General features: G+C 51.7%; 64 protein-coding genes, 1 tRNA gene and 2 pseudogenes (2 of these 67 running past the window's edge). 42 read left to right on the top strand and 25 right to left on the bottom strand.

What is annotated here, in order from left to right; translation table 11 throughout:
- The 5 genes from silB to Y71_RS16605 all read left to right on the top strand — a co-directional run.
- Positions 1-732 carry the 3' portion of a Cu(+)/Ag(+) efflux RND transporter periplasmic adaptor subunit SilB gene (gene silB, locus Y71_RS16625; RefSeq protein ID WP_007374416.1) on the top strand. 561 nt of this gene lie to the left of the window's left edge, so the window shows 732 of its 1,293 coding nt (coding positions 562-1,293); its start codon lies off the left edge, out of view; the stop codon is at positions 730-732.
- 10 nt (positions 733-742) lie between these two features.
- A complete protein-coding gene (gene silA, locus Y71_RS16620; protein ID WP_007374417.1) occupies positions 743-3,889 on the top strand; it encodes a Cu(+)/Ag(+) efflux RND transporter permease subunit SilA in 3,147 nt (1,048 codons plus the stop codon).
- Between the two features lie 86 nt (positions 3,890-3,975).
- Positions 3,976-4,416 (top strand): DUF411 domain-containing protein, encoded by a 441-nt coding sequence (locus Y71_RS16615; protein ID WP_002436620.1) that lies wholly within the window; start codon positions 3,976-3,978, stop codon positions 4,414-4,416.
- Between the two features lie 97 nt (positions 4,417-4,513).
- Positions 4,514-6,985, top strand: coding sequence for an Ag(+)-translocating P-type ATPase SilP (gene silP / locus Y71_RS16610; RefSeq protein WP_129244003.1), 2,472 nt, complete (start codon positions 4,514-4,516; stop codon positions 6,983-6,985).
- Between the two features lie 40 nt (positions 6,986-7,025).
- Positions 7,026-7,223 carry a DUF2933 domain-containing protein gene (locus Y71_RS16605; protein ID WP_000843497.1) on the top strand — a complete coding sequence of 66 codons (198 nt, stop codon included), beginning with the start codon at positions 7,026-7,028 and terminating at the stop codon, positions 7,221-7,223.
- Between the two features lie 33 nt (positions 7,224-7,256).
- Here Y71_RS16605 and Y71_RS16600 read toward each other — a convergent pair whose 3' ends face one another.
- Together Y71_RS16600 and Y71_RS16595 are read right to left on the bottom strand one after the other, a co-directional pair.
- Entirely contained in the window at positions 7,257-7,994 is a 738-nt protein-coding gene (locus tag Y71_RS16600) for a peptidoglycan DD-metalloendopeptidase family protein (RefSeq protein ID WP_007374418.1), read from the bottom strand.
- Positions 7,995-8,282: 288 nt separating this feature from the next.
- Entirely contained in the window at positions 8,283-8,732 is a 450-nt protein-coding gene (locus tag Y71_RS16595; RefSeq protein WP_003032836.1) for a PcoE/SilE family metal-binding protein, read from the bottom strand.
- A 234-nt stretch (positions 8,733-8,966) separates the two neighbouring features.
- Here Y71_RS16595 and pcoA point away from each other — a divergent pair, with 234 nt between their 5' ends.
- The 7 genes from pcoA (at position 8,967) to Y71_RS16560 (ending at position 15,818) form a co-directional block, all read left to right on the top strand.
- A complete protein-coding gene (pcoA, locus tag Y71_RS16590; RefSeq protein ID WP_000925242.1) occupies positions 8,967-10,784 on the top strand; it encodes a multicopper oxidase PcoA in 1,818 nt (605 codons plus the stop codon).
- 5 nt (positions 10,785-10,789) lie between these two features.
- Positions 10,790-11,680, top strand: coding sequence for a copper resistance outer membrane transporter PcoB (gene pcoB, locus Y71_RS16585; protein WP_001378118.1), 891 nt, complete (start codon positions 10,790-10,792; stop codon positions 11,678-11,680).
- Between the two features lie 39 nt (positions 11,681-11,719).
- Positions 11,720-12,100 carry a copper resistance system metallochaperone PcoC gene (gene pcoC, locus Y71_RS16580; protein ID WP_000025662.1) on the top strand — a complete coding sequence of 127 codons (381 nt, stop codon included), beginning with the start codon at positions 11,720-11,722 and terminating at the stop codon, positions 12,098-12,100.
- Between the two features lie 55 nt (positions 12,101-12,155).
- A complete protein-coding gene (gene pcoD / locus Y71_RS16575) occupies positions 12,156-13,034 on the top strand; it encodes a copper resistance inner membrane protein PcoD (RefSeq protein ID WP_080821469.1) in 879 nt (292 codons plus the stop codon).
- A gap of 54 nt (positions 13,035-13,088) precedes the next feature.
- Entirely contained in the window at positions 13,089-13,769 is a 681-nt protein-coding gene (pcoR, locus tag Y71_RS16570; RefSeq protein ID WP_081120802.1) for a copper response regulator transcription factor PcoR, read from the top strand.
- Positions 13,766-15,166 (top strand): copper resistance membrane spanning protein PcoS, encoded by a 1,401-nt coding sequence (gene pcoS / locus Y71_RS16565; RefSeq protein ID WP_007374420.1) that lies wholly within the window; start codon positions 13,766-13,768, stop codon positions 15,164-15,166. Before pcoR ends, pcoS begins: the two co-directional genes overlap by 4 nt.
- Before the next feature lie 217 nt (positions 15,167-15,383).
- Positions 15,384-15,818, top strand: a complete 435-nt coding sequence (locus tag Y71_RS16560; protein ID WP_007374421.1) for a PcoE/SilE family metal-binding protein — start codon at positions 15,384-15,386, stop codon at positions 15,816-15,818.
- A 178-nt stretch (positions 15,819-15,996) separates the two neighbouring features.
- On the opposite strand, the pseudogene Y71_RS30760 reads toward Y71_RS16560, so the two are convergent.
- From Y71_RS30760 to Y71_RS16545, 3 genes and pseudogenes are all read right to left on the bottom strand, one after another.
- Positions 15,997-16,159: pseudogene (locus tag Y71_RS30760) on the bottom strand (type II toxin-antitoxin system RelE/ParE family toxin).
- A gap of 36 nt (positions 16,160-16,195) precedes the next feature.
- Entirely contained in the window at positions 16,196-16,315 is a 120-nt protein-coding gene (locus Y71_RS16550; RefSeq protein ID WP_007374422.1) for a type II toxin-antitoxin system RelE/ParE family toxin, read from the bottom strand.
- Complete coding sequence (locus Y71_RS16545) at positions 16,281-16,460, bottom strand: type II toxin-antitoxin system ParD family antitoxin (protein ID WP_004118349.1); 180 nt, start codon at positions 16,458-16,460, stop codon at positions 16,281-16,283. The genes Y71_RS16550 and Y71_RS16545 overlap by 35 nt, the downstream gene beginning before the upstream one ends.
- Before the next feature lie 99 nt (positions 16,461-16,559).
- On the opposite strand from Y71_RS16545, the gene Y71_RS16540 reads away from it, so the two are divergent.
- Positions 16,560-17,707 (top strand): IS3 family transposase gene (locus Y71_RS16540; protein WP_085949497.1). Its coding sequence is split into 2 segments (ribosomal slippage): positions 16,560-16,797 and positions 16,797-17,707, totalling 1,149 coding nucleotides; the frame shifts between segments, so codons are not numbered across the junction.
- Between the two features lie 369 nt (positions 17,708-18,076).
- Here Y71_RS16540 and Y71_RS16535 read toward each other — a convergent pair.
- Positions 18,077-18,661 (bottom strand): inovirus Gp2 family protein, encoded by a 585-nt coding sequence (locus tag Y71_RS16535; protein WP_071532052.1) that lies wholly within the window; start codon positions 18,659-18,661, stop codon positions 18,077-18,079.
- Between the two features lie 473 nt (positions 18,662-19,134).
- Complete coding sequence (locus Y71_RS16530) at positions 19,135-20,583, bottom strand: YfjI family protein (protein ID WP_007374423.1); 1,449 nt, start codon at positions 20,581-20,583, stop codon at positions 19,135-19,137.
- A 333-nt stretch (positions 20,584-20,916) separates the two neighbouring features.
- On the opposite strand from Y71_RS16530, the gene Y71_RS16525 reads away from it, so the two are divergent.
- The 15 genes and pseudogenes from Y71_RS16525 to Y71_RS16450 all read left to right on the top strand — a co-directional run bounded on the left by Y71_RS16525 (position 20,917) and on the right by Y71_RS16450 (position 29,367).
- Complete coding sequence (locus tag Y71_RS16525) at positions 20,917-21,804, top strand: GTPase family protein (RefSeq protein ID WP_007374424.1); 888 nt, start codon at positions 20,917-20,919, stop codon at positions 21,802-21,804.
- 210 nt (positions 21,805-22,014) lie between these two features.
- Entirely contained in the window at positions 22,015-22,410 is a 396-nt protein-coding gene (locus Y71_RS16520) for a hypothetical protein (RefSeq protein ID WP_007374425.1), read from the top strand.
- 56 nt (positions 22,411-22,466) lie between these two features.
- Entirely contained in the window at positions 22,467-22,931 is a 465-nt protein-coding gene (locus Y71_RS16515; protein ID WP_007374426.1) for a YfjT/YkfB family phage-associated protein, read from the top strand.
- 73 nt (positions 22,932-23,004) lie between these two features.
- Entirely contained in the window at positions 23,005-23,544 is a 540-nt protein-coding gene (locus tag Y71_RS16510; protein ID WP_007374427.1) for a DUF4234 domain-containing protein, read from the top strand.
- A 61-nt stretch (positions 23,545-23,605) separates the two neighbouring features.
- Positions 23,606-23,839, top strand: a complete 234-nt coding sequence (locus Y71_RS16505; protein WP_007374428.1) for a DUF905 domain-containing protein — start codon at positions 23,606-23,608, stop codon at positions 23,837-23,839.
- A gap of 104 nt (positions 23,840-23,943) precedes the next feature.
- A complete protein-coding gene (locus Y71_RS16500; protein WP_035943328.1) occupies positions 23,944-24,762 on the top strand; it encodes a DUF932 domain-containing protein in 819 nt (272 codons plus the stop codon).
- A gap of 270 nt (positions 24,763-25,032) precedes the next feature.
- Positions 25,033-25,512 (top strand): antirestriction protein, encoded by a 480-nt coding sequence (locus Y71_RS16490; RefSeq protein WP_007374431.1) that lies wholly within the window; start codon positions 25,033-25,035, stop codon positions 25,510-25,512.
- Positions 25,513-25,752: 240 nt separating this feature from the next.
- The gene (gene radC, locus Y71_RS16480) at positions 25,753-26,235 is read left to right on the top strand and encodes a RadC family protein (RefSeq protein WP_047369810.1); all 483 of its coding nucleotides are present in this window, start codon (positions 25,753-25,755) and stop codon (positions 26,233-26,235) included.
- A gap of 20 nt (positions 26,236-26,255) precedes the next feature.
- Complete coding sequence (locus tag Y71_RS16475) at positions 26,256-26,477, top strand: DUF987 domain-containing protein (protein ID WP_007374434.1); 222 nt, start codon at positions 26,256-26,258, stop codon at positions 26,475-26,477.
- Between the two features lie 22 nt (positions 26,478-26,499).
- Entirely contained in the window at positions 26,500-26,859 is a 360-nt protein-coding gene (locus Y71_RS16470) for a type IV toxin-antitoxin system YeeU family antitoxin (RefSeq protein ID WP_007374435.1), read from the top strand.
- Between the two features lie 41 nt (positions 26,860-26,900).
- Positions 26,901-27,275 carry a TA system toxin CbtA family protein gene (locus Y71_RS16465; RefSeq protein WP_007374436.1) on the top strand — a complete coding sequence of 125 codons (375 nt, stop codon included), beginning with the start codon at positions 26,901-26,903 and terminating at the stop codon, positions 27,273-27,275.
- A gap of 99 nt (positions 27,276-27,374) precedes the next feature.
- Positions 27,375-27,752, top strand: a complete 378-nt coding sequence (locus tag Y71_RS16460; RefSeq protein ID WP_007374437.1) for a TA system toxin CbtA family protein — start codon at positions 27,375-27,377, stop codon at positions 27,750-27,752.
- Complete coding sequence (locus tag Y71_RS16455) at positions 27,749-28,240, top strand: DUF5983 family protein (protein ID WP_007374438.1); 492 nt, start codon at positions 27,749-27,751, stop codon at positions 28,238-28,240. Before Y71_RS16460 ends, Y71_RS16455 begins: the two co-directional genes overlap by 4 nt.
- Before the next feature lie 69 nt (positions 28,241-28,309).
- Positions 28,310-28,441 (top strand): annotated as a pseudogene (locus Y71_RS30530) (hypothetical protein); the annotation flags it as partial.
- 80 nt (positions 28,442-28,521) lie between these two features.
- Positions 28,522-29,367 carry a DUF4942 domain-containing protein gene (locus Y71_RS16450; RefSeq protein ID WP_007374439.1) on the top strand — a complete coding sequence of 282 codons (846 nt, stop codon included), beginning with the start codon at positions 28,522-28,524 and terminating at the stop codon, positions 29,365-29,367.
- 133 nt (positions 29,368-29,500) lie between these two features.
- Here the strand turns inward: Y71_RS16450 and Y71_RS16445 are convergent.
- Positions 29,501-29,588, bottom strand: a tRNA-Ser gene (locus Y71_RS16445).
- A 261-nt stretch (positions 29,589-29,849) separates the two neighbouring features.
- Between Y71_RS16445 and ghrA the strand changes: the two genes are divergently transcribed.
- The 6 genes from ghrA (at position 29,850) to ymdB (ending at position 33,842) form a co-directional block, all read left to right on the top strand.
- A complete protein-coding gene (ghrA, locus tag Y71_RS16440; RefSeq protein WP_007374440.1) occupies positions 29,850-30,788 on the top strand; it encodes a glyoxylate/hydroxypyruvate reductase GhrA in 939 nt (312 codons plus the stop codon).
- Between the two features lie 85 nt (positions 30,789-30,873).
- Positions 30,874-31,611, top strand: coding sequence for a phosphatase (locus Y71_RS16435; RefSeq protein WP_007374442.1), 738 nt, complete (start codon positions 30,874-30,876; stop codon positions 31,609-31,611).
- A 19-nt stretch (positions 31,612-31,630) separates the two neighbouring features.
- Entirely contained in the window at positions 31,631-32,185 is a 555-nt protein-coding gene (locus tag Y71_RS16430) for a TorD/DmsD family molecular chaperone (protein WP_007374443.1), read from the top strand.
- Positions 32,186-32,286: 101 nt separating this feature from the next.
- Entirely contained in the window at positions 32,287-32,769 is a 483-nt protein-coding gene (locus tag Y71_RS16425) for a DUF1097 domain-containing protein (protein ID WP_007374444.1), read from the top strand.
- A gap of 170 nt (positions 32,770-32,939) precedes the next feature.
- Positions 32,940-33,224: a YmdA family protein gene (locus Y71_RS16420; RefSeq protein ID WP_081120799.1), complete on the top strand. Its 285-nt coding sequence runs from the start codon at positions 32,940-32,942 to the stop codon at positions 33,222-33,224.
- Between the two features lie 75 nt (positions 33,225-33,299).
- Positions 33,300-33,842, top strand: coding sequence for an O-acetyl-ADP-ribose deacetylase (ymdB, locus tag Y71_RS16415; RefSeq protein WP_007374446.1), 543 nt, complete (start codon positions 33,300-33,302; stop codon positions 33,840-33,842).
- A 36-nt stretch (positions 33,843-33,878) separates the two neighbouring features.
- Here the strand turns inward: ymdB and mdoC are convergent, their stop codons facing one another.
- A complete protein-coding gene (gene mdoC, locus Y71_RS16410; protein WP_007374447.1) occupies positions 33,879-35,027 on the bottom strand; it encodes a glucans biosynthesis protein MdoC in 1,149 nt (382 codons plus the stop codon).
- A 271-nt stretch (positions 35,028-35,298) separates the two neighbouring features.
- Between mdoC and mdoG the strand changes: the two genes are divergently transcribed.
- From mdoG to Y71_RS16390, 3 genes are all read left to right on the top strand, one after another.
- The gene (gene mdoG / locus Y71_RS16400; RefSeq protein WP_090397625.1) at positions 35,299-36,834 is read left to right on the top strand and encodes a glucans biosynthesis protein MdoG; all 1,536 of its coding nucleotides are present in this window, start codon (positions 35,299-35,301) and stop codon (positions 36,832-36,834) included.
- Entirely contained in the window at positions 36,827-39,355 is a 2,529-nt protein-coding gene (gene mdoH / locus Y71_RS16395; protein WP_035886208.1) for a glucans biosynthesis glucosyltransferase MdoH, read from the top strand. Before mdoG ends, mdoH begins: the two co-directional genes overlap by 8 nt.
- A 73-nt stretch (positions 39,356-39,428) precedes the next feature.
- On the top strand, positions 39,429-39,656 hold the full coding sequence (locus Y71_RS16390; protein WP_035886207.1) for a YceK/YidQ family lipoprotein: 228 nt from the start codon (positions 39,429-39,431) through the stop codon (positions 39,654-39,656).
- On the opposite strand, the gene Y71_RS16385 is transcribed toward Y71_RS16390, so the two are convergent.
- The 3 genes from Y71_RS16385 to Y71_RS16375 form a co-directional block, all read right to left on the bottom strand.
- On the bottom strand, positions 39,657-40,031 hold the full coding sequence (locus Y71_RS16385; protein ID WP_090397623.1) for a MysB family protein: 375 nt from the start codon (positions 40,029-40,031) through the stop codon (positions 39,657-39,659). It lies immediately after the preceding gene.
- Positions 40,032-40,199: 168 nt separating this feature from the next.
- Positions 40,200-41,456: a multidrug efflux MFS transporter MdtG gene (gene mdtG / locus Y71_RS16380; protein WP_007374452.1), complete on the bottom strand. Its 1,257-nt coding sequence runs from the start codon at positions 41,454-41,456 to the stop codon at positions 40,200-40,202.
- Between the two features lie 145 nt (positions 41,457-41,601).
- Positions 41,602-42,522 (bottom strand): Kdo(2)-lipid IV(A) acyltransferase, encoded by a 921-nt coding sequence (locus Y71_RS16375; protein WP_035943329.1) that lies wholly within the window; start codon positions 42,520-42,522, stop codon positions 41,602-41,604.
- Between the two features lie 217 nt (positions 42,523-42,739).
- Between Y71_RS16375 and trhO the strand changes: the two genes are divergently transcribed.
- Positions 42,740-43,789: an oxygen-dependent tRNA uridine(34) hydroxylase TrhO gene (trhO, locus tag Y71_RS16370; protein ID WP_007374455.1), complete on the top strand. Its 1,050-nt coding sequence runs from the start codon at positions 42,740-42,742 to the stop codon at positions 43,787-43,789.
- 35 nt (positions 43,790-43,824) lie between these two features.
- Here the strand turns inward: trhO and Y71_RS16365 are convergent, their stop codons facing one another.
- From Y71_RS16365 to mdtH, 10 genes are all read right to left on the bottom strand, one after another.
- Complete coding sequence (locus tag Y71_RS16365) at positions 43,825-44,400, bottom strand: YceI family protein (RefSeq protein WP_007374456.1); 576 nt, start codon at positions 44,398-44,400, stop codon at positions 43,825-43,827.
- Between the two features lies 1 nt (position 44,401).
- The gene (locus Y71_RS16360; protein WP_007374457.1) at positions 44,402-44,968 is read right to left on the bottom strand and encodes a cytochrome b; all 567 of its coding nucleotides are present in this window, start codon (positions 44,966-44,968) and stop codon (positions 44,402-44,404) included.
- Positions 44,969-45,227: 259 nt separating this feature from the next.
- Entirely contained in the window at positions 45,228-45,341 is a 114-nt protein-coding gene (locus Y71_RS16355) for a YceO family protein (RefSeq protein WP_007374458.1), read from the bottom strand.
- Between the two features lie 50 nt (positions 45,342-45,391).
- Positions 45,392-46,510: an N-methyl-L-tryptophan oxidase gene (gene solA, locus Y71_RS16350; RefSeq protein WP_007374459.1), complete on the bottom strand. Its 1,119-nt coding sequence runs from the start codon at positions 46,508-46,510 to the stop codon at positions 45,392-45,394.
- Positions 46,511-46,628: 118 nt separating this feature from the next.
- Positions 46,629-46,883, bottom strand: coding sequence for a biofilm formation regulator BssS (gene bssS / locus Y71_RS16345; protein ID WP_007374460.1), 255 nt, complete (start codon positions 46,881-46,883; stop codon positions 46,629-46,631).
- A gap of 275 nt (positions 46,884-47,158) precedes the next feature.
- Positions 47,159-47,404, bottom strand: coding sequence for a DNA damage-inducible protein I (dinI, locus tag Y71_RS16340; RefSeq protein ID WP_007374461.1), 246 nt, complete (start codon positions 47,402-47,404; stop codon positions 47,159-47,161).
- A 74-nt stretch (positions 47,405-47,478) separates the two neighbouring features.
- Positions 47,479-48,522 (bottom strand): dihydroorotase, encoded by a 1,044-nt coding sequence (gene pyrC, locus Y71_RS16335; RefSeq protein ID WP_007374462.1) that lies wholly within the window; start codon positions 48,520-48,522, stop codon positions 47,479-47,481.
- A gap of 115 nt (positions 48,523-48,637) precedes the next feature.
- Complete coding sequence (locus Y71_RS16330) at positions 48,638-49,198, bottom strand: lipoprotein (protein WP_007374463.1); 561 nt, start codon at positions 49,196-49,198, stop codon at positions 48,638-48,640.
- 121 nt (positions 49,199-49,319) lie between these two features.
- On the bottom strand, positions 49,320-49,967 hold the full coding sequence (grxB, locus tag Y71_RS16325; RefSeq protein WP_007374464.1) for a glutaredoxin 2: 648 nt from the start codon (positions 49,965-49,967) through the stop codon (positions 49,320-49,322).
- A gap of 65 nt (positions 49,968-50,032) precedes the next feature.
- Positions 50,033-51,241, bottom strand: a complete 1,209-nt coding sequence (gene mdtH, locus Y71_RS16320; protein ID WP_007374465.1) for a multidrug efflux MFS transporter MdtH — start codon at positions 51,239-51,241, stop codon at positions 50,033-50,035.
- 238 nt (positions 51,242-51,479) lie between these two features.
- Between mdtH and rimJ the strand changes: the two genes are divergently transcribed.
- The 4 genes from rimJ (at position 51,480) to murJ (ending at position 55,290) form a co-directional block, all read left to right on the top strand.
- The gene (gene rimJ / locus Y71_RS16315) at positions 51,480-52,064 is read left to right on the top strand and encodes a ribosomal protein S5-alanine N-acetyltransferase (protein WP_007374467.1); all 585 of its coding nucleotides are present in this window, start codon (positions 51,480-51,482) and stop codon (positions 52,062-52,064) included.
- A 9-nt stretch (positions 52,065-52,073) separates the two neighbouring features.
- On the top strand, positions 52,074-52,721 hold the full coding sequence (locus Y71_RS16310; protein WP_007374468.1) for a YceH family protein: 648 nt from the start codon (positions 52,074-52,076) through the stop codon (positions 52,719-52,721).
- A 2-nt stretch (positions 52,722-52,723) separates the two neighbouring features.
- Positions 52,724-53,647, top strand: a complete 924-nt coding sequence (locus tag Y71_RS16305) for a Gfo/Idh/MocA family protein (RefSeq protein WP_007374469.1) — start codon at positions 52,724-52,726, stop codon at positions 53,645-53,647.
- Between the two features lie 107 nt (positions 53,648-53,754).
- Positions 53,755-55,290 carry a murein biosynthesis integral membrane protein MurJ gene (murJ, locus tag Y71_RS16300; RefSeq protein WP_007374470.1) on the top strand — a complete coding sequence of 512 codons (1,536 nt, stop codon included), beginning with the start codon at positions 53,755-53,757 and terminating at the stop codon, positions 55,288-55,290.
- A 44-nt stretch (positions 55,291-55,334) separates the two neighbouring features.
- Here the strand turns inward: murJ and flgN are convergent, their stop codons facing one another.
- From flgN to flgA, 3 genes are all read right to left on the bottom strand, one after another.
- Complete coding sequence (flgN, locus tag Y71_RS16295; RefSeq protein WP_035886202.1) at positions 55,335-55,757, bottom strand: flagella biosynthesis chaperone FlgN; 423 nt, start codon at positions 55,755-55,757, stop codon at positions 55,335-55,337.
- Between the two features lie 4 nt (positions 55,758-55,761).
- A complete protein-coding gene (gene flgM, locus Y71_RS16290) occupies positions 55,762-56,055 on the bottom strand; it encodes a flagellar biosynthesis anti-sigma factor FlgM (RefSeq protein ID WP_035886201.1) in 294 nt (97 codons plus the stop codon).
- Between the two features lie 94 nt (positions 56,056-56,149).
- On the bottom strand, positions 56,150-56,333 hold the 3' end of the coding sequence (gene flgA / locus Y71_RS16285; RefSeq protein ID WP_007374473.1) for a flagellar basal body P-ring formation chaperone FlgA. Its footprint extends 476 nt past the window's final position; only the last 184 of its 660 coding nucleotides appear in the window; its start codon lies off the right edge, out of view — the gene reads right to left on this strand; the stop codon is at positions 56,150-56,152.

Raw genomic sequence — 56,333 nt, 5'->3', positions numbered from 1 at the left:
GGGGTGCTGGAGCGACTTCGTCTGGCTGGCATGCCGGAAGAGGATGTTCAGAGGCTGCGTGCAACCCGCACAATCCAGACCCGTTTTTCCATTAAAGCACCTATTGATGGTGTCATTACTGCGTTTGACCTGCGCACCGGAATGAATATTTCGAAAGATAAAGTAGTGGCTCAGATTCAGGGGATGGATCCGGTCTGGATCAGCGCTGCAGTGCCAGAATCTATCGCCTATCTGCTTAAAGATACGTCGCAGTTTGAAATTTCGGTACCGGCTTATCCGGATAAAACATTCCATGTCGAAAAATGGAACATTCTTCCCAGCGTGGACCAGACAACCCGTACGCTTCAGGTCCGTCTCCAGGTTTCCAATAAGGATGAGTTTCTTAAACCGGGCATGAATGCCTACCTGAAACTGAATACCCGGAGCCAGGATATGCTGCTGATACCAAGCCAGGCCGTTATCGATACCGGTAAAGAACAGCGCGTGATTACTGTCGATAATGAAGGCAAGTTTGTGCCGAAACAGATCCAGGTGCTGCATGAATCACAGCAACAGTCCGGCATTGGCTCCGGCCTGAATGAAGGCGATACCGTGGTGGTCAGTGGCCTGTTCCTCATTGACTCCGAAGCCAATATTACGGGCGCGCTGGAACGTATGCGCCACCCTGAAAAAACAGAAAACAGTATGCCAGCAATGTCTGACCAGCCTGTAAATATGCATTCAGGGCACTGAGGAGACGACGATGATTGAATGGATTATCCGGCGCTCTGTCGCCAACCGTTTCCTGGTCATGATGGGTGCCCTGTTTCTCAGCATCTGGGGCACATGGACGATTATTAACACGCCGGTCGATGCCCTGCCTGACCTGTCAGATGTGCAGGTCATTATTAAAACCAGCTATCCCGGACAGGCCCCACAGATTGTAGAAAACCAGGTCACCTATCCGCTTACCACTACCATGTTGTCCGTACCTGGCGCAAAAACCGTGCGTGGTTTTTCACAGTTCGGTGATTCGTATGTGTATGTCATTTTTGAAGACGGCACCGATCTGTACTGGGCCCGTTCACGCGTGCTGGAATACCTGAATCAGGTTCAGGGCAAACTGCCTGCGGGTGTGAGCTCTGAAATCGGCCCGGACGCCACGGGGGTGGGCTGGATATTTGAATATGCCCTGGTCGATCGCAGCGGAAAACACGACCTTTCAGAACTGCGTTCTTTGCAGGACTGGTTCCTGAAATTTGAGCTGAAGACCATCCCGAACGTGGCTGAGGTAGCCTCGGTTGGGGGCGTGGTGAAACAGTACCAGATTCAGGTCAATCCGGTAAAACTGTCCCAGTATGGGATCAGCCTGCCCGAAGTGAAACAGGCCCTTGAATCGTCTAACCAGGAGGCCGGTGGTTCATCCGTTGAAATAGCCGAAGCGGAGTATATGGTCCGCGCCAGCGGTTATCTTCAGAGCATTGATGATTTTAATAACATCGTCCTGAAAACGGGCGAGAACGGCGTGCCGGTTTATTTGCGGGATGTTGCCCGCGTGCAGACCGGGCCTGAAATGCGGCGTGGTCTTGCCGAACTAAACGGCCAGGGGGAAGTCGCTGGTGGCGTGGTGATCCTGCGGTCGGGTAAAAACGCGCGCGACGTAATCACGGCAGTGAGGGATAAACTGGAGACACTGAAGGCTAGCCTGCCGGAAGGCGTTGAAATCGTGACCACCTACGATCGCAGCCAGTTAATCGACCGGGCGATTGATAACCTCAGCCATAAACTTCTGGAAGAGTTTATCGTTGTGGCCATCGTCTGTGCCCTGTTCCTGTGGCACGTACGTTCTGCCCTGGTGGCGATTATCTCTCTCCCGCTTGGCCTGTGTATCGCCTTTATCGTCATGCACTTCCAGGGACTGAACGCCAATATTATGTCGCTGGGAGGGATAGCGATTGCCGTCGGCGCGATGGTGGATGCCGCCATTGTGATGATTGAAAATGCGCACAAACGGCTTGAGGAATGGGATCATCAGCATCCGGGTGAGCAGATTGACAACGCCACCCGCTGGAAGGTGATTACCGACGCCTCCGTGGAAGTGGGACCCGCACTGTTTATCAGCCTGCTGATCATCACCCTGTCCTTTATACCTATCTTTACCCTGGAAGGTCAGGAAGGACGTCTGTTTGGCCCGCTGGCATTCACGAAAACGTACTCCATGGCGGGGGCGGCCGTGCTGGCCATCATTGTCATTCCGATCCTGATGGGATTCTGGATACGGGGGAAAATTCCTGCCGAGACCAGTAACCCCCTGAACCGGGTGCTGATCAAAGCGTATCATCCATTGCTGCTGCGGGTTCTCCACTGGCCAAAAACAACCCTGCTGGTTGCGGCCTTGTCTATTTTCACCGTTATCTGGCCACTGAGTCAGGTGGGTGGCGAGTTTCTGCCGAAGATTAACGAGGGCGACCTGTTGTATATGCCGTCGACCCTGCCGGGCGTCTCTCCGGCAGAAGCTGCAGCACTCTTGCAGACGACGGACAAGTTAATCAAAAGCGTTCCTGAAGTGGCCTCTGTATTTGGCAAGACCGGTAAAGCAGAGACCGCAACGGATTCCGCACCGCTTGAAATGGTGGAAACCACGATCCAGCTCAAACCAGAGGATCAGTGGCGTCCCGGCATGACAATTGACAAGATTATTGATGAACTCGACAGGACAGTCCGTTTACCGGGTCTGGCAAACCTCTGGGTGCCGCCTATCCGTAACCGTATTGATATGCTCTCAACCGGGATCAAAAGCCCGATAGGTATCAAAGTGTCCGGGACTGTTCTGTCCGATATCGACGCGACGGCGCAGAGTATCGAGGCGGTAGCCAAAACCGTGCCTGGCGTGGTGTCTGTCCTGGCTGAGCGACTTGAGGGCGGGCGCTACATCGATATCGATATCAACCGGGAGAAAGCCTCCCGCTACGGGATGACGGTAGGTGATGTCCAGCTGTTCGTCTCTTCAGCAATCGGAGGTGCTATGGTGGGTGAGACGGTTGAAGGGGTGGCCCGGTACCCTATTAACATTCGCTACCCGCAGGATTACCGGAACAGTCCGCAGGCGCTGAAACAGATGCCGATCCTGACCCCGATGAAGCAACAGATCACGCTGGGCGATGTCGCGGATATTAACGTCGTTTCTGGACCAACCATGCTGAAAACCGAAAATGCCCGGCCAGCCAGCTGGATTTATGTTGATGCCCGCGGCAGGGACATGGTGTCGGTGGTTAACGACATTAAGACGGCCATCAGCGAGAAAGTGAAACTGAGACCGGGAACCAGTGTGGCATTCTCCGGACAGTTTGAACTGCTTGAGCATGCCAACAAGAAACTGAAGCTGATGGTGCCGATGACGGTGATGATCATTTTCATCCTGTTGTATCTGGCATTCCGCCGGGTTGACGAAGCCCTGCTGATCCTGATGAGCCTGCCGTTCGCCCTGGTTGGCGGAATATGGTTCCTGTACTGGCAGGGCTTCCATATGTCAGTGGCGACCGGAACCGGGTTTATCGCCCTGGCCGGGGTGGCAGCAGAGTTTGGCGTGGTCATGCTGATGTATCTGCGTCATGCCATTGAAGCGCACCCGGAATTGTCCCGTAAAGAGACGTTCACACCGGAAGGTCTTGATGAAGCCCTCTATCATGGTGCCGTACTGCGTGTCCGGCCGAAAGCCATGACCGTGGCGGTGATCATTGCGGGTCTGCTGCCAATACTCTGGGGAACCGGCGCAGGTTCAGAAGTCATGAGCCGTATTGCTGCGCCAATGATTGGTGGGATGATCACGGCTCCGCTGCTGTCCCTGTTCATTATTCCTGCCGCCTACAAATTAATCTGGCTGCGCAGACATAAAAAAAGCGTGTCATAACCCTGAAAGGGCGCCCCCAGTGGGCGTCCTTCTGCACTGATTCACCCTGACGTCAGGGTTTATATCGATAATATACAGAGGTGAGTATGAAAAAAGTGGTTCTAATGGCCCTGGCTCTCGGCCTGTCACTGCCTGCAATGGCGAGTGAAAAAGTCATTGATATGTACAAATCTGAAAACTGTGGCTGTTGTTCCCTGTGGGGCAAGGCGATGGAAAAAGACGGGTTCGAAGTGCGAACTCACGTCATGAATGATCAGGCGCTGTCAGCCCTGAAAGAAAAGCATGCTGTTCCTGCTGGACTACGAAGTTGTCATACCGCGGTTGTAGGTAATTTGATCATTGAAGGCCATGTGCCTGCGGCAACGATACATAAGGCCATGCAGTCTGGTTCGGGTATATACGGTCTCGCCACCCCCGGTATGCCAGCAGGAAGTCCGGGAATGGAGATGGGGGCCCGAAAAGAGGCTTACGATGTTATCGCATTCTCACCGGAGGGCAGTAAAAAAGTCTTCCAGCGAATCGAATAGTCAGCGGAACGGCTGATAACGGGACGCCGGCAGCAGGCACTCTTATGCCGGCGGCATTCGTGGTAATCGCATCCATGACATATCCTGAAGACAGAAAATGCTTCAGATATGCATAAGGAGAGTTACTGTGAAAAATGACAATGCAGTGGAACATAACAACCAGACTGCTTCTGAGCAGACATCATCCCCGGACGAGAGTCACGCATTGCATAAGGTGAGAGATCCCGTGTGCGGGATGGTCATCCTGCCTGACAAGGCGCACAGCAGCATTCGATACCAGGACCATCAGCTTTATTTCTGCTCCGCCAGCTGTGAGAGCAAATTTAAAGCCCATCCCGATCATTATTTTACCGAAGATGCCAGTGAACATCACCATCACCACGACCACCATGAAGTCAGCCCTGATAAGATAAAACAGTCTCACCGCCAGGCGGAGAAAGAGATTTCTGAAGGTGTGTGGACATGTCCGATGCATCCGGAGATACGCCGTAGTGGTCCCGGAAGCTGTCCTGTCTGTGGAATGGCACTGGAGCCGCTCGTAGCTACGGCATCCACGGGGACGAGTGATGAACTTCGCGACATGACAAGACGCTTCTGGCTGGGGTTGTTGCTGGCGTTTCCGGTTCTGATACTCGAAATGGGTTCTCATCTGTTTCCCGCTTTGAGGAATACAGTACCGCCACAGTACAACACATGGCTGCAGTTACTTCTGGCCTCTCCTGTCGTTTTGTGGTGTGGCTGGCCATTCTTCGCCCGGGCCGGAATGTCGTTACGTAACCGCTCCCTGAATATGTTTACCCTTGTTGCAATGGGGACCGGCGTAGCCTGGGTTTACAGCGTCATTGCAACCGTCTTCCCCTCCTGGTTTCCTGCATCGTTCAGAAACATGGATGGCCTGGTGGCCATTTATTTTGAAGCCGCAGCTGTTATTACGGTGCTTGTTCTGCTGGGACAGGTCCTTGAATTGCGGGCAAGGGAACAAACCTCAGGTGCCATTACTGCGCTTCTTAACCTTGCCCCCAAAACCGCCAGGCGGCTGGATCAAGACGGTCATGAAACGGATATTAATGCGGAAGATGTCCTGCCTGGCGATAAGCTCCGCATCAGACCTGGAGAGAGTATTCCGGTCGACGGTATCGTGGTCGAAGGCAAAACAACCGTTGATGAATCGATGGTGACCGGGGAATCTATGCCTGTTACCAAAACGGAGGGTGACCCTGTCATCGGGGGGACCATTAATCAGACAGGTAGTCTTATCATCCGTGCAGAGAAAGTCGGTGATGAAACGATGCTCTCACGAATTGTTCAGATGGTCGCTGATGCACAGCGTTCGCGGGCCCCCATCCAGAGAATGGCTGACAGCGTTTCAGGCTGGTTTGTTCCTCTGGTGATACTTATCGCGGTTGTTGCTTTCATGATCTGGTCTGTCTGGGGGCCCGAGCCCAGGATGGCGCACGGTCTCATTGCGGCTGTGTCGGTCCTGATTATTGCCTGTCCCTGCGCGCTGGGGCTGGCCACGCCGATGTCGATAATGGTGGGGGTGGGCAAAGGAGCCCAGGCCGGGGTGTTAATCAAGAATGCCGAAGCCCTTGAGCGTCTTGAAAAAGTGGACACGCTGGTTGTCGACAAAACAGGCACGCTCACGGAAGGTTCGCCGACGGTGACAGGGATTATCAGTCTCAATCCGGGTGGGGAAACATCTCTTTTGCGTGTAACGGCCGCAGTGGAAAAAGGCTCGCAGCATCCGCTGGGTATGGCAGTAGTTAAAGCAGCACAGGAAAAGGGGATCGCAATACCCGCAGTCACTCATTTCAATGCGCCGTCGGGTAAAGGTGTCTCAGGCGATGTCGAAGGTCAACGGGTTGTTATTGGTAATGAACTGGCTATGCAGGAAAACAGTATCGTTATTGATAATCAAAAGGCCGTTGCGGATACGTTGCGGATGGAAGGCGCTACCGTTATCTATGTGGCCACAGACGGGCACCTTGCAGGCCTGATAGCTATCTCGGATCCCGTGAAAGCAACCACGCCGGATGCGCTTAAAGCTTTGCGTCAGGCGGGGATCCGCATCGTTATGCTCACCGGGGATAACCAGCTTACCGCTGAAGCAGTCGCACGGAAACTGGGAATAGATGAGGTTGAAGCCGGGATTCTGCCGGATGGCAAAAAAGCAGTGATAACCCGACTGAAAGCGTCTGGCCATGTGGTTGCGATGGCCGGAGACGGTGTGAATGATGCCCCGGCGCTGGCAGCGGCTGACGTGGGTATAGCCATGGGAACGGGTACAGATGTGGCAATTGAAAGTGCCGGAGTCACCCTTCTCAAAGGCGACCTGATGATACTGAACAGGGCCCGTCATCTGTCAGAAATCACCATGAAAAATATCCGACAGAATCTGTTTTTTGCATTTATCTACAACGCACTTGGCGTGCCTGTGGCTGCAGGTCTGCTTTATCCTGTGTATGGAATACTGCTGTCGCCAGTTATTGCGGCGGCGGCCATGGCTCTTTCCTCCGTCAGCGTCATTGTGAATGCGTTGCGTCTGAAAAGTGTCAGGCTCGGGAAATAACACTGAGTGAAGGGGCTGTTACGAACAGAAGGAGTCCAGTATGAAAAGTACCACCTATGCGCTTATTGCTGTCGCCGCGATCGCGGCATTTGCCCTCCTGCGCGAACACTGGTCACATGTGGCAGGTTACTGGCCATATCTGTTATTGCTGGTCTGCCCGCTAATGCATCTTTTCCACGGCCACGGAGGGCATGGAGATCATCAACATCAAGGAAGTGAAAACGATAAAAAAAATTAATCCGGCAGACGGGGCCGCGTCGCGGCCCCGTTATCAGTCTAGGTATCGTTCGTAGTCTCTGGCATGCGCAAAGGCATGCTGTTCAAGTTTGTTATCAGCGGGTGCCGCTGCCCGGAACGCCAGTGAGTTAACAGGATTGTTATTGATGACCAGCTCGTAATGCAGATGAGGACCGGATGAACGTCCGCTGTTACCGGATAACGCAATAGCGCCTCCCCGGGTAACCCTGGCCCCTTTAGTAACGAGTATTTTATTGAGGTGGAGATAGCGAGTTTTAACACCGGCTTTTCCTGTTACTTCAACAAAATATCCCATGGTGCTGTTGTATTCGGCCCGGGTGATTTTTCCGTCGATGACGCTGACTATTTTCGTGTTCATGGGCATGGAATAATCAATGCCATTATGGGGACTCACTTTTCCCGATACCGGGTTAAGTCTTGCAGGATTGAAAGGCGAACTGAGTCTTGCTGTGGCCGGTAACGGATAATCGAGACTGCCTTTCCCGGAAGTATCGGAAAGGTTATAGAATTTTTTATCTGATATACGATACGCCGTGTAATTAAATGAACCGGACGTAAATTTATAGGCCACGACACGTGATTTTCCCGCTTTCTTTTGCAGTACGAGTTTTAATGATTCATTTTTTTTCAAATGCCGCAGATTATACCGGGAAGGCAAGGAGCGCTGAAGAGTAGCGATCTCGTTCGATTCCAGCCCCGAGCGGGTGGCTGAAAGGTAGGCATTTTCTTTTACGACATCGGTAGAATACATTTACTGGAATTCGCCGTTAGCATGAACACTGCGGCGTATGCTAGGGGTTTTCAGGAGGCGTGTCATCTGTCAGTTAATCGGGAGCACCGTTGATGGTCGTCATTTTTGTAACATATCTTGTTTCCCGTTTGCTCCTGAAGCTCTGGGAACTGTATGACCAGCCCGACGGTGATGATTAACGGGACTGAAACAGGTTACGGCAGAGCAATATGGGGCTCATGTCCTGCTACGTAACCCGTCAGTAAAGCCCTGCTGCGCACCTGACGCTAAGCACTAACCCGCCTGCAGTTACCTGGTCGAATACAGCCCGCGAAGCTTTCTTGCCTGCGTCTGATGTGCTTCCGCACCGGCATTATTGACCTGCTCATGCACGAGAGCGGCTTTTTCTCCGGCATTCAGTTCGTTAAAAGAAGAAGACGAGGTCTTTGAATTTGCATCACTGCCGGACAGCATTTTTTTATGTTCCTCAATCATTTTCTGATGCGCATAGGACGCGCTGTTGTTCATAAATGAATGAGCAACAATGGCCCTTTCATGTTCATTCATTTCAGAGAATGAGGGCGTGTTGTTTTTATTAACCCTGTCCGGTAAGTTTTCATGCGTCGAGTAATTCACATGACTGACGGCTGAGGCATTATTAACAAATCGATGTGCTTCATGGGCAATATCACTGGACTGAGCAAAAGCTGCCCCACAAAATAAAGCTGTAAACGCAGTGGTCGTGATTAATATATTCATGTGTAATTACCTTCTGAGGTACATAAAAGATGTCCTTATGATCATATATAAAAATAATCAACCTGTGGGGAAGATGACGTAAATGTAATACAGCTATGTACATTACACGATTGTAATGAATTTGTTTCTTAAGGTGTGCTAGATTCATTTCATTGTAAGTGGATGAACCAGTAATTTAATTTAAATCGGTTCTCGAATTCTGTCAGTAACCATACTTTAAATAAGGGAATGCGCATGCTGTTGAAAACGTCTCGACGAACTTTCCTGAAGGGGTTAACCCTCTCTGGCGTAGCCGGAAGTCTTGGCGTATGGAGTTTCAATGCGCGTTCCAGTCTGAGCCTGCCAGTTGCCGCATCCCTGCAGGGTACTCAGTTTGACCTGACCATTGGTGAAACGGCCGTCAATATCACGGGCAGTGAGCGTCAGGCCAAAACAATCAATGGAGGCCTGCCGGGGCCCGTTCTTCGCTGGAAAGAAGGTGACACCATTACCCTGAAGGTCAAAAACCGTCTTAATGAACAGACGTCCATTCACTGGCACGGCATTATTCTTCCGGCCAATATGGATGGTGTTCCGGGGCTGAGTTTTATGGGCATAGAGCCTGATGATACCTACGTTTACACCTTTAAGGTTAAGCAGAACGGGACTTACTGGTACCACAGCCATTCCGGTCTGCAGGAACAGGAGGGGGTATACGGTGCCATTATCATCGATGCCAGGGAGCCAGAACCGTTTGCTTACGATCGTGAGCATGTGGTCATGTTGTCTGACTGGACCGATGAAAATCCTCACAGCCTGCTGAAAAAATTAAAAAAACAGTCGGATTACTACAATTTCAATAAACCAACCGTTGGCTCTTTTTTCCGCGACGTGAATACCAGGGGGCTGTCAGCCACCATTGCCGATCGGAAAATGTGGGCTGAAATGAAAATGAATCCGACTGACCTCGCGGATGTCAGTGGCTACACCTACACCTATCTCATGAACGGGCAGGCCCCGCTGAAAAACTGGACCGGACTGTTCCGTCCCGGTGAAAAGATACGCTTACGGTTTATCAACGGCTCGGCAATGACCTATTTCGATATCCGTATCCCCGGGCTGAAAATGACGGTCGTGGCTGCAGATGGCCAGTATGTAAACCCGGTTACCGTTGACGAATTCAGGATTGCCGTTGCCGAAACCTATGATGTCATTGTGGAGCCTCAGGGTGAGGCCTATACCATCTTCGCACAATCCATGGACAGGACCGGTTACGCTCGAGGGACACTGGCCACGAGAGAGGGGTTAAGTGCTGCCGTTCCCCCCCTCGATCCCCGTCCTCTGTTGACCATGGAAGATATGGGTATGGGGGGAATGGGACATGATATGGCAGGAATGGACCACAGCCAGATGGGAGGCATGGATAACAGCGGAGAGATGATGTCTATGGACGGTGCTGACCTTCCGGATAGCGGGACATCCTCCGCGCCCATGGATCACAGCAGCATGGCCGGTATGGATCATTCCCGGATGGCCGGAATGCCGGGTATGCAAAGTCATCCTGCGTCAGAAACGGATAACCCACTGGTTGATATGCAGGCGATGAGCGTCTCTCCGAAATTAAATGATCCGGGTATTGGTCTTCGAAATAACGGAAGAAAGGTTCTCACGTACGCGGATTTGAAAAGCCGCTTTGAGGATCCTGACGGACGTGAACCTGGCCGTACCATAGAACTGCATTTAACCGGCCACATGGAAAAGTTTGCCTGGTCATTTAACGGAATCAAGTTTTCAGATGCCGCACCGGTGCTGCTGAAATACGGTGAGCGGCTCAGGATCACGCTGATCAACGATACCATGATGACTCACCCCATTCACCTACATGGTATGTGGAGCGATCTGGAAGATGAAAACGGTAATTTCATGGTTCGTAAACACACAATAGATGTTCCCCCTGGTACAAAACGCAGTTACAGAGTGACAGCAGATGCGCTTGGCCGCTGGGCGTATCACTGCCATTTGCTCTATCACATGGAAATGGGAATGTTTCGTGAAGTCCGGGTGGAGGAATGATGCGAATGAAGAGAAATTTGAAGGCCATACCTGTTCTGGTCGCCGGTTTGTTTACCTCACAGCTTTCTATTGCGGCGGGCTCCGTCTCTGCAGATCCCCACGCCGGGCACGACATGTCTGCCATGCAGATGCCAGCAGATGAGAATTTCACTGAGATGACGTCAATGGAGCCCATTGTAACTGAGAGCAGAACGCCAATTCCGCCTGTTACCGATGCCGACCGGAAGGCTGCATTCGGCAATTTACAGGGGCATGCGATTCACGACAGTGCGATTAATTATCTGGTTCTGCTGGATCAACTGGAATGGCAACGGTCGGATAACACCAACAATTTCAGCTGGAGTGTTAACAGCTGGATTGGAGGCGACACAGATCGGATTTGGCTAAAGAGTGAAGGTGAACGAAGCAATGGGGAAACGGAGGCGGCTGAAGCGCAGTTACTCTGGGGACATGCGGTTGGCCCATGGTGGGATTTGGTTGCGGGTGTCAGGCAGGATTTCAGACCTGCTTCTGCCCGGACCTGGGCTGCTGTCGGTTTTCAGGGGCTGGCACTCTATAATTTTGAGTCTGAAATTACGGGTTTTGTCAGTAATGGCGGAAAAGCAGCCCTTCGTCTGGGAGGAGAATACGACGTTTTACTGACTAACCGGCTCATACTCCAGCCATCCTATGAGGTGAATTTCTACAGTCAGGATGATGAATCGCGGGGTCGCGGCAGGGGACTGACTGACACAGAGCTGGGGCTCCGGCTGCGCTATGAAATACGCCGTGAGTTTGCACCCTATATAGGCGTTTCCTGGAATCAACTTTACGGGAAAACATCCGATATGGCGAAAAGAGAAGGTGAGAAAGACCATCAGGTAGTATTCCTGGCGGGAGCCAGAATCTGGTTTTAACGCACTGATATAAAACACTCAACTAAACAGGTAAATAAAATGTCGATTTTAAATAAAGCCATTCTTACAGGTGGCCTCGTTATGGGCGTTGCTTTCTCTGCTATGGCCCATCCGGAATTAAAAAGCTCTGTGCCACAGGCTGATTCAGCCGTAGCGGCCCCGGAAAAGATTCAGCTTAATTTCTCGGAAAATCTGACCGTGAAATTCTCAGGTGCAAAATTAACGATGACGGGTATGAAAGGCATGTCATCACATTCTCCGATGCCGGTCGCGGCAAAAGTGGCGCCAGGCGCTGACCCTAAATCGATGGTCATTATTCCGCGAGAGCCTTTACCCGCTGGCACTTATCGTGTTGACTGGCGCGCGGTTTCTTCAGATACGCACCCTATTACCGGTAATTACACCTTTACAGTGAAGTAATATTATGAACGACCTGATTATGATTGTTATTCGTTTTCTTCTTTATCTGGATTTGATGGTAATATTTGGATTGCCATTTTTTCAGATATATGGAATAAGCGGTGTCAGACATGAAACCTATAACCTGACTAATTTCAGGTCGTTTATAACCTTTGCTGTTGTTACAGGCATCATTCTTACTGGCATTAATATGCTCCTGGTATCTAATGCCATGAGTGGAGTAACTGACCTCAGAGAATTATCCATCCATGTTATCGAGATGGTGATAGAAGAAACTGATGTGGGTATTAGCTGGATTGTCAGGCTCTGTGCCCTGTTTACCACACTCGGTGCTTTGTTCCTTTACACTAATAAGAGAGTATTGTCCTGCCTGCTGATGACGATGAGTGGGGGCGTGGCGCTGGCTACACTTGCCTGGGGAGGACACGCCGTTATGCATGACGGTCTGCATTACTATCTCCATTTACTGAGCGATCTGACCCATCTCGGCGCTGCAGGTGCCTGGACAGGTGCTCTGGTTGCATTTGCTATCCTGCTGATGCGCAGAAACGAGCATAATGCACAGAGCGTCATTGTGATATCTGACTCCCTGGCAAAATTTGCCACGGCAGGAACGGTGATTGTTGTAGCCCTGATCCTGAGTGCGCTGGTCAACTATCTGTATATTGCTGAGGGTAACTTAACTCCCTTATTCAACAGTTCCTGGGGGAGGATATTGCTTGCCAAGACGGCTCTGTTTGTTCTGATGCTTCTTCTGGCTGCAGCAAACCGGTTTCACCTGGGTCCCCGGCTTGAAGTTATGGTCAGGGAAGGGAATTATGATCGCAGCGTTGCCCTGATGCGAAACAGCATCCTGACAGAATTCGTTGTTGCGATTATCATTCTGGGCGCCGTAGCGTGGCTTGGAATGCTTGCTCCGTCTCAGATCAGCTAGGGGACAGCCAAAGCTCATGCGTGAGATTTTTACTTTCATATCAGCGAGTTGACCATGCAGCGTATTTTAATCGTTGAAGACGAACAAAAAACAGGTCATTACCTGCAGCAGGGACTGGTTGAGGAAGGCTATCAGGCCGATCTCTTTAATAATGGCCGCGATGGTCTCGGGGCCGCGTCGAAGGGACAGTATGATTTGATAATACTGGACGTGATGCTGCCTTTCCTCGACGGGTGGCAAATCATCAGCGCACTGAGGGAGTCCGGGCACGAAGAACCGGTCCTGTTTTTAACCGCAAAGGACAACGTGCGGGACAAAGTGAAAGGACTGGAGCTTGGCGCAGATGACTACCTGATTAAGCCCTTTGATTTTACGGAGCTGGTTGCACGTGTAAGAACCCTACTGCGCCGGGCACGCTCGCAGGCCGCAACAGTCTGCACCATCGCCGATATGACCGTTGATATGGTGCGCCGGACCGTGATCCGTTCGGGGAAGAAGATCCATCTCACCGGTAAAGAATACGTTCTGCTTGAGTTGCTGCTGCAACGCACCGGAGAAGTGTTACCCAGGAGTCTTATCTCGTCCCTGGTCTGGAACATGAATTTTGACAGTGATACGAATGTGATTGATGTCGCCGTGAGACGTCTGAGAAGTAAAATTGATGATGACTTTGAGCCAAAACTGATCCATACCGTTCGCGGTGCCGGATATGTCCTGGAGATCAGAGAAGAGTGAGGTTCAAAATTTCCCTGACCACACGCCTGAGCCTGATTTTTTCTGCGGTGATGCTTACGGTATGGTGGTTATCAAGTTTTATCCTGATTAGCACCCTGAATGGCTATTTCGATAATCAGGACCGCGATTTTCTGACAGGTAAACTTCAGCTCACCGAAGAGTTTCTTAAAACAGAGACGTTCAGGAACAAAACGGATATTAAGTCATTATCAGAAAAAATAAACGATGCGATGGTGGGGCACAATGGCTTATTCATTTCTATAAAAAACATGGAAAATGAAAAAATTGTTGAACTCTATGCCAACAATTCTGTTGTTCCAGCGGTCCTGCTTAACAAGTCGGGTGATATTCTCGACTATATGATCCAGACGGAAGAAAATAACACCGTGTACCGCAGTATCTCGCGGCGGGTTGCCGTGACGCCGGAACAGGGTAAAAGCAAACATTTCATCATTACGGTTGCCACGGATACTGGGTATCACACCCTGTTTATGGACAAACTCAGTACCTGGCTGTTCTGGTTCAATATCGGTCTGGTCTTTATTTCTGTTTTTCTGGGCTGGCTGACCACACGTATTGGTCTGAAACCGTTACGGGAAATGACCAGTCTGGCTTCCTCCATGACCGTACACAGCCTGGATCAGCGTCTTAATCCCGATCTGGCTCCGCCGGAAATCTCTGAGACCATGCAGGAGTTCAATAATATGTTCGATCGCCTGGAGGGGTCATTCCGGAAACTGTCAGATTTCTCGTCTGACATCGCGCATGAGCTGCGCACGCCAGTCAGTAATCTGATGATGCAGACGCAGTTTGCACTGGCTAAGGAAAGGGATGTTTCGCATTACCGCGAAATTTTATTCGCTAACCTGGAAGAACTGAAAAGGTTGTCACGAATGACCAGTGACATGCTTTTTCTGGCACGTTCAGAGCATGGTCTGCTGCAGCTGGATAAACATGATGTGGATCTGGCAGCCGAACTGAATGAATTACGTGAGTTATTCGAGCCCCTGGCAGACGAAACAGGAAAGACAATCACGGTTGAAGGAGAGGGCGTTGTTGCCGGAGACAGCGATATGCTGCGACGTGCTTTCAGTAACCTGCTTTCCAATGCAATCAAGTATTCTCCCGATAACACCTGTACAGCGATACACCTTGAGCGTGACAGTGACTGTGTGAACGTGATGATTACGAATACGATGTCCGGCCAGGTTCCCGCTAATCTGGAACGTTTGTTTGACCGGTTCTATCGCGCAGACTCATCAAGGTTCTACAACACGGAAGGCGCGGGGCTGGGATTATCAATTACAAGGTCGATCATTCATGCTCACGGCGGCGAGCTGTCAGCAGAACAGCAGGGGCGGGAAATTGTGTTCAAAGTGCGCCTGTTAATGGATTAATCCCGTTGTTCAGGAGAAACCTGGAAGGTGACAAAATTGTCATCATTCAGTCACGCGATAAACAGAGGCGGTTTTTTATAATTATTCATAAATCAGGAGCAGCGTGATAACACAATCACCTGGTTCCTGGAGTGATGATTAACCCGCCCTGAGATCAACTGCTTTCTCTGTTATAAGCCATTGATTGTTTGGGTATGTAAACACCGGAGACCCAACCATGAAAAAGATTCTCGTATCATTTGTTGCCATTATGGCTGTCGCTTCATCCGCCATGGCTGCAGAGACAATGAACATGCATGACCAGGTAAATAATGCCCAGGCGCCTGCCCATCAGATGCAGTCATCCGCTGAAAAAAGTGCAGTTCAGGGGGAGAGCATGAAAATGATGGATATGAGCGGTCACGATCAGGCCGCTATGTCCCATGAAATGATGCAAAACGGCAATTCTGCCGCCCATCAGGACATGGCTGAAATGCATAAAAAAATGATGAAAGCCAAACCTGAGAACACCCAAGAAACTGCTAAGCCATTTTCCGAAATGAGCGAGCATGAGAAAGCCGCTGTTGTGCATGAGAAGGCGAATAATGGCCAGTCTTCCGTTATTCATCAGCAAGAGGCGGAAAAGCATCGCAGCCAGATCACCCAGAATTAACCCGCAGCTCCACTTGTCAGACCCTCATTTGACGCCGAAGTCACTGGCTTACGCTCCCGTCCGGGAGCGTTTTTTTATAAGCGAAATGAATAATAATGAAAGAGTCCATACACAATGTTTTTTTTGGTCATGTCGACCTCACAATTAACTTATATTGTTTGAGAATCCTGTTCCCCGGTCATCTCCAGGGTGCATGTCGCGCCGTATCCTGAGACTGGCTGAGAATACGAATGACCGTAACCATAGAATGTGATGATACAAAATAGATCGTATGCCGGTTCTACCGGCAGTGTGCAGATATCGTCTCCCAGCTCTGCACAATGCGTGCCGATATCATGCATGGCCAGCACATCAAATACTGCAGCTATACGACCGATCTATGCATCCGCCTGAACAACCCCGATCTGTCTGAAGCTGTAGTCCCAGATGGCCTCCAGATCCTCTTCTGCTTTGGGTGTCAGCTCAATCTCTTTCATTTGCCACCCTGGCCCTGACATTCCTCAGGAATGCATTCTTGTTCCATGGTTTCGCCTCGCCGCTGCTGATCCCTTCGGCCAGCAGATCGCGCAATTCCTGAAGTCTGGATTCAGCCTGCTTTTCATGCAGCTCATCACCCACGTCCACCGTCATCGTACGAGCCATAACCCCTCCATATCTTAATGTAAGATTTATTCTTAATGAATCGCCACGGGTTTAACAGACACCTCAGAGTCATTTAAGATGGCTTAAAGAGAGGTGCCCATGAGCGGTAAGCGTTATCCCGAAGAGTTTAAAACTGAAGCAGTCAAACAGGTTGTTGATCGCGGTTATTCTGTTGCCAGCGTTGCAACACGTCTCGATATCACCACCCACAGCCTTTATGCCTGGATAAAGAAGTACGGTCCGGATTCTTCCACTAATAAAGAACAGTCAGATGCTCAGGCCGAGATCCGCCGTCTCCAGAAAGAGCTGAAACGGGTTACCGACGAACGGGACATATTAAAAAAAGCCGCGGCGTACTTCGCAAAGCTGTCCGACTGAGGTACGCCTTTATCCGTGACAACTCCTGTTGCTGGCCTGTTCGCCTGCTCTGTCGGGTGCTGGATGTTCATCCCAGTGGTTTTTACGCCTGGCTTCAGCAGCCGCATTCACAACGCCATCAGGCAGACCTGAGACTGACAGGACAGATTAAACAGTTCTGGCTGGAGTCGGGATGCGTCTATGGTTATCGCAAAATCCATCTGGATCTGCGTGACAGCGGGCAACAGTGCGGAGTAAACAGAGTCTGGAGACTGATGAAACGTGTCGGAATAAAGGCTCAGGTCGGATACCGAAGCCCGCGGGCACGTAAAGGCGAGGCCAGTATCGTGTCACCCAACAGGCTCCAGCGACAGTTCAATCCGGATGCTCCTGATGAGCGTTGGGTAACGGACATAACCTACATCAGGACCCACGAAGGCTGGCTGTATCTTGCCGTTGTTGTTGATCTGTTCTCACGCAAAATTATCGGCTGGTCCATGCAATCCCGGATGACAAAGGACATTGTCCTGAACGCACTGCTGATGGCTGTATGGCGGCGTAATCCCGAAAAACAGGTGCTGGTTCATTCGGATCAGGGCAGTCAGTACACAAGCCATGAGTGGCAGTCGTTCCTGAAATCACACGGCCTGGAGGGTAGCATGAGCCGTCGCGGTAACTGCCATGATAATGCGGTTGCAGAAAGTTTTTTCCAGTTGTTGAAACGTGAACGGATAAAGAAAAAGATCTACGGAACGCGGGAAGAAGCCCGCAGTGATATTTTTGATTACATCGAAATGTTTTATAACAGTAAGCGTCGGCATGGTTCTAGCGAACAGATGTCACCGACAGAATATGAAAACCAGTATTATCAACGGCTCGGAAGTGTCTAGATTATCCGTGGCGATTCACTGTCCAGCTTTTCAACTTCCTGCAGCATAGCCTCAATAGTCTTGCGAAGTGAACTGTCCAAATGGCTGCTTGAAAATAACAGTCCTTTGCTTCTGTCAATTATCTCAATCATTTTTATCCTCGGTTCTGCAGCAGTTATAGTGCCAGACAGGCCTGATTCCTGTTGATAATCTTCGCTCAATCCCCCTATGGATTACAAGAAAATAGCCCCCTGTTAAGATAATGTGTTAACCTGCATCAAAATCAATTGAACCATCATAATAAACACTCTCTATGGATATGCCTGCCTCTCACCATACACAGCCATCAGGGAAACAACAGAACAGGCTACGCCCACCTTAGCCAACAAGTTACCTTCGGCTCATTCCAATAGACCGGTAACCGTCGTCATAACATTTGGTATGGTTTTTAGACAGATACTCCATACGCTTTAGTAATTCGTTAATCCGCTGCATATAATTAGGGGCATTTTCGTTTAAATAAAAACACCCGTTCTCAGCCATATTCGCTAAAGACGAATATTGAGCCGACCTCAGGCCTAACGCACTACACCATGCCTGCTGGATTAATGCATATAAACTGTCATCGGCATTATAACTCCCGGCACCATGGTAGAAGTCTTTATTCAGCAGCAGTAATACATGGTAATGTTTACGACGATTACGTTCACCGACTTCACGTACCCATACATACCGTAATCGATTAGTCCAGTTACGCCTCCAGCGTCTGTTCTTACGTCGGCAATCCACCAGCAACTTAGCCTTCAGTGAGTCAATAAAACGGGTTATGGCTCTGTTCGAATCACCATACTGATAATCTCCCGGAAAACGTAAATCAACACGTAGTGCTAACGTACGTGGAAACTCGTCTACTGCATTACAAATAACATCGTAAAATGCTTGCTGGTAATCAGCATTCAAGGAATTACTTGGCATATATAAACCTGAGATAAATAATCTGCTCAATAACTAATTGAGGTAAGCAAGAGTAAGTAACCATACGATTAATTATCGTGGTAATGTTACATGCAGAGATGCACATGAACATTATCGGGCGGTAATCATTAACCGTATGGTGTTACATAATCAATAGGCATTACGTTATAATTAACTGACTGTATGGGTATAATATATTAGTATGTTAATAATAATCAATCTGGATAGAGAGTAGATATATTAATAACAACATGTACACCAGTAATAGGTATATATTACGAATAAACCTATATTACTATACCGACAGTAATGCCATCAGTAAAAATATAACAATAAGCACTGCCATCTGGGTAAAACTCATACCAATAGAAAGCAAGCTAATGATTTCACTCTGATATTAGTTTTTGCCCGTTTTTGTCATTTTCCACAGGCTCCTCCCTCCGGTAATTGCGACTGATCGCAATTACCGGGGCTCAGTAGTGCTGATATGCTGCATGTTTTGTAAATGGATTGTTATCAAAATGACGGCCTTTATAGACCTTTCGGGCACCATACTTTGAGTAATCAATATCTATCACCTCTTCCTTTTCAAGTCTGTCAATCACCCTGTCCAGTAACTTACCCTTACGTAACACATTAGGCCCGGCATTTCGGATATCATTATATCGGACAACATTTTTCCATGAGCGTGAATACTCCCGACGCAGCCACGACAATAACAGTGCTTCATAATAGTCCTCCTCATTGCCAAAGAGTGTTATCGCCTGTTGCATATACCATTCGCACAGCAACCAGGCATTTTCGACATATTCTTTTTTTATCGCACATTCACCCTCTGTAACATAACTCAATAGAGCGGCTACGCGTGCAGTATTATTTAGAATTTTGGATGCAAAATCTTTCAGGTTTTCATAGTCTCCATCCGGCCCCAGTCGACGCTCTATTTTATTGTAAATTCTCTCCCATGCCTCCTGAGCCGGAGGTTCGAAGGATAAACATGTCTGATGCCCGGTCCCATGTTGAGAGACACTTTTTTCTACCAGTTCATTCATACGCTTGTAGAAGCAATTAAGATATTTCAGGTCACCTGACTGAAGACTGGATTGACGACGAATCAGGCGCTGGCCCTGTGTCGATAAATTCTCATCAATATACAAGACAAAGCAACGTGCAAAAAAACCACTTCCGCGCGCAGATTCACCCTGACGTTTTAAATAGCCATCAAATATTGCTTTTTGTACCATGACCAGCAATGTAATACGTCCATTTCTGAGCGTAAAACTCGGTGTTGTTTTACGCTCAACCTGAAAATCACCTCCATCCCACATTGGATTAATAAAACCAAAGTCAGCCATGGTCTGTCTGTTAAGTATATTAGCACCTTCATCGGTTATTAGCCCTGTTTGCGGCGAGTGAGTGTACATTGCAAACTGCAGGGCTTCCGGTGTAGTGTTATTATAAATAAATCTTCTGGCTTTTGGGGGTTCTGGTTTTTCAGCGTATAACGCCTTTAACTGCCGTGAAAACTCATCTGTACATTTTCCTTTTATAGTGGCTTTATCGACACATTTCAGGAGTGCATTTTCTTTCTTGTGCCATATTTTAGAGCTACGCTCATGTTCTTTTTGCAGCTCTTCATACTGGAGTAATACACGTAGATCATGCTCATGAAAAGGCTTGAATACCAGTTTATCCACTGTCGTTTTTCGCTCACCAGACTCTGCTATCACGAATGAGTACAATGACACCGGTGAGACTATAGTGTCATTGATTTTTACATTAATCAGGCTCTGGCATCCCAGGGACAATGCACTTAAAACTGCGGATGCAATTAATTCAGGTGGTGCCTGTGTAACATCCTCAATATCAAAAATAGTTTCGCGCAATAGTCCTGGGAAAGCATTAAATGGAAAGTCTTTCATTACGATACCTGCTGAATATGTTGTTTCTGGAGTTGACAATTAATCGCAGAATACAATCGCAAGTCAATATAAAAAACTGATGTTTAGTCCAATTCGACAGCGTTGGACTAAATTAGTGAAGTAGCCGTTTCCGGAAATTTCATTTGTCGGTGCTTTCTTTATCAGAAAAACAAAAAAGATGAATGCCATCTACCTGGTAATATCCTGCCAGTTAATATGAGGGCAGGGCGGTTTTTAAACAATTATCAGTTATATATCACCTTACTGAATTCCCACCCGTTTCAATTTAACAGGCCATCCCCTCCGGATGGCCTTTTTCATTCAGAGGCCGATATGAAACATCCCTCAGGCTACGCCCTTATTCGACGCCATCTGCGGCGTTACCCACATGCACTACGCCAGCATTTGCTGCAGGAGCTTAACCAGCTGGTCACGTATGAACCTGTGATTGGTATTATGGGGAAAACCGGCGTCGGTAAATCCTCGCTGTGTAACGCTCTATTTCGCAGCGACATCTGTGCTGTTAACGCCGTTGATGCCTGTACTCGCCAGCCACAGCGTGTCCGGCTGCGTTTTGGCAGACATTACCTGACGCTGGTCGATTTGCCCGGTGTTGGCGAGAGTATTACCCGCGATGGAGAATACCGTGAGCTGTACCAGGAGCATATGCCACAGCTCGATATGGTGCTGTGGGTACTCAAGGCCGATGACCGTGCATTTGCAGTGGAAGAGCAGTTTTATCAGGACGTCTTCGCGCAGTTCAGTGGACCGCTGCCGCCAGTGCTGTGGATACTTAACCAGGTGGACAAAACCGAACCCGCCGAGCAGTGGCGCTGGCTATCGGCTCAGCCCTCGGCGTTACAGGCAGAACGTATTGCGCAGAAACAGCAGGCCGTGGCACGTCAGTTGCAGATAGCAGAAATAGATATTCTGCCGGTCTCTGTCCGGGGGCGTTACCGACTGTCGCGCCTGGTGGAGGCCATGATTACACGCCTCCCAAAGCAGGCCCGCAGTCCACTGGTTCCCCACCTGCAGACCGGGTATCGCACTGATACCGTTATCAGTACCGCCAGCGGCAGCTTTGGCGATGCCGTGGTGGAGGTGATTGATAAAGTCATTGACCTGGCCCCGCTGCCGCAGGTAGCCCGTTTGGCGCTGCATGCCGTCACCCACACCGTCGCCCGTGCAGCGCGATCCCTGTGGGGATTTTTCTTCAGTTAACTTCTTCACTGTCGATAAGCCTGAAAACGTGTATCGACAAGTGTTTTTGTTCAATGACGATCGATTTTGTCGATCGACCCGATCGATATTAATAGCTGTACCTGATAACCCCGGCAGTTACATAATTCGCGGGGGCCCGTGTTATTACGTTTTTATTCATTATAAATCAATGCGATGTATCGCAGGCTTCGCCACACCGTAAGGAGACTCATGAACATATTTTATACCGTCGCAGCCATGGCGCTGCTGGCAACCCTGTCTGCGACATCCGTAGCCGCTGAAAATGACATCATTAAGGTCGATGTTCAGCCCAGTGGCTTTGAGCTGCTGGTCACAGTAACCGCTAAAACAGACAGCGTTCAGATTAAGAACATTGACGTTAACCGGGGCCGGTGTCTGTTGCTGACAAAGGGAAGCATCACCTACCAGGGCATTACCGTTGACGGATGGATACCTAAAAAAGGCACGTTTACGCCCACCACCATGCAGTTTGCCGACGGGCTGACCTGGCATTTTGGTAATCCTCTCCAGCAGAAGGGTATCAACTGCCGTTTCGTGGAAGCCAGGGTGTTTACGGACAAGGGCACCTTCACTGTCAGTGAATAACCCGTATTTCACCTCAGCTCCACATATTTCGTATTGTTTATTAAAGGAAAAATATTATGTTATTTAAATCGATTGTGCCTCTTACCCTCGCGCTTTGCTTCTCCGGCCAGGCGCTGGCGTTTGGTAATCACGATACCTGGGCCAGCGGCTTCGCACAGGGTACGGCGGAATACACCATCCTCGGCAAAGGACAGTCACAGTTGTACCTCGCCTGCGACAGTTCTGGCTCACAGGCTGCCACCATCATCTTTACCGATGCGAACGGCCATCAGGTCAGCATGGACAGCGGTCAGCACCTGACCATGAAAATCGATAACGATGAAGAAGCCAATATCAGTGAAAGCGAATCCCATGTCGGCGAAAGTAACCTGATGTGGGCGTGGAACAAGCTGCGAACCGGTAAGCGCGTGATCGTCTCAGGCAGCGGCGTCAAACCGGCGGTCTTCACGCTTAAGGGCGCTGCCGGAGTCATACCTGCGTTCGGCGATAACGGCTGCGTGGCGAAGTTTGACGTGCCGTAATGCACTCCAGGGCAATACCACCCCACATATTCTCATTTTCACCCGCATACTTGTACAAACAAGGAATCTCCCGATGACGGATATCACCACTCTCAGCCAGCGGCTGAACACCCGCACCCTGCATTTTGTTTTACTGACTCTCGTCACCTGTGGCGTCTGGCCGCTGCTCTGGCTGTATAAAAAGCAGGATACCATCAGTGACACCACCGGCTACCCGGTCAGCGGTCATCTGTTCATCATCTGGCTCGCCGTCTGCTTTGGCATCAGTCGCCAGTTAGCCAGCATGGTGTCGTCTGACGTTTACGGCTATGACCCGACCAGCGATACATTGCTGGCGTTAAGCGGTATTCTGTCGCTCGCTTGTGCGGTAATGTATGTGGTCTGGGCCTTTAAGGCCAGAGACGCCCTGCGCCAATATGCGCTGAACACCTTCCGCTTCGACCTGAAGATGAATGCCTTCTATACCGTTATCTTTAACGTTTTCTACATCACGTACTGTATCAACGACATGCAGCAGGCACTGACGAAGCACCAGATTCATGGCGCAACCGCCGCGCCTGCAGCGCCACAGGCTCCCATCACGACAGCAACGACAGCGCAACCCCCGCAGTAAGTTAATCACTGCTTTAGCCAGAGACCCCGGGTTTTTGTGTCAGGTATCAGAGGAACTCATCATGAAGGACACTGACAATACGCCGTTACCACCCGGTTCGTTCACCCGTGAGCAGGCGACAGCCGTCGCCACGCAGTACACTAACCTAACCCTCGAAGACGACCATGGGAACCAGTTTCGGCTGGTCATTCGCGACAGCGAGGGGCAGTTGATCTGGCGGGCATGGAATTTTGAAGCCGATGCCGGATACTGGCTGAACCGCTATCTGCTCAGCCACGGCATACCCCGACACTGACTTACCGTAGTTCCCCCCACCAGCAATCACACCAACAGGCCATGTTCCCACCGGAGCATGGCTTTTTTGTTTATGCCGTTTAATCAACTACAGAGGTACTCACTATGCGCTTAGCAAGCCGTTTCGGGCGGATAAACCAGATACGCCGGGATCGTCCCTTAACCCGCGAAGAACTGATGCATCATGTCCCCAGTGTATTCGGTGAAGATAAACATGCTTCACGGAGTGTAAAGTACACGTTTATTCCCACCATTACTCTGCTGGAAAACCTGCAGCGCGAAGGGTTCCAGCCGTTCTTTGCCTGCCAGTCACGCGTGCGTGATCCGGACCGCCGGGAGCACACAAAGCATATGCTCCGCCTGCGTCGCGCCGGTCAGATAAACGATCAGCAGGTGCCGGAAATCATCATCCTGAATTCTCATGGTGGTGAGTCCAGTTTTCAGTTACTTCCGGGAATATTCCGAAGCGTATGTACGAATTCGCTCGTCTGCGGACAGTCATTTGGCGAAATCAGAGTGCCGCACCGGGGGAACGTTGTGGAAAAAGTCATTGAAGGGGCTTACGAAGTACTGGGCATCTTTGACCGGGTGGAAGAGAAGCGCGATGCGATGGAATCGCTTTTGTTACAGCCACCGGCACAACAGGCTTTTGCAAAAGCCGCGCTGACGTACCGCTTCGGTGATGAGCACCAACCGGTGACAGCATCCCAGATACTGACGCCCCGCCGCTATGAAGACCGTCAGAACGACCTGTGGTCAGTTTTCAATCGTTGCCAGGAGAATCTGCTGAAAGGTGGTCTGCCAGGTCGTACCGCCAAAGGCAAACGCAGCCATACCCGGGCGGTTAAAGGCATAGACGGCGACGTTAAGCTCAACCGGGCTCTCTGGGTGATGGCAGAAGAACTGCAGCAGGCGCTGAGCTGATGCTACCTCTGCCTGATAACGCCCACCAGGCCACCATTTATCCGACGGCCCTGGAGGACAATCCATGCAGCCGCTCCATCTCCGATGACGACCTGTGCGCCTGGTGCTCACACCTTCTTTATCGTCCCGGTGAACTCAGCCTCTGCCGCTTGAGCATTCCCGACGGACACTGGCCTTCATGCTGTGATACGGACGGCTATGCGCAGTCCTGCCCTTCACTCCGGCTGAACCAACATCCCCAACCCTATAAATAAATAAGGAAAAACTAACATGACCGACATTATTAACCTTAACGATACCCTCCCGTTACCGCCACAACCTGCCGGTTCTTCGCCAGCGCTGACCGCCACCCTTGTACAGGACGAGCAGCGTATCAGATTCTGGCCGCAACACTTTGGCAGCATACCGCAGTGGATAACCCTTGAACCCCGCATATTCGCCTGGATGGACCGGTTATGTGCCGATTACAGCGGAGGTATCTGGCGCTTTTATTCACTCAGCAACAGTGGCGCATTTATGGCACCCGAAACCAACGGAAACAACGATGAGAAATGGACGCTGTTTAACAGCATGAATGGCAACGGCGCAGAACTCAGCAGCGAAGCCGCCGGGATTGCGGTTTGTCTGATGACATACAGCCATCACGCTATGCGTACCGAATGCGATGCCATGACGGAGCACTATTACCATCTGCGGGACTACGCGCTCATGCATGCTGAATGCAGCGCCATTATGCACATCATCGACTGATCGTCCCGCCATGCGGTACGAACTGTCTCAACTGAATACCCTGTGGGATAGCCTGGGGAAAACAACGGTCAGGGATGAGGACGGAGAAGTTGTGACCGACGAACCCTTCCTGCATTTTCCGACGGGAACCCCTGTATTTCATATCTGGTCATGGTTCGAATCCATGCACGACGAATTCTCCGTTGTCGGGAAACTGTACAACGCATCTCACCCGGAGACATCAACGAACAGGAAAAGCAAATGAATACCACCACATATCCCCCGGACACAGGGGGAATGACCCCCATCGCACAGCAGACCATCCGGAAAGCTTTATCCCTGCTGGAGCGTCAGTTACGCGAACCCGGCGCATCATTTACCTCCAGCCATGCCGTCCGCGACTGGCTGCGCCTGCAGCTTGCCACACTGGAGCGTGAAGCCTTCACCGTCCTGTGGCTCGACAACCAGCATCGCCTGATAACCCTCGACACGCTATTTCTGGGAACTATCAACAGTATCACCGTACATCCGCGTGAGGTCGTTAAATCCGGTCTGAAAAATAATGCCGCTGCTGCCGTTCTGGCGCATAACCACCCGTCAGGGGAGGCCGAACCCAGTAAAGCCGACAGGCAGATTACAGAACGCCTGAAACAGGCACTGGAACTGGTTGATATCCGCCTGCTGGACCATCTGGTGGTTGGCGGCATGGATATTATCTCATTTGCAGATAGAGGCTGGATGTAGCACAACAGGAGATTAACCCTATGAAAATCATCAGTAAGCGTCAGGCGATGACGATATACCGCCAGCATCCGCAGTCCCGGCTGTTTCGCTTCTGTACCGGCAAATATAAGTGGTCCGGCAGTATCTGCCACTATGCCGGTCGGGAAGTACAGGATATCAGCGGCGTGCTCGCGGTTTTCGCTGAACGCCGTCAGGACCGCCATGGTCCGTATGTCGTATTACGCAGCGTCACGCTCAATTAACATTAATTTAAGGAGTGCGAAAGTGCCGAATAAAATACCCTCCATCAGCCACAATATCGCTGAGCCATGGTGGGGACTTAACCACACCGTCACACCGTGCTTTGGTGCACGGCTGGTGCAGGAGGGCAACCGCCTGCACTATCTGGCTGACCGTAGCAGTATCACCGGGACATTTAGCGACGCGGATTTACGCCATCTCGATCAGGCGTTTCCGGTACTGCTTAAGCAGCTTGAACTAATGCTTATTTCCGGTGAACTCAATCCCTGTCACCAGCACGGCGTCACGTTATATGCAAAAGGGTTGACATGCGATGCCGACACCCTGGGTAGTTGCGGCTATGTCTATATTGCGCTTTACCCAACGCCTGCAACAGCCGCATAAACCTTACCGTAGCACCACCAACCCACAAAGAGAACCCAACGATGAGAATTTATCCTGTCTCCGCAAAACGGGCCGCAGAGATTGAGCGGTTAACCCATAAATCACCGATTTACGTGTGGCAGCGCCTCCTGACATATCTGCTGGATCGTCACTACGGCCTTACCCTCAACGACACGCCGTTTGGCGATGACGATGCCATTCAGGAATGCATTGATGCCGGTGATGCTCTGGTTGATGCCCTGAACGAGGTGGCTGAAGACTGCGACCTGGAGCGCACTGATAATCGGGGAAAATCACTCCAGCCCGTCTCACCACTGCTCACACCAGCAGATATCCGGAATGCCCAAAACGCGATGGGTCTGGAAGGCAGCAACAACATCCTCATCATCAGCGGACAGTCGTCAGCCAGAAGCTAATTCCCCGCCATCACACCATCGTCTGGTACAGGCGATACCACCAGCGGCAGTAACCGTTGTCGTAACGGCTGGCGCGGCCTTATTAATGGAGTAAACCCAATGCAAACCCAATCACTATCCTCAACGCGGGAGGCTTATCCGCGTCCGTCACCCGTGGAGATCTGGCAGCGCCTCCTGAGCCGCCTGCTGGACCGCCACTACGGTCTGACGCTGAACGACACGCCGTTTGGCAACGATGGCGTGATCCAGGAGCATATCAACGCCGGGCTCTCACTGTGCGACGCCGTGAACTTTATGGTGGAGAAATACGACCTGGTTCGTACGGACCGTCGCGGTTTTAACGCAGAAACACAGTCACCGCTTATCAGGAGCATCGATGTTCTTCTCGCCCGTAAGGCTACCGGGCTGATGATCCGCAGCGGGTATAAAGCCGTTACCGACATCACCACCGGTAAATATCGCGAGGTGCAGCAATGAAGTTATCCCTGACGGCAGAAGCCGATAGCATCAACGTTCTGGCCCTCAATATGGGCCGGAACGCTGTAGATATTGACGGTATTGAACTGGCTGACCTGATCAATGTAGTCTGTGACAACGGTTATTCGCTTCGCGTTGCTGACGCCCCCGGCAAGCTGATTGTTGAAGATCCGCTGCCGCCCCTCGCCCGCGTTAACGGCATTCAGTGCAGCACCGCGCATATCACGGCTGAAGACAATGCTCTGCTGTTTACCCATTCACACCAGCATGAAGACTTTGGCGAGTCGGAATGGATTAGCTATACCGGCTCGGGTTATCTGCTCTACCTGGGCGCATGGTCATTTCCGGTTTTACGCCTCAAACGCCTCGGTCTGTCGAAAGCCTGCCGCCGGTTAGTGGTGACGCTTATCCGTCGCTACGCCGCTGGCATCATTCATCTGGATGCCTTTGGCGAAGTGCTGCCGGGTTTTACCACCTTTGACTGGTAACTCAACATCAATCACCTCAAGGCTTTCTAATGCCAGAATTAACCACTGAAGCCGCTCTCAACATTCTGAAGCGAGATTATCTTCGATAACGACGAAGACAACACCGACTCAGCAGCCCTGTTGCCCTAGATTGAACAGGCATTACAGAACGTTCGCGATCTCCGCCATCTGCAGCTTCTGCAACAGGCCAGAACAAATTAGCCACCGAACCATACTCAACGCACGCGCATAAGCGCCAGTCCTCACCGACTGGCGCTTTGCTTTATATAAGGAAAGAAATGATGTCAGAACTGACTCTCACCGACCCCGAGGTTTTAATCGGTCACACCGACGTGATTTGCTCCACCAGCATTGAGCGTATAGTCACCGGACGTAATGCCGCGATTGCACAGATTGAGACGCTGATACAGCAGCTTGACGATATTTCGACGCTGACCCGTAGTATCGGCGGAAAAACAGCTCTGGACTGGGCTATGAAACAAGATTTCCGTTGCGGCTGCTGGTTGATGGAAAAAAGAGAAGCGGCGATGAAAGCCATCACCTGCAATCTCGATCGCGGCATCTGGCGGGATTTAATGAAGCGCTCCGACATGCTGAGCCTGATGGATGCTCAGGCCCGTGATGAGTGGCACAATAGCCTGGAAAAGGGGGATATTCCGGCCGTAAGCGAAGAAAATATTCTCAACACATTCGAGCAACTGCATCTGAATAAGGGCGAGGTATTTGAACGGGGTGTAATTAACGTCTTCAAAGGACTTAGCTGGGATTTTAAGACGAACAGCCCTTGCAAATTTGGAAGGAAAATCATCGTCAGTGGGCTGGTCAAATGTGACCGGTGGGGATTTGGGCTCAGCTGGGGCTGGCAGCGCGATCGTTTAGCAGACCTGGAGCGCATGCTGATTCTTCTGGATGGGAAGCCCGTACCTGACAACCGCGCTGACGTTACCCGTCGGTTAGGTGATCACATCCATGATGACAGGCACAGCAATCGGTACGAGGATGAAATGTTTGCAATCAAATACTTTCAAAAGGGAACAGCCCATATAACCTTTAAGCGACCAGAGTTGGTCGATAAACTGAATGACATCATCGCCCGGCACTACCCGGGAGCACTGGCAGCGAAATGAAAGGGGAGTGCCCTGTCCGATGCCTTCGCAAGTGAGCCAGCGCAAGCCAGACGGCAATGGCATACTGGATGGCATACCGAAAAGACGTACAAAAGAAAAAGCGCATGTTAATTAATAACATGCGCTCGGAATATGGCGGTGAGGGGGGGATTCGAACCCCCGATACGTTGCCGTATACACACTTTCCAGGCGTGCTCCTTCAGCCACTCGGACACCTCACCACATTGTCTTCCCGATGTCATCGGGACGGGCGCTAATGTAGGGAAAAGCCATTGCGGCGTCAATCTTCTTTTTCAATAAATTAGCGTGTTTAGACAAACTTCAAACAACCTGCTTCTTAAACGTTCTGAAATCGCTTTTTTTCTCATCACGGTACTTTCTCCGCGGCGTACAGGAGAAATTTGTTATGCTGATCACCCTTTTAAAATACCCAATAGAACCGGGAATTATCCGGATACATCACAACGATTTCTGGAGTTGGAATGGACATTATTTTTTATCACCCTTCCTTTAATAGCGAATACTGGATTAACGCGCTGCGTAAGGCGATGCCGCAGGTGAATGTGCGTGCATGGACGGCAGGCGATAATGCCCCGGCGGATTATGCCCTGGTGTGGCATCCCCCTGTCGAAATGCTTAAAGGACGTAAACTGAAAGGGGTGTTTGCGCTTGGCGCCGGGGTTGATGCCATTCTTGGTCAGCTCAGCGCCAACCCGGGGATGCTGGCTGATGATATTCCGCTATTCCGCCTGGAAGACACCGGGATGGGATCGCAAATGCAAGAGTATGCGGTAAGCCAGGTGCTGCATTGGTTCCGGCGTTTTGATGATTATCAGGCGTTAAAACAGCAGTCCAGATGGCAGCAACTGGAAGAGTATGCGCACGGCGATTTCACTGTCGGTATTCTTGGTGCGGGTGTGTTGGGTTCAAAAGTCGCGGAAAGCCTGCTGCCGTGGGGATTTCCGGTGCGTTGCTGGAGCCGCAGCCGTAAGTCGCTGCCTGGTGTACAAAGTTTTGCTGGCCCTGAAGAACTGGGCGATTTTTTGCAGGGCACGCGTGTGCTGATCAACTTGCTGCCGAATACGCCGGAAACGGTTGGTCTTATTAATCAGTCACTGCTTAATCAACTTGCCGACCACAGTTACGTGATGAACCTGGCACGCGGCGTCCATGTTGTTGAAGCCGATCTGCTGGCGGCGCTGGAGAGCGGAAAGGTGAAGGGCGCGATGCTTGATGTGTTCAGCCGCGAGCCGCTCCCTGCTGATAATCCGCTGTGGGCGCATCCGCGTGTGGCAATGACTCCGCACATTGCGGCGTTCACGAGACCAACCGAAGCCATTGAGTTTATCAGCCACACTATTGGCAAACTGGAGCGCGGAGAAACCGTCAGCGGGCGCGTTGACAGAGTTCGGGGTTATTAATGAAAGCCCGGCCCGGCCGGGTTTTGTCATTAAAATCGACACCGATAACTGCTATCCTTGCAAAAAATAACGACAGGAGTGAGCCATGTACCCCGTTGACCTGCATATGCATACCGTCGCCAGCACCCATGCTTATAGCACGCTTCATGATTATATTGCCGAAGCAAAAAGCAAAGGCATCAAACTGTTTGCCATTACTGACCACGGCCCGGATATGGCGGATGCGCCGCATTACTGGCACTTCGTCAATATGCGCATCTGGCCGCGTCTGGTGGATGGCGTGGGGATTTTGCGCGGTATTGAGGCCAACATTAAAAACACCGATGGTGAGATCGACTGCACCGGCCCGATGCTGTCATCACTCGATCTGATCATTGCCGGTTTCCATGAACCGGTCTTTCCACCGCAGGATAAAGCCGCGCATACGCAGGCGATGATTGCCACAATGGCCAGCGGCAACGTTCACATTATCAGCCATCCCGGCAACCCGAAATTTGAGGTTGATATTCCTGCAATCGCGGAAGCTGCCGCGAAATATCAGGTGGCGCTGGAGATTAACAACTCTTCCTTTATGCACTCACGCAAAGGTAGTGAAGATAACTGCCGTGCGATTGCTGCCGCGGTGCGTGATGCTGGCGGCTGGGTTGCACTGGGATCGGATTCTCACACCGCGTTTACACTGGGTGATTTCACTGAATGCCGTAAGGTACTCGATGATGTCGGTTTCCCGGAAGAACGTATTCTGAACGTCTCACCGCGTCGCCTGCTGAGTTTCCTTGAGTCCCGCGGCATGGCGCCAATTGCTGAATTTGCTGAACTTTAATACTGACTGGAACAACTGAATGAACGAATTTTCTATCCTTTGCCGCGTACTTGGCTCGCTGTTTTATCGTCAGCCGCAGGATCCGCTGCTGGTGCCGCTGTACACTCTGATCCGCGAGGGGAAACTGGCGGAAAGCTGGCCCCTGGAGCAGGATGAATTGCTGGAGCGCCTGCAAAAAAACTGCGATGCGCAGGCGCTGGCTGCCGATTACAACGCGCTGTTTGTCGGCGAAGAGTGCCGGGTGTCGCCGTTTCGCAGCGCCTGGGTGGATGGCGCTACAGAAGCTGAAGTCCGTTCATTTTTGTCGAGCCGTGGCATGCCGTTAACCGATGCGCCAGCCGATCATATTGGTACATTGCTGCTGGCAGCCTCCTGGCTGGAAGACCAGTCGGCTGAGGATGAAAGCGAAGCGCTGGAAACCCTATTCGCAGACTATCTGCTGCCGTGGTGTGGCACGTTCTTCGGTAAGGTGGAAGCCCACGCGACCACGCCGTTCTGGCGCACAATGGCACCACTCTCGCGAGATGCGATTGCAGCAATGTGGGATGAATTGCAGGAAGAATCTGCCGAATAATGTGATGCATATCACCAATCAAATGTAACGAATAATTAATCGTTTCAATTAATGTGCCTGTGGTCACATAACCCCGGTGCGCATCTGCTATGATGCGCGCCATGAACATTCTCCTTTCTATTGCACTGACGACGGGTATCCTCTCTGGCCTTTGGGGCTGGGTGGCCGTTTCCCTCGGCTTGATTAGCTGGGCGGGCTTTCTCGGATGTACGGCTTATTTCGCCTGCCCGCAGGGCGGGTTGAAAGGGCTACTGATCTCCACCTGTACCGTCATGAGCGGTGTTGTCTGGGCACAAGTGATTATTCATGGCGCAGCGCTGGCACCGCATTTGTCGATCGTCGGCTATATGATGACCGGCGTGGTGGCATTCCTGATGTGCTTGCAGGCCAAAAGCTTGCTGCTCTCTTTTGTGCCGGGCACTTTTATTGGTGCCTGCGCGACGTTTGCCGGGCAGAGTGAGTGGCAGATGATTGTGCCTTCGCTGGCCGTCGGGCTGCTTTTCGGTTACGCCATGAAAAATAGCGGCTTGTGGATCGCTGCTCGCCGTGCGCAGCCTTTGCTAAACGAGCAAGAAAAAGTATAAATCGCATCAATAAAAAATCTTATAAAAACAGCCTGGTAGCCCGCAACAGTGCGTTTTGTACGCTAAACTATTAAAGAGATTAATTAAAAATGCCGATGAGTCAGGTAGGTGGAATATCTGACTCCCACCATCAAGGATGAGTAATCTGTGAGGTGTTTATGCGGCTTTTTATGACATTCCTGTCTCTCATTATCCTTTTATCTACCACTTCTGTCGGCGCTGCTACGCCAGGTGGGATCATTCATTTCCAGGGTGCAATTGTTGAAGGTGGTTGCGATTATCGTACCCACTCGCAGCAACTGGAGCTCTCTTGCCCGCAGGGGCAAAAGGTCGAAACGCAGCAATTTTCGCTGCGTGACATTGCCGAGCAGTCTTTTGCATCGCTGGCGAAAGTCGAGATGCACTATCTCGATCCAGAGCATTCAAAGGCTATTGTCGTTATCAGTTATCACTGATTGTGCCTGCATGTTGCCCCCGCTCCAGGATACACTTATCGGAAAGGCGGTTGATTGACCGAAAAGGGGGCAAAAATGCAGCCACGTATGCAGGTACTTCAGGGAGATATCACTACTCTCGAGGTTGATGTCATTGTGAATGCCGCAAACTCGTCGCTACTTGGCGGCGGCGGTGTTGATGGCGCTATTCATCGCGCGGCAGGACCGGAGTTGTTGAAGGCGTGTCAGCAGGTGCGTCAGCAACAAGGGGAGTGCCCTCCGGGGCATGCGGTGATCACCACGGCGGGAAATCTGCGCGCTAAAGCGGTGATCCACACGGTTGGCCCTGTGTGGCGCGGCGGCGGTGAACACGAAGCTCATCTGCTGGAGGATGCGTACCGCAACAGTCTGTTGCTGGCTGAAGCGAACGGCTACACCACGATCGCTTTCCCGGCGATAAGTACTGGTGTGTATGGCTATCCGAAAGCGGCGGCGGCAGAGATCGCGGTCAACACGGTGTCTGCACATTTGATCCGACGCCCTCAGCTACAGCAGGTCTTGTTTGTCTGCTTTGATGGCGAAACGGCGCACCTTTACCAGCGATTATTAACACAGCAGGGCGAAGAACCTGCAAAATAGGGCAAGCGCAGGCTACTCCAGGAGCAGCCTGCGAAATCAACGGGCGGTAGCGTGGGTTTTCACCTCTTTCTCCTGCGGTTTACCGGAGAAGAGAAAACGCAGCAGCGGAATGCGCAAGTGAATTTCATACAGCAAAACCGCAATCCCAATGACGAATACCAGTCCGGTGACAAAACCTAACGCGTTGGACTGAATATGTGGAGTGATCCATGCGCCAAAGAGCAGCGTCAGCGGATGGTGTACCAGATAAATAAACAGCGACGCATTGACAAAATAACTCACCCGCGCCGACTGAAAATTAAGCAACCGGTGCCCCAGCGAGAACACCACATTCACCATCCACAGCCCCAGCAGCATGGTAATTACCGCTTCGGTTTCATACATCCACGCATCGCCGCTGCCATAGCGTTGGTTAAGCAGATAAGCAACAAACGCCAGCGCTGAGCCAACCATGCACCACGGTGACGGCGTGGTAAAAAGTGATTTTAGCCGCGGATTTATGAAAGTCAGCGCACCAAGGATAAAGAAAGGAATGTAAAACAGCGACTGCATGACGGCGAAATTAAACAGCGCATCGCGCAATATATCGGGATACAACAGAAAAATAATGCGCCGAAATGCGGCCCAGGCAATGCCCAGCAGCAGGAACCAGAGGGAAAGCGTACCGAGTGAAATAGAACCAAGTAGGCGATCGGCATTGTTTTTTATTTTTTTAAACAACCACATGCCAACCGTTGTTAATATGACGAGTACTAACAGGAACCATAAATGAGATATCAGTTCCCACGACAGCGTATTGAATTTGTCATACGCCGATAAGGTGTGCCATTCCGTGGTATTGTTATTCACATATTGCAACATAATAAATTGCGGCAACGTGAGCAGCGGAATTGCGGTGAGCATCGGTATACCGACACGTTCAACGCGCACCATCCACCAGCGTTTTAGCGGATAACGCAGATATAGCATGTATGAAAAATAACCGGATATGACAAAAAACACCTGCATGCGAAACGCATGAATAGCGTCATTAAACAGGGTCAGCCACCAGGAAGGATAGGTACTGTTAACGTGCCACATATGGCTGGAATAAATCAGCGAGATGTGGAACGGGATCCCAAGCAGCATTAACCACGCGCGGATGGAATCAAGGAAATATTCTCGTTGTGCGGGTACTCTGGCCATATAACTCCGGGCATTCTAAGACTTTTCGCCTTATCCATAAGACAAATAATGGTTACATTCGAAACTAACCCTACACTATGTCCGATAACCTGTCTCCAGGATAAGCCTGCAAAACGATAAGGGTGAGTTTCTTTGCTTATTCAATGAGCCAGCAGGCAGAACAATACAGGGATTCAGTTGTCGGATTGGCTGAGTTTCCATTAAAATGGATCGGATCGATTTAAGCACACAAAGGGGGAAGTGCTTAGTTATTATGAAACCTAAATTACAAATGATGAAAATGCGTTGGGTAGGCGCTGCGGTTCTGTTGTCACTTTATACGTCATCAGGCTGGGCTTTTTCTATTGACGATGTCGCAAAACAGGCACAATCCCTGGCTGGCAAAGGCTATGAAGCACCCAAGAGCAATCTGCCCTCTGTTTTCCGTGACATGAAATACGCGGACTATCAGCAGATTCAGTTCAACCACGACAAAGCCTACTGGAACGCGACCAACACCCCGTTTAAGCTTGAGTTTTATCATCAGGGCATGTATTTCGATACGCCGGTGACCCTCAACGAAGTGACCGCTACCGCCGTTCGCCAAATTAAATACAGCCCGGACTACTTTAATTTTGGTAACGTTCAGCACGATAAAGACACTGTAAAAGATCTTGGTTTTGCTGGTTTCAAAGTTCTTTACCCCATCAATAATAAAGATAAAAACGATGAAATCGTCAGCATGCTGGGCGCAAGCTACTTCCGCGTGATTGGCGCAGGTCAGGTTTATGGGATCTCCGCGCGCGGTCTGGCGATTGACACTGCGCTCCCCTCCGGCGAAGAGTTCCCACGTTTTCGTGAATTCTGGATCGAGCGTCCCAAGCCTGCCGATAAACGCCTGACGATTTACGCATTGCTGGATTCACCGCGCGCCACGGGAGCCTATCGCTTCGTGATTATCCCTGGCCGCGATACTGTAGTGGATGTGCAATCCAAAGTTTACCTGCGCGATAAAGTGGGCAAACTGGGTGTTGCGCCGCTGACCAGTATGTTCCTGTTCGGTCCGTCGCAACCCTCTCCGGCGACCAACTACCGCCCGGAATTGCATGATTCTAACGGTCTGTCGATGCTTGCCGGCAACGGCGAGTGGATCTGGCGCCCGTTGAACAACCCGAAACACCTGGCTGTCAGCAGTTATGCGATGGAAAACCCGCAGGGCTTTGGCCTGCTGCAGCGTGGCCGTCAGTTCTCCCGTTTTGAAGACATTGATGACCGCTACGATCTGCGTCCGAGCGCATGGGTTACGCCGAAAGGCGAGTGGGGCAAAGGGAAAGTTGAGCTGGTTGAAATTCCGACCAATGACGAAACCAACGATAACATCGTAGCCTACTGGACGCCGGATCAACTGCCGGAACCAGGCAAGGAGATGAACTTTAAATACACCATCACCTTTAGTCGCGACGAAGATAAACTGCATGCGCCAGACAACGCCTGGGTACTGCAAACTCGTCGTTCGACCGGTGATGTAAAACAGTCGAACCTGATTCGTCAGCCTGACGGAACGATCGCCTTTGTCGTTGATTTCACCGGCCAGGATATGAAAAAACTGCCGCAGGACACCCCAGTCACCGCGCAAGCCAGCATTGGCGATAACGGCGAAATCGTGGAAAACACCGTTCGCTATAATCCAGTGACGCAAGGTTGGCGTTTGATGTTACGCGTGAAAGTTAAAGATCCGAAGAAAACGACGGATATGCGCGCGGCCCTGGTAAATGCCGACCAGACCCTGAGTGAAACCTGGAGCTATCAGCTACCTGCCAATGAATAAGACAACTGAGTATATCGACGCGCTGCCGCTCACGGATGCGGAGAAGGCAGTGCTGCCGACAGAGAGTATTCTTAGCGTGCATCAGGCGCTGGATGCTGAACACACAGACTGGAAACGTGAAGACGATACGCCGTTGGGTTCTGTGACGGCGCGCTTGCAGCATAGCTGGCCGGATTCACTGGGCAAAGAGCAGCTTATTAAGGATGAAGAAGGGCGTGCGCAACTTCAGGCAATGCCGAAAGCGAAGCGTTCTTCCATGTTTCCCGATCCGTGGCGTACCAACCCTATCGGGCGTTTCTGGGATCGCCTTCGTGGACGGGAAGTGGCTCCGCGTTATCTTTCTCGTCTGACGAAAGAAGAGCAGGCACACGAACAGAAATGGCGTACTGTCGGCTCAATCCGCCGTTATATTTTACTGCTGCTGACGCTGGCGCAGACGGTGGTGGCGACCTGGTATATGAAAACCATCCTGCCTTATCAGGGCTGGGCGCTGATCAACCCGACCGATATGGCGGGCCAGGATCTGTGGGTTTCCTTTATGCAGTTGCTGCCGTACGTGCTGCAAACCGGCATTCTGATCCTGTTCGCCGTCCTGTTCTGTTGGGTATCCGCCGGTTTCTGGACGGCGCTGATGGGCTTCCTGCAACTGCTTATCGGCCGCGACAAGTACAGCATTTCGCACTCAACGGTGGGTGATGAGCCGCTTAACCCGGAACATCGTACCGCGTTGATTATGCCTATCTGTAACGAAGACGTGGATCGCGTTTTTGCGGGGCTGCGTGCGACCTGGGAATCGGTTAAAGCTACCGGGCAGCAACAGCATTTCGATGTCTATATCCTCAGCGATAGCTATAACCCGGATATCTGCGTTGCTGAGCAGAAAGCGTGGATGGAGCTGATCGCGGAAGTGCAGGGTGAAGGGCAGATCTTCTATCGCCGTCGCCGTCGTCGCGTGAAACGTAAAAGCGGCAACATCGATGACTTCTGCCGTCGCTGGGGCAGCCAGTACAGCTACATGGTGGTGCTGGACGCAGACTCCGTGATGAGTGGCGAATGTCTGACCGGTCTGGTGCGCCTGATGGAAGCCAATCCGAATGCCGGGATCATCCAGTCGTCGCCGAAAGCGTCCGGTATGGATACGCTGTACGCACGCTGTCAGCAGTTTGCCACCCGTGTTTACGGGCCGCTGTTTACTGCGGGGCTGCACTTCTGGCAGTTAGGGGAATCCCACTACTGGGGGCACAACGCGATTATCCGCGTGAAGCCGTTTATCGAGCACTGTGCCCTGGCACCGCTGCCGGGTGAAGGCTCTTTTGCCGGTTCCATTTTGTCGCACGACTTCGTGGAAGCGGCGCTGATGCGTCGTGCGGGTTGGGGCGTCTGGATCGCTTATGACCTGCCGGGTTCGTATGAAGAGCTGCCGCCGAACCTGCTCGATGAGCTGAAACGCGACCGTCGCTGGTGCCATGGCAACCTGATGAACTTCCGTCTGTTCCTGGTAAAAGGTATGCACCCGGTACACCGCGCAGTGTTCCTGACGGGCGTGATGTCCTACCTTTCTGCACCGTTGTGGTTTATGTTTCTTGCGCTCTCCACGGCGTTGCAGGTGGTGCATGCCCTGACGGAGCCGCAGTACTTCCTGCAACCGCGCCAGTTGTTCCCGGTATGGCCGCAGTGGCGTCCTGAGCTGGCTATAGCGCTGTTTGCCTCGACAATGGTGCTGCTGTTCCTGCCGAAACTGCTAAGTATCATTCTGGTATGGTGTAAAGGGCCGAAAGAGTATGGCGGCTTCTTCCGTGTAACGATCTCGTTGCTGCTGGAAGTGCTGTTCTCAGTTCTGCTGGCACCCGTGCGCATGCTGTTCCACACTGTATTTGTTGTCAGCGCCTTCCTCGGCTGGGAAGTGGTGTGGAATTCGCCGCAGCGTGATGATGACTCCACGCCGTGGGGCGAAGCCTTTATGCGTCACGGCTCGCAGTTACTGCTGGGGCTGGTATGGGCCGTGGGAATGGCGTGGCTGGATCTGCGTTTCCTGTTCTGGCTGGCGCCGATTGTGTTCTCGCTGATTCTGTCGCCATTTGTATCAGTGATCTCCAGTCGCTCCACGGTAGGTTTGCGTACGAAACGCTGGAAGCTGTTCCTCATTCCGGAAGAGTATTCGCCGCCGCAGGTGCTGGTGGATACCGATAACTATCTGGAGCTGAACCGCTCGCGTTCGCTGGAGGATGGGTTTATGCACGCGGTGTTTAATCCTTCTTTCAATGCGCTGGCAACAGCAATGGCAACTGCGCGTCACCGCTCCAGCCGCGTGCTGGAAATTGCCCGCGATCGTCACGTTGAGCAGGCGCTGAACGAAACGCCTGAGAAGCTGAACCGCGATCGTCGCCTGGTGCTGCTAAGCGATCCCGTGACGCTTTCGCGACTGCACTATCGCGTATGGTCCGCACCTGAGAGATATCTCTCCTGGGTAAACCATTACGAAGAGCTGAGGCTAAACCCGCTGGCGTTGAAGGCGAAATAAGCCGACATTAAGGAAAATACCGGCCACCGAGCCGGTATTTTTTTACTCTGCAAAAAGCAAGATGAGGTCAGGTGTGAGAGTTATTCTGGTTGTCGTAATGGCCTGTTTATTAAGCGGCTGCGGCAGCATTATCAGTCGGACTATCCCGGGGCAGGGCCACGGAAATCAGTACTATCCCGGTGTGCAATGGGATGTTCGTGATTCGGCGTGGCGCTATATTACCATGCTCGATCTGCCTTTTTCACTGGTGTTCGACACCTTACTGTTGCCACTGGATGCGCATCACGGCCCCTATGAGTGATCAGCGCTCGTCCCATTCGTCTGCCGCAGTCTGACCCTCTTCGGTATCGAGCGGCGGTTCAAGTTGAAACTCGCCCTCGTCCCATTCGTGCAGCGTGTTCTCTTCCTGCCACTCCTGGCTTATTTCGATCTCGTCGAAATCGCCATCGAACACGCTTTGCGCGGCTTCGCCACTGAGCATCGGCAGACACTCTCCTGGCTCCTCCTCATCGGCAAAGAACTCAGCCTGCCAGGCGATATCGCCATCCTGAAGAACATACTTTTGCGCATTAAATTGCTGCACGCTGATCTCGTCTTCATCAATATCTGGATTATTGGCAATAAAAATTTCCCGTGCGGCATCAATTGCTTCAGACAGTGTTGAGTAATACTCCAGTTCGGATTCAGCCATGGAAAAACTCCTCAAGTTGCAGAAAAAGTATCTGCAAAAATCTATAGTCGCTGGTTTCGCCAGCGTCAAATGATGGCTGAGGTAATCAGATATTTAACAGAAATTGATCATTATGAAAGGGCGGCAGAGCAGGGGGACCCGCTCTGTAACCGATCACTCTTTACTGCTGACCACGGATGCGGTGGAAGTGGGCGTTTCAGCGTGAGAACGTGCAGGGCGCTGTAAGCTGAACCAGGAATAGACGGCATTAAAAAGCACCACGCCTGCGGTTACACAAAAGACTGCGCGGAACCCGTAGCTGGCGGAGACCGCTGCACCAATAAGTGGCCCGGTAACGTTGCCGATATCACGGAATGACTGGTTATAACTGAAGATGCGCCCGGCAATCTGGTTGGTCGAGTTATAGACCAGCAGCGTCTGCACCGCCGGGAGTAGCGCACCATCGGCAGCGCCGAGCAGGAAACGCAGAATCGCCAGTTGCCAGGGCGTTTGTACCAATGACATGGGCACCAGCAGCAGCACGGATATCACCAGCGCGGCCACCAGGATCTTCTCCGGGCCGATGCGATCGCCCAGTTTTCCCAGACGAGGAGCGCTCATCAGTGCCGCGACGCCTGGCACCGACGCAATCATGCCGCTGATAAACGCGATATTGCTGACGTTACCCGTCAATTCGCGCACATACAGCGTCAGAATCGGCGCAATGGAGCCGGTTGCCACCTGAATAATCATCGTGGTGATAAACAGGCTCAGCACCAGTTTTGGGCTTTTCAACGAGGCAAAAACCTCTTTGAAGTGCAGCATTTCGCGTTTTGCCACCGGGACAAAATTCTCCCGGATACAGCACAGTGTCAGCAGGAAACAGAGGAACAGCACTGACGCTGTGATAAAGAAGACCATCCGCAGACCCCAATTATCGGCGAGAAGACCGCCTGCCAGCGGCCCAAGCAGCGCACCGCCGACGCCACCGGTGGAAAGGGTGCCGAGTGCCCAGCCGCTTTTATTGCGCGGGATTTGTGTCGCAATCAAAGCATTCGCGTTCGGGATAAATCCACCCAATAAACCTAAAAGCGCGCGCAAAACTAAAAACTGCCAGACATTTTGCGCCATGCCCATCAGCGCCATGACAATCGCCATGCCCAGCGCCGACCGCAGCAACATAATTTTGCGCCCTTTACGGTCGGCAAGCCCGCCCCAGAACGGCGAAGCGATAGCTGAAAAAAGGAAGGTAATACTGAACACCAGCCCGGACCACATATTCAGCGCACCCGGATCGGTCACGCCGAGTTGCTCAACATACAGCGGCAGAAAGGGCATGACCAGGCTGAAGGCCGCGCCAGTAAGAAAACAACCAAACCAGGCAACGGTAAGATTACGTTGCCAGTTTATTGGGGCATCAGAAGATGACATAACCATCCGTACAGCGTTGTTGCAACGCGCGCATAAGGGAAATTGATAAGCATGCTAATTATGCGCCCAGGTGATGGTTGCTGCAATGCGCAGGACGATTTTTGTATGATGAAAAAAAGCCCGCAAATGCGGGCTATTCAGGTGTTCAGTAACGAGAAGGGACGCCTTCCGGGCGGGTTTTAAAGCGGCGATGTAGCCACATATACTGCTCGGGAGCCATCATGATGCAGCGTTCCACGACTTTGTTCATCCAGGCGGCTGTTGTTTCTGCATCGTCAAGCGGCGGAGAGTATTCCGGTTCCAGCATGATCAGCTCGTAGCCTTTTGCATCCGGCTTACGACGCGGAACAAACGGTACAATAGCAGCCTGAGACATCCGCGCCAGCATCCAGGTGCCGGAAGTGGACGCCGCCTGCTCAACGGCAAAGAAAGGGGCGAAAACGCTGGCCCGTGGGCCGTAATCGTGGTCCGGCGCGTACCAGACAACCTCGCCTGCTTTCAGCGCGCGGATCATTCCTTTAAGATCTTTTCGGTCGATCATACTCTTGTTGGAACGCATGCGGCCCCAGGTCTGCACCAGATCGATAACCGGATTGTCGTTCGGTCTGTAGACACCGATACCCGGCTCATTCATACCGAACATACGGGCGCCAACTTCCAGGGTGAGAAAATGCACGCCAATCAGCAAAATGCCGCGCCCTTGCGCCTGTACGTCGCGAACATATTCAAAACCGGAAACATCCATCCAGCGTGCCATTCGGTGATCGGACCAGAACCAGGCTATGCCCGTTTCCATGACGCCCATGCCGACTGACTCAAAATTTTTGGCAACCATACGCTGCCGTTCTTCGGCGCTCATCTGCGGAAAACAGAGTTCAAGATTGCGCTCGGCGATTTTCACGCGTCGTTTCATCACACGTTTAGCCAGATGCCCAATGCCATACCCCAGGCGATAAATGACCGGATAGGGGAGCTGAACGACCAGCCACAGCAAACCCATTCCAAACCAGGTGGGCCAAAAACGAGGGTGTAAAAGTGAGGCTGAAAACTTAGGTAAAAGCGTCATGACTGTCCTGTATTAAGCAACAATTCCCTGTATTCTCGCACTTTTTCGGAATTTGCCAAAATCCGGGCGCACAGAATGGCGGTTTTTCCGGTGATTGTTATACCGTAATAAGCAGATTGAGAGGAAATGTAGCGCAAAATGTGTGGATGTAAATTATCAATATTTGCTTTATGATGCCGCCGTTTTTTCACTCTCTACTTTGCAGGATACGTACACCATGCCAGTGTTACACAACCGCATCGCCAACGATGAATTAAAAGCGCGCATGCTTGCCGAAACCGAGCCGCGTATCACGGTCTCGTTTTATAAATATTTTTCTATTATGAATCCGCAGGCAACGCGCGATGCCCTTTACCAGGCGTTTACCGCACTGAAGGTATTTGGTCGCATTTATCTTGCCCATGAAGGGATTAATGCCCAGGTCAGCGTACCGCAAAGCCAGTTCCCGGCTTTTCGCGATGCGCTTTATGCCTTCGATCCGGCACTGGATGGCCTGCGTCTGAACATCGCCATTGACGATGACGGTAAATCATTCTGGGTGCTGCGCATGAAAGTGCGCGATCGTATTGTTGCGGACGGTATTGAAGATGAGAGTTTTGATGCCAGCGATGTCGGCGATTACCTGAAAGCGGCGGAAGTGAACGCTATGCTCGACGATCCGGAAGCGATTTTTATCGATATGCGCAACCACTATGAATATGAAGTGGGGCATTTTGACGGCGCGCTGGAGATCCCCGCCGATACTTTCCGCGAGCAGTTACCTAAAGCCGTTGAGATGATGCAGGCGCATAAAGACAAGAAAATTGTGATGTACTGCACCGGCGGTATTCGCTGTGAAAAGGCGAGCGCCTGGATGAAGCACAACGGTTTTAATAAAGTGTGGCATATCGAAGGCGGCATCATTGAGTATGCGCGTCGCGCCCGTGAACAAGGCCTGCCCGTTCGCTTTGTCGGGAAGAATTTCGTTTTCGATGAACGAATGGGGGAACGCATTTCCGACGACGTGATTGCCCATTGCCACCAGTGTGGTGCGCCGTGCGACTCGCATAGCAACTGTCGCAATGACGGTTGCCATTTGCTGTTTATTCAGTGCCCGGCTTGTGCGGAGAAATATGAAGGTTGTTGCAGCGAATTGTGTCAGGAAGAGAGCAAATTGCCGGAAGAAGAGCAGCGTAAACGCCGCGCCGGACGTGAGAATGGCAATAAAATCTTCAACAAATCACGCGGACGTCTGAACACGAAACTGGGTATTCCGGATCCAGAATAACGCAAACAGGAGAGGGGAAACCCTCTCCTGCTCATTTACTTCTGCTGTACACCTTCGACGGAAATAATCAGCTCCACATCCTGCGATGCTGGCCCAAGATCGGTCGTAATATTGAAATCTTTCAGCGCAATTTTGCCGGAAGCTTCAAAACCTGCACGTACGCCGCCCCACGGATCTTTGCCCTCACCGATGAGTTTTGCCGCCAGCACCACCGGCTTGGTCACGCCATTCAGCGTCAGATTGCCGGTGATATCCAATCCATCAGCCGTTTTCTTCACTTCAGTAGAGCTGAACGTCGCCTGCGGGAATTTCGCCACATTCAAAAATTCCGCACTGCGCAGATGCTTATCACGTTCAGCATGATTGGTATCCAGGCTGTTAGTGTTGATCGTCACATTCACTTTATCGGCGGCCGGGTTGGCTTCGTCGAAGGTAAATGTACCGTCGAAATCTTTAAACGTACCGTATAACCAACTGTATCCAAGATGCTGGATGCGGAAGTTAACGAAAGCGTGTTGCCCCTCTTTATCGATTTTATAATCTGCGGCTACGGCAGTGCCGCTAGCAAAGAGTAGCGAGGCGAGAGCGAGTCCCGGCAGGATTTTCTTCATATTATGCTCCAGAGTCAGGCGACGATTTTCCCAGCATGCGCTTGAGAGTGGCGTCTTTATCGATGAAATGGTGTTTTAAGGCGGCCAGGCCGTGCAATACCGAGAGCACGACCACGCTCCATGCCAGCCATAAATGAACAGTACCTGCGAGATCCGCCTGCGAACCGGCGTCGGTAAGTGTCGCAGGCACGTTAAACAGGCCAAATACGTTGATCGGTTTGCCATCCGCGGTGGAGATTAAATAACCGCTGATGAGAATACCAAACAGCAACACATAGAGTGCAATATGAGCCAGTACGGCGCTTGCTCGCGTCAGGCGCGAATAACTGGAAAGTGGAGAAGGGGGCGGTGACATATGCCGCCAGACAATGCGCACCACCAGCCCTAACATCAACAGAATGCCGATGCTTTTATGCAGTTCCGGTGCCTGATGGTACCAGCCATCATAATAGCTGAGCGTGACCATCCATAATCCCAGCGCAAACATGCCATAAACGGCTATTGCCATCAGCCAGTGAAGAGCAACGGAAATAGCGCCATAGCGGGCGGATGAGTTGCGAAATTGCATAATTGTGAATCTGGTTAATGAACGGTTAATTTAAAATGGCGGGAGCGGATACATATTGCAACTGAAAATTAATCAATTAAATAATTAATTTTTCTATATCATATTTTTTGAATGATTTTTGCTTTGAATGTTCAGGTGATTAGAGGATGGAAGGTAAGTCTGGCGGTTAATGGCAGGGTTTGTGAGGTTGCTGTTGTTCAGAGAAATTGTTTTAATTTTATTTTTTTAAATAAATGTCAGCTTTTGTCAGTATTTATGGTCAGGACCATACAATATAAATAAGGTCGATCAGCGCAACGAGAAGCCACAGCGCAATATATAACATCAAATGCTCACGCACGTTATTAATAAGGAAGTTGAATAAACGACGCATGATCTCTCCGTAGAAAAATAAAGGCGGCCACAAATAAGGCCGCCGACGGATTATCGGGTAAAGCGTGACAGGGAAAAAGGTGTCAAATCGAAATCGCTGCGTTTACCCTGTGCAAACTCACTGGCGATTTCGCCGAGCACTGGCGCGAATTTAAATCCATGTCCGCTCAGTCCGGTGATAATCAGCGTGTCCGGATGTTCCGGCAAAGTATCAATAATAAAATCTTCATCCGGCGAGTTATCGTAGGTACATGAAGCGCCATAAAGGCAACCGCCGATTCCCGGCAGAAACTGTCGCAGAAAACCGAAGCACTCCGAACCGTCTCCCGCTTCATTGCCAAAAGGTGTACGCTGTCGCGCCTCGTCGATGAGCTGGCCGCCGTTATGACGACCGATCTTCAGCGCGTTATCTTCGGCGGGGAAGCCGTAATATTGATCGCCATTCGGCATTTCACCGGTGAAGGCTGGGAAGTGATTTTTGCTGCTGTAGCGGCCGTCTGCCTGGAACCAGGCGAAAACCTTGCGTACGGGTTGTACCGGAAGCGTTGGAATTAACTGACGCACCCAGGTACCTGCGCTAATCAACACTTTCTTGCCGACGAACTCGCCTTCCGCTGTTTCGATGGTCACGCCTTCAGGGTCATGACGCAGCGCGGTAACCGGGCAGTTAAACAGTTGTGCGCAACCGGCTTGCTGGGCGAGACTGATCCAGGTTTTTACCGCCAGTTCGCTCCTTAGCACGCCAGAATCGGCTTCGAACAGACCGATATAGTCTTCCGGCACGGTGATTTCTGGCCAGCGGGCCATCAGTGAAGGCGCATCCAGTTTTTCTACCGCCAGATCCCACTGCTTAGCACTGTGGGCGACATTGGCGAGAAATTCGGAATCAGCCGGTCCGAGGTTGATCACGCCGGTCCGTTCGAACACCGCCTCACCGCTTTCGTGGGCTAATTGATCCCACAACTGTTGGGCACGCAGCACCAGCGGAACATATTTTTCACCCTCGCCATACGCGTGGCGAATCAAACGCGTATCGCCATGATGGCTGCCTTGCTGGTGTGGAGGAAGATGGGAATCGGTCATCAGGACATTTAGCCCGGCGCGGGTGGCGTAATAGCCGGTAGCTGCGCCGACAGATCCGCTGCCGATAATAATCAGGTCATATTTCATGGTGTTCTCCAGGAAAAAGCGTGTTCAGGAGGGTAATTAACCTGGCGGCGTTATACAAGGGCAGAAATAATTAAGGCACCCTGAAGGGTGCCTGTTGGGATGAAGGTCAGCATTAAGACTAATGCCTGCGGTACTCATCTTGTTGGTAATCGCCTGATTCAATCTTGGCAATACCCGCCTCGAGAATCGATATAAACTGGCGGGCGACATCTGTCGTTAACCATAACGTCTGGCCGACTTCAGTCTCTTCCTGAGCGGCTCTGTTTGGGGTCTGGTAGTGTAACCGGAGCATCAGGGCATCGTAACTATCCACGGTACTGATGTCCCATCCGACCAGTGGATGGGTCTGGATGACTTCATTATTCTTTACCATCATAACCCCCATATTAGCGTGTTTATTTAGACAACGACTTTCGAGGTTCAATGCGTGTTTTATTTGAAGCCTCTTTAGTATATCAACAGATGGGGGTGATGATCGAATAAATAAACACTCTGCAACATGTTTTTTAGGCTGTTTGATTTTTTTGAATAAGAAAACGAAACCTTAAGCACATATTTTTACTAAAGAACTGTGGAATTAATGAATGGCGTAAAAAACAGACAAAAAAGCCGGGGCGACCCGGCAATAAGAACAAACTTAAAGAGAAATTAGTCGTTGATAAACCAGTCGTCGGCGCTTTCCCAGGTTTCCTGCAAAATTTCACTTATGCGATCTTTATCTTCTTTTGCGCCACCAAGCACCGACAGGTTATTAGCCGCCGCGTAGCGAACGGTGATTTTGTTATCGTGTTCGGGATAGTAATTATTGAGCCGACGGGATAATTCGCCCGCCAGCGCATCGATAGCACCTGGCGGTAAGGGTGTGGTTTTGGCGATAGTCACTTCAATGCGCATAATAGCCCCCTGTGTGTTTACTGTATATATATACAGTTAATAAAGTATCTTTACAACAGGGGGCAGTAAAATTTTTACTGCTTAACGCGCCAGCGAACGGTTTCACCCGCGAGGAACGGCACCAGCGTATCGTCCGTCAGGGCAATGCTCTCTGGTACAACGCTTTCGATGCGTTCCAGTTCAATAAAGCCCTCATTGAGCGGCAGTCCGTAGAAGCGCGGTCCGTTCGACGAGCAGAACGCTTCAAAATGCTGCAAGGCGTTCATCTCTTCAAACACGGTGGCGTAGCTACCGAGCGCGGTTGGCGCATTGAAGCAACCGGCACAACCACAGCTTGCTTCTTTCCGGTGCCGCGCGTGCGGTGCAGAATCAGTACCGAGAAAAGCGCGTTCAAATCCACTGGCGACCAACTCTCGCAGCGCCTGCTGGTGGATATTGCGCTTAAGGATAGGCAAACAGTAGAGATGCGGACGCACACCGCCAACCAGCATATGGTTACGGTTAAACATCAAATGCTGTGGCGTAATGGTGGCCGCCAGGCGCTCGTTACCCTCGCGCACATAATCTGCCGCGTCTTTGGTGGTGATATGCTCAAACACCACTTTTAACCCCGGCAGGCGCTGGCGCAGCGGCTCCATCACCGTTTCAATAAAGCGCGCTTCGCGATCGAAGATATCGATATCCGCGTGGGTCACTTCGCCATGCACCAGCAGCGGCATGCCCAGTTTTTCCATGCGCTCCAGCACCGGCATTATGGCATCAATGCTGGTGACGCCGTGGCTGGAGTTGGTGGTGGCATTGGCGGGATAAAGTTTTGCCGCCGTAAAGACGTTTTCGTTAAACCCACGTTCCACTTCATCTGCGCTCAGGCTGTCGGTCAGATAGCAGGTCATTAGCGGGGTGAAATCATGCCCGGCAGGCACGGCATCAAGAATGCGCTGGCGGTACGCGCGCGCAGCATCCACGGTTGTCACAGGAGGAGCGAGATTGGGCATGACAATGGCGCGGGCGTAGGTTTCACTGGTCCACGGCACCACGGTTTTTAACATATCGCCATCACGCAGGTGGACGTGCCAGTCGTCAGGACGGCGGATTTTCAAAACCTGGGATTGTGTCATTGGAGTGCTCCGGCTGGTGAGAATCAGGTGTTTTTTGCCGGGCACTAAGGATAAGCGGAAACGTTTTCGTTTGCATCTTTTTCCTGAAAAAAAGGGCGCTCGCGGCGCCCTGGACTCAGTCGGTGAGGGGAATAATAATTTCGCCCGGTTTCACCTCAATGCCTTTGGCGTATTTCTTCGCCAGCGCTTCACCTTTGCTACTGTCCTCTTTCAGCACATAAGCCGGACGCTGATTAAAGTAGTTGCGCAGCGACTGGTTCAGGTAGGGCATCAACGTTTGCAGCACTGTTTGCATTTTTTCTGGCTGCACGTCGGCTTTCACCACTTCCATCTCCTGCAAGTAAATAGCGCCTTTCTCTTTATCAAACACCGGCAACGCCTTCAGTTTCAGCTTGATGACCGCTTTCTGGTTACCGAAAAGGGAGGTCATATCCAGGTTGGCATCGCCGGTCAGCGTCACTTTGTTCGGCTCTTCACGACCAATTTCCGATGCCAGGTTGTTCAGCACAATGTGCGCATCAGCCACGCCAGGCAGGCCAATATCTTTCGCAAAATCGTTGCGTTTTTGCAGCGCCTGGTTAATTTCCTGTTCGCTGATGGAATATTGGGTCAGTTGGTTACAGCCCACCAGCACGCCGCTCAGCAGTAAGGCAGCGGCAAAAAAGATCTTCTTCATAATTCCTCAACGTGATTCCGAAAGCGTCAAAGCCGGTGCGTAGGATGCGTCAGGCGAGGTACAAAGGCTAGCGGAAAAAGCTGAATGGCTGGCGGAAACTTACGTTTCCGCCGTGAGTTCGCTAAATAGCCATTGATGAAAGCAGGTTAACCTGGGTCTGCTTGGCCATATTATCGCGGTAGTCCGCCACCCGGCTCGGCCAGTTAATTCCGGCGACAAGAGTAAGGTTACGCAGCAGCGGGAAAAGATGAATATCGTCTTCGGAGAGCTCGCCGTTGACCGCATTCGGTTTGACAATAAGCTTGTCCAGTGCGCGCAGATCGTCGCTGATATTTTTCACCAGTCCGGCAGAGTGGGCGAGATGTTCATCGAAATTGCCGATCGCCGCCTCTTTCTTCGCGACAAACCAGGCGCGCGCCTGCGGTGTGGAAAACTCGTCGAAGGCGGATTTCGCAAAGCGGGGTATCAGCAATTTATTCACATAGCCGTTAACCTTGCGCAGCCACTCTTCCAGCTTCGGGTTTCGTTTACCGGTGAGTAGCGGTTTGCCGTCAAGTTTATCGACATAGTGCACAATATCCATACTCTCCGGCAGATAACGGCTGTCGTCTTTTTGCAGGATGGGCGCCATCTTCTGGCCAATCATTTTAGTTGGCGTGGCCTCGTCGTCACTAAGCAGAATGTTGAGTTCTACAGGAAGATTTTTAAGGCCGAAAATCATGCGGGCTTTGATGCAGAAAGGGCAGTGGTCGTAAATGTAGAGTTTCACGTTTCTCCTCCATACTGGCTTATCCGTTAAAGACCAGTATGGAAGAGAGCATTGCATGGCGCAAATCAGGCGCCAGGTTCGAGCATCCGCGGGCGAATGCGCTTATGGCCGAATTGCCACAGCAGCGCCATTGAGGTCATCAGCCCGATCAGGCCGAGCATCATCCACGGCAATTCCGGCTGGTTGAAGGCTTTGCCGGCATCAAACAACCACCCACCACCGGCGTAACCAAGCGCGCCGCCAAATGCCAGCCCCAGGCGACTGAAACCCATATAACTGCCGCGCGCACGGGCATCAGCTAGCTGCGCGCTTAAGGTTTCCCGCGCAGGTTCGGCAATAATTGAGCCGATATAGAATGTGCAGATAAGCGTAAACAGTTGCTGCAACGTCCCCACCATTCCGATCGGCAGCAGACTAAATGACATCACCAGCAGCCCGGCCATCAGACGCTGTTCAAGACGAAAGCGTTTTTCACTCCAGCGGGCGATAGGGTAGAGCAACGTCAGCGACAAGCAGGCTTCGATGGCGTACATCCACTTCACTGCCGCCGGTGAACCGGCAATATCGTTGACCATGATCGGCAGCATCAGCATCACCTGTACCGCCAGCATATAGTAACCTGTCAGCGTCAGGACGTAGGTGACGAACCGTTTGTCGCGCAGCACGCGTGCCAACCCTTCGCGCACCGGGGCTTTTACCGTAGAGAGTTTCCACGCCGGTAACAGCCAGGCGTTGAACGCGGCGCAGAGCACGAACATTAGCGCACCGGCGGCACACACCAGACGAAAGTCATATTGCAACAGCCAGCTACCGAGCAATGCGCCGACAACCGCGCCGGCGCTGTCCTGCATCATCAGGATAGAGAAAAAGCGGCTGCGCTGGTTGGGGCGCACAAGTTTGACCACCAGCGCGGAACGCGGCGGATCGAACAGTGTACCGCCCAGTCCGGAAAGAATGCAGGAGAGCCACAGCAGCCAGGGTTCGTGCGCCACGCCCATCGCGACGAAACCGCCCGCACGCATCAACATGCCGGTGACGATCAGCGGTTTGGCACCAAAGCGGTCGGCAATTGCGCCGCCGAAAATGCCCAAACCCTGCTGAATAAATTGCCGCAGGCCGAGCGCAATACCGACCATCAACGCCGCCCAGCCGAGCTGATCAACAAAACGAATAGAAATAAGTGGGAAGACAACGAAAAAGCCGAGTACAACCAGCATATTATCGACAAGCAGGAAATATTTACCCAGGCTCCTTGCCTGCGATATGCGTGCCATTTCCCCTCCGGGAAATTAAGAAAGATAAGACATTCTTATTCTGCGGGTTCGCCCGATCTTTTCCCACATTCGCGGTGACAATATTTTTTTATCAAAATCCGGCTTTGATTCAGAGTTTTCATCGAAAATGGTCCGCAAAGTGGAAAATGCCATGTTGCTGTTTTCACAGAGTGGCTGCGCAAATGTATAGTAAAGGTAAGGGGTTAAAAGTGTGGTGAAATGGAAGGAGTGGTAATGCATGTTTGGCTACCGCAGTAACGTGCCGAAAGTACGCTTAGTCACAGACAGATTAGTGGTTCGTTTAGTGCATGATCGCGATGCCTGGCGCCTGGCGGATTATTACGCCGAAAATCGGCAATTTCTAAAGCCCTGGGAGCCCGTGCGCGATGAAAGCCATTGCTACCCTTCCGGCTGGCAGGCCCGTCTTGGCATGATCAATGAGTTTCATAAACAGGGTTCGGCATTCTATTTCGCGCTGCTCGATCCCGAGGAAAAAGAGATCGTCGGCGTGGCGAATTTTTCCAATGTGGTACGCGGCTCGTTTCATGCTTGTTACCTTGGCTACTCCATTGGACAAAAATGGCAGGGGCAAGGGCTGATGTTTGAAGCGCTGACGGCGGCGATCCGCTATATGCAGCGCACGCAACATATGCACCGCATCATGGCAAATTACATGCCGCATAATAAACGTAGCGGCGATTTGCTGGCGAGGCTGGGTTTCGAGAAAGAAGGCTACGCCAAATCGTATTTGCTGATCGACGGGCAGTGGCGCGATCACGTACTTACCGCGCTCACCGCGCAAGAATGGACCCCGGGTCGCTAAGGAGCAACGATGAAGTATCAACTCTCAGCGGTCGAAGCGCGCGTTATCGGCTGCCTGCTGGAAAAGCAGATCACCACGCCGGAACAATATCCGCTGTCGATCAATGGTGTGGTTACCGCCTGTAATCAGAAGACCAACCGTGAACCCGTCATGAACCTCAGTGAACATGAGGTACAAGAGGTGCTGGATGAATTGGTGAAACGGCACTATCTGCGCACCGTCAGCGGTTTTGGCAATCGCGTAACGAAATACGAGCAGCGTTTTTGCAACTCTGAATTTGGCGATCTGAAACTCAATCCGGCAGAAGTGGCGCTCATCACCACGCTGCTGCTGCGCGGGCCGCAAACGCCGGGGGAACTGCGCGGTCGTGCGGAACGTATGCATCGCTTTAACGATATGGCGGAAGTGGAAACGGCGCTGGAACTGTTGGCGACGCGGGAAGATGGTCCGTATGTCGTGCGGCTACCCCGCGAGCCCGGTAAGCGCGAAAGCCGCTATATGCACCTGTTCAGCGGCGATGTACAGACGCTGGTGAATGTTGTTGAGGCGGTCAGCCCGCCGGAAGAATCACTGGTGGCGCGCGTTGAGGCGCTGGAAGAGGAAGTGGCAGATCTGAAACAGCGTCTGGATTCGCTGCTCGCACATTTAGGAGATTAGCCGTGACGAAATTACGTATTGGAGTGGTCGGCCTGGGCGGCATTGCGCAAAAAGCCTGGCTGCCGGTTGTCGGCGCTGCGACCGACTGGACGTTAACCGCAGCCTGGTCGCCGACGCGGGAGAAAGCCCTGCGGGTATGCGAAACCTGGCGCATTCCGTATGCTGATTCGCTGACGGCACTAGCCGCGCAATGTGATGCGGCTTTCGTCCACACGTCGACAGCTTCGCACTACAGCGTGGTCAGTGAGTTACTGAACCTTGGCGTGCATGTCTGCGTTGATAAACCGCTGGCAGAAAACCTCCAGGATGCTGAGCGGCTTATCGAACTGGCCGCGCGGAAAAAACTGACGCTGATGGTCGGTTTTAATCGCCGTTTTTCGCCGCTGTACCGCGAACTGAAACAGCAGATGCCGCAGGCGGCGTCGTTGCGGATGGATAAACACCGTACCGACAGCGTAGGGCCGCACGATTTACGCTTCACGTTGCTCGACGATTATCTGCACGTGGTGGATACCGCGTTGTGGCTGGCGGGAAGCGCGGCGGCATTACAAAGCGGTACGTTGCTCACGGATGATGACGGCGCAATGGTTTATGCCGAACACCACTTCTCACTGGATCATCTGCAAATCACCACCAGTATGCACCGGCGGGCGGGAAGCCAGCGCGAATGGATTCAGGCTGTCACCGATGGTGCGCTGGTGGATATCACCGATATGCGCGAATGGCGCGAAGAGCGCGGGCAGGGCGTAGTAGCGCGTCCGGTCGCTGGCTGGCAGAGCGTGCTGGAACAGCGTGGTTTTGTGGGTTGCGCGCGCCATTTTATTGAATGCGTGCAAAATCAGACGGTTCCGGAAACGGCGGGTGAACAGGCCATCCTGGCTCAGCGCGTGGTGGAAAAGCTCTGGCGTGAGGCGATGAGTGAATAACCGCCTGTAACATCTGGCGATAGTAATTCGCCTTTTTCCCTGTAGACTAAGCGCTTCGCTGTATACCAACGCCTGCATTGCAGGCGTTGTGCCTTATGGAATCCAGAATGAATCTATTAAAATCGCTGGCGGCTGTCAGCTCGATGACGATGTTTTCTCGCGTGCTGGGTTTTGCGCGCGACGCTATTGTGGCAAGGGTTTTTGGCGCGGGTATGGCAACTGACGCCTTCTTTGTAGCGTTTAAACTGCCCAATTTGTTGCGGCGCATCTTTGCCGAGGGGGCGTTTTCCCAGGCATTTGTTCCCATTCTTGCTGAGTACAAAAGCAAGCAGGGCGAGGATGCGACGCGAGTGTTTGTGGCCTATGTCTCGGGTTTACTGACGCTGGCGCTGGCGCTGGTGACTGTCGCCGGGATGCTGGCGGCACCGTGGGTGATTCTGGTCACCGCGCCGGGGTTTGCCGATACAGCGGATAAATTCAATCTCACCTCACAGCTACTGCGCATTACCTTTCCTTATATTCTGCTGATCTCGCTGGCGTCACTGGTGGGCGCGATCCTCAATACCTGGAACCGTTTCTCGGTGCCAGCGTTTGCGCCGACATTTCTCAATATCAGCATGATTGGCTTTGCGCTGTTTGCCGCGCCGTACTTCCATCCGCCGGTGCTGGCGCTGGCATGGGCGGTGACGGTGGGCGGCGTGCTGCAACTGGTTTATCAACTGCCGCATCTGAAGAAGATCGGCATGCTGGTATTACCGCGCGTGAGTTTTCACGATGCCGGTGCTATTCGCGTCGTGAAGCAGATGGGGCCTGCGATCCTTGGGGTCTCGGTCAGCCAGATTTCCTTAATCATCAACACGATTTTCGCCTCGTTTCTGGTCTCCGGGTCGGTATCGTGGATGTACTACGCTGACCGACTGATGGAGTTTCCGTCTGGCGTGCTGGGCGTGGCGCTGGGGACGATTTTGCTGCCTTCACTGTCGAAAAGTTTCGCCAGCGGCAATCACGATGAGTACTGCCGCCTGATGGACTGGGGGCTGCGTCTTTGCTTTCTGCTGGCGCTGCCGAGCGCAGTGGCGTTGGGCATTCTGGCAAAACCGCTGACCGTCTCGCTGTTTCAGTACGGTAAATTTACTGCCTTTGACGCGCTGATGACGCAGCGGGCATTAATTGCTTACTCCGTCGGCTTAATGGGCCTGATTGTCGTGAAGGTGCTGGCACCGGGCTTCTATTCGCGGCAAAACATTAAAACGCCGGTGAAGATTGCCATTGTCACGCTGCTGATGACGCAGTTGATGAACCTTGCTTTTATTGGTCCGCTGAAACATGCCGGGTTGTCACTGTCGATCGGTCTGGCTGCCTGCCTGAACGCCGGTTTGCTTTACTGGCAGCTGCGTAAACAAGATATTTTCACGCCGCAGCCAGGCTGGAAAAGCTTTCTGCTGCGTCTGGTGATTGCTGTGCTGGTGATGGCGGCTGCGCTGGTGGGCATGCTCTATGTTATGCCGGAATGGTCACTGGGTACGATGCCATACCGCTTGCTGCGTTTGATGGCGGTAGTGGGGGTAGGGGTGGTAGCTTACTTCGCCACGCTGGCACTGCTGGGTTTTAAACTGAAAGAGTTTGCCCGCCGGACGGCATAAACAATTTTGCCAGGGGAAACCCCTGGCAAAAAAATGTCTGGCGATTAAATCGAGATTTTTTTGCCGCCGCGGTTAGCAGAAGCGGTGTGGCCGTTGGCACCGTAAAGCGTTGGTTCCTGATGGGGTTTCAGTACATCCAGCGCCTGCTGATTACGCTCAATTTGCCCTTCCAGCAGCCATCCATTGTGCTGGTTAAGGTCGCGCAAATGCTGTGTCTTCTGCGTAATAATCTGCCAGCGATCGGCGATATCGTCATTAGCGCTGCGCTGTGCTTTCTGCGCTGAACGACGCTGTTGCTCCAGGTAATCCAGCGTTGCGAGCAAGGAACTTTTTTCTTCCGTAATACGCTGTAACGCACTGCCATTCACATGGCCTACGGAAAGTTGCTTTTGCTCAGCATCCATCACGTCTTTCAGAGCGCTCAGGATAACTGTCATTTGATCAAGGATGTCTGACAGTCGATTCATTCTGTTATTTACTCTGTAAGTAACTCTGCGCTTCGTTAATCAGGGCATCGGCAATCTTGCCGGTATCCATTTTCAGTTCACCATTACGAATCGCGGTTTTCAGTTGCTCAACGCGTTCCATATTGATGTCATTCGCGCCCGCCTGCATCAGCTTCGCCTGCGCGCCGCTGATGGTGACGCTGGTGCTGTTCGCCGTCTCGGCTTTTTCAAGACGTGCTTTCTGCGTCTGGGCGTCGTTGGTTTCACGCTGTTGAACGGCGTTAACCGGCTTCAGAGGCGATGTACGATCAATGCTCATTGTGTTGTCCTCATCGAGGTGTCCCGGCGTTTCGGGCCAGATATCTTTAGTCGTTGCTTATTTATCGGCAGGCAACATAAATTCTTTAAAAAGATTATAGGTTAATCAGAATATTCCCATCAGTATTCACCGTACCGCTGACAATCTGGCCTGAAGACATACGCACGCGGGCATTTTGCGCCACTGCGGCATTGTCCAGCGCTTGTCCTTCGCCGTTCACACTAAAGCCATCTCCCGATGCCACAACCTGTACCCGCTGTCCGGCTTTTACCCGCCAT

The sequence above is a fragment of the Kosakonia radicincitans DSM 16656 genome (genome assembly GCF_000280495.2).
Taxonomy (GTDB): Bacteria; Pseudomonadota; Gammaproteobacteria; order Enterobacterales; family Enterobacteriaceae; genus Kosakonia; species Kosakonia radicincitans.
Note: the sequence above shows the minus strand (reverse complement) of the source record. Positions and strands in the feature narration are given on the sequence as shown.

Coding starts and splice junctions, on each gene's coding strand:
- Y71_RS16505 (WP_007374428.1), top strand. CDS start 23,606: ATGAAGGACACTGACAATACGCCGTTACCACCCGGTTCGTTCACCCGT.
- ghrA (WP_007374440.1), top strand. CDS start 29,850: ATGGACATTATTTTTTATCACCCTTCCTTTAATAGCGAATACTGGATT.
- silP (WP_129244003.1), top strand. CDS start 4,514: ATGCTTCAGATATGCATAAGGAGAGTTACTGTGAAAAATGACAATGCA.
- Y71_RS16605 (WP_000843497.1), top strand. CDS start 7,026: ATGAAAAGTACCACCTATGCGCTTATTGCTGTCGCCGCGATCGCGGCA.
- Y71_RS16435 (WP_007374442.1), top strand. CDS start 30,874: ATGTACCCCGTTGACCTGCATATGCATACCGTCGCCAGCACCCATGCT.
- Y71_RS16600 (WP_007374418.1), bottom strand. CDS start 7,994: ATGTATTCTACCGATGTCGTAAAAGAAAATGCCTACCTTTCAGCCACC.
- Y71_RS16330 (WP_007374463.1), bottom strand. CDS start 49,198: ATGAAGAAGATCTTTTTTGCCGCTGCCTTACTGCTGAGCGGCGTGCTG.
- mdtG (WP_007374452.1), bottom strand. CDS start 41,456: ATGTCATCTTCTGATGCCCCAATAAACTGGCAACGTAATCTTACCGTT.
- Y71_RS16530 (WP_007374423.1), bottom strand. CDS start 20,583: ATGAAAGACTTTCCATTTAATGCTTTCCCAGGACTATTGCGCGAAACT.
- Y71_RS16355 (WP_007374458.1), bottom strand. CDS start 45,341: ATGCGTCGTTTATTCAACTTCCTTATTAATAACGTGCGTGAGCATTTG.
- Y71_RS16425 (WP_007374444.1), top strand. CDS start 32,287: ATGAACATTCTCCTTTCTATTGCACTGACGACGGGTATCCTCTCTGGC.
- radC (WP_047369810.1), top strand. CDS start 25,753: ATGAATACCACCACATATCCCCCGGACACAGGGGGAATGACCCCCATC.
- Y71_RS16560 (WP_007374421.1), top strand. CDS start 15,384: ATGAAAAAGATTCTCGTATCATTTGTTGCCATTATGGCTGTCGCTTCA.
- Y71_RS16475 (WP_007374434.1), top strand. CDS start 26,256: ATGAAAATCATCAGTAAGCGTCAGGCGATGACGATATACCGCCAGCAT.
- dinI (WP_007374461.1), bottom strand. CDS start 47,404: ATGCGCATTGAAGTGACTATCGCCAAAACCACACCCTTACCGCCAGGT.
- Y71_RS16465 (WP_007374436.1), top strand. CDS start 26,901: ATGAGAATTTATCCTGTCTCCGCAAAACGGGCCGCAGAGATTGAGCGG.
- Y71_RS16420 (WP_081120799.1), top strand. CDS start 32,940: ATGACATTCCTGTCTCTCATTATCCTTTTATCTACCACTTCTGTCGGC.
- Y71_RS16525 (WP_007374424.1), top strand. CDS start 20,917: ATGAAACATCCCTCAGGCTACGCCCTTATTCGACGCCATCTGCGGCGT.
- Y71_RS16550 (WP_007374422.1), bottom strand. CDS start 16,315: ATGTCAGGGCCAGGGTGGCAAATGAAAGAGATTGAGCTGACACCCAAA.
- pcoB (WP_001378118.1), top strand. CDS start 10,790: ATGAAGAGAAATTTGAAGGCCATACCTGTTCTGGTCGCCGGTTTGTTT.
- Y71_RS16310 (WP_007374468.1), top strand. CDS start 52,074: ATGAAGTATCAACTCTCAGCGGTCGAAGCGCGCGTTATCGGCTGCCTG.
- mdoG (WP_090397625.1), top strand. CDS start 35,299: ATGATGAAAATGCGTTGGGTAGGCGCTGCGGTTCTGTTGTCACTTTAT.
- Y71_RS16375 (WP_035943329.1), bottom strand. CDS start 42,522: ATGACGCTTTTACCTAAGTTTTCAGCCTCACTTTTACACCCTCGTTTT.
- flgN (WP_035886202.1), bottom strand. CDS start 55,757: ATGAATCGACTGTCAGACATCCTTGATCAAATGACAGTTATCCTGAGC.
- mdoH (WP_035886208.1), top strand. CDS start 36,827: ATGAATAAGACAACTGAGTATATCGACGCGCTGCCGCTCACGGATGCG.
- solA (WP_007374459.1), bottom strand. CDS start 46,510: ATGAAATATGACCTGATTATTATCGGCAGCGGATCTGTCGGCGCAGCT.
- pcoC (WP_000025662.1), top strand. CDS start 11,720: ATGTCGATTTTAAATAAAGCCATTCTTACAGGTGGCCTCGTTATGGGC.
- Y71_RS16535 (WP_071532052.1), bottom strand. CDS start 18,661: ATGCCAAGTAATTCCTTGAATGCTGATTACCAGCAAGCATTTTACGAT.
- pyrC (WP_007374462.1), bottom strand. CDS start 48,522: ATGACACAATCCCAGGTTTTGAAAATCCGCCGTCCTGACGACTGGCAC.
- pcoD (WP_080821469.1), top strand. CDS start 12,156: ATGGTAATATTTGGATTGCCATTTTTTCAGATATATGGAATAAGCGGT.
- Y71_RS16430 (WP_007374443.1), top strand. CDS start 31,631: ATGAACGAATTTTCTATCCTTTGCCGCGTACTTGGCTCGCTGTTTTAT.
- murJ (WP_007374470.1), top strand. CDS start 53,755: ATGAATCTATTAAAATCGCTGGCGGCTGTCAGCTCGATGACGATGTTT.
- bssS (WP_007374460.1), bottom strand. CDS start 46,883: ATGGTAAAGAATAATGAAGTCATCCAGACCCATCCACTGGTCGGATGG.
- Y71_RS16510 (WP_007374427.1), top strand. CDS start 23,005: ATGACGGATATCACCACTCTCAGCCAGCGGCTGAACACCCGCACCCTG.
- Y71_RS16450 (WP_007374439.1), top strand. CDS start 28,522: ATGTCAGAACTGACTCTCACCGACCCCGAGGTTTTAATCGGTCACACC.
- Y71_RS16615 (WP_002436620.1), top strand. CDS start 3,976: ATGAAAAAAGTGGTTCTAATGGCCCTGGCTCTCGGCCTGTCACTGCCT.
- Y71_RS16545 (WP_004118349.1), bottom strand. CDS start 16,460: ATGGCTCGTACGATGACGGTGGACGTGGGTGATGAGCTGCATGAAAAG.
- silA (WP_007374417.1), top strand. CDS start 743: ATGATTGAATGGATTATCCGGCGCTCTGTCGCCAACCGTTTCCTGGTC.
- Y71_RS16365 (WP_007374456.1), bottom strand. CDS start 44,400: ATGAAGAAAATCCTGCCGGGACTCGCTCTCGCCTCGCTACTCTTTGCT.
- rimJ (WP_007374467.1), top strand. CDS start 51,480: ATGTTTGGCTACCGCAGTAACGTGCCGAAAGTACGCTTAGTCACAGAC.
- ymdB (WP_007374446.1), top strand. CDS start 33,300: ATGCAGCCACGTATGCAGGTACTTCAGGGAGATATCACTACTCTCGAG.
- Y71_RS16490 (WP_007374431.1), top strand. CDS start 25,033: ATGACCGACATTATTAACCTTAACGATACCCTCCCGTTACCGCCACAA.
- Y71_RS16595 (WP_003032836.1), bottom strand. CDS start 8,732: ATGAATATATTAATCACGACCACTGCGTTTACAGCTTTATTTTGTGGG.
- pcoR (WP_081120802.1), top strand. CDS start 13,089: ATGCAGCGTATTTTAATCGTTGAAGACGAACAAAAAACAGGTCATTAC.
- Y71_RS16460 (WP_007374437.1), top strand. CDS start 27,375: ATGCAAACCCAATCACTATCCTCAACGCGGGAGGCTTATCCGCGTCCG.
- trhO (WP_007374455.1), top strand. CDS start 42,740: ATGCCAGTGTTACACAACCGCATCGCCAACGATGAATTAAAAGCGCGC.
- pcoA (WP_000925242.1), top strand. CDS start 8,967: ATGCTGTTGAAAACGTCTCGACGAACTTTCCTGAAGGGGTTAACCCTC.
- Y71_RS16520 (WP_007374425.1), top strand. CDS start 22,015: ATGAACATATTTTATACCGTCGCAGCCATGGCGCTGCTGGCAACCCTG.
- Y71_RS16515 (WP_007374426.1), top strand. CDS start 22,467: ATGTTATTTAAATCGATTGTGCCTCTTACCCTCGCGCTTTGCTTCTCC.
- Y71_RS16360 (WP_007374457.1), bottom strand. CDS start 44,968: ATGCAATTTCGCAACTCATCCGCCCGCTATGGCGCTATTTCCGTTGCT.
- Y71_RS16500 (WP_035943328.1), top strand. CDS start 23,944: ATGCGCTTAGCAAGCCGTTTCGGGCGGATAAACCAGATACGCCGGGAT.
- mdoC (WP_007374447.1), bottom strand. CDS start 35,027: ATGGCCAGAGTACCCGCACAACGAGAATATTTCCTTGATTCCATCCGC.
- Y71_RS16455 (WP_007374438.1), top strand. CDS start 27,749: ATGAAGTTATCCCTGACGGCAGAAGCCGATAGCATCAACGTTCTGGCC.
- flgM (WP_035886201.1), bottom strand. CDS start 56,055: ATGAGCATTGATCGTACATCGCCTCTGAAGCCGGTTAACGCCGTTCAA.
- mdtH (WP_007374465.1), bottom strand. CDS start 51,241: ATGGCACGCATATCGCAGGCAAGGAGCCTGGGTAAATATTTCCTGCTT.